We start from the raw sequence: 57,671 nt of genomic DNA on the forward strand, positions 1-57,671 counted from the left end.
CGGCGGACTCGGGATGCTGGCCGTTCTGCTGAACGCGGTCTATCCGCTGGAGCTCTGGGGCTTCCTGTTCATCGGGGTGATGGCTACTGTGACCTCGGATACATGGGCGACAGAGATCGGCACGCTGGCCCGGAAGCCTCCCCGGTCGGTGCTGACCGGGAAAGTGCTCCAGGCAGGCACCTCCGGCGGCGTATCCCTGCCCGGGACGCTGGCTGCTGCGGCGGGAGGAGCGCTCATCGGCGCGGCCTCCTGGCTGCTGCGGGCGGCCTCCGGCATGACGCCGCATGCCTTCTGGCTGCTGGTGCTGGCCGGACTACTGGGCGGGCTTGCGGGAGCTTTTGCCGACTCGGTTCTGGGTGCTACCGTGCAACGGATGAACCGCTGCACGGTCTGCGGCCGCGAGGTCGAGGCCTCCAAGCACTGCGGGAAGCCTACGGTATACGCCAGGGGCTGGCGCTGGATGGACAATGATACTGTAAATGCTGTAAGTTCTATAATAGGCGGTGCTGTAGCGCTGCTGGTCAGTTATATCAGTTACATAGGATAAGGACGGACCTGAGGATTAAGCCGGCCGTTGCGTTATCCGGTAACATACAGGATTCTATGGGTTGGGAGGTGAACCGTTGAGCAGTGCATCCGTAGACAAACATGCAGCTATTCTGGATGCCGCTTATGAGCTTTTCGGTTCAGGCGGCTTTTATGAGACCAAGATGTCGGAAGTGGCCGAACGTGCAGGCATTGCCAAGGGTACGGTCTATTTATATTTTAAAAGCAAAGAGGAGCTCTTCATGGCGGTTACCCGCCGCGATTGTGAAGGCTTCCTTGAGCAGCTTGAGGGTAAGCTGAGGACCTGCTCCGCAATGACAGACAAGCTCTCCGTGATTGCAGAGCATCATCTGTTCTATTACTATGAGCGCAAGCAGCATACGAAGCTGTTCTTCCGTGCGCCTAACAATAACCCTGAGCTGGTGGCGTATATGGCACAGTTCATGGAAGCCTATATGCAGGCTGTGGTGAAGGTGCTGCTGGAAGGCGGGGCTACCGAGCCGGAGCTGATGGCACAGTCGTACATCGGGATTCTGGACCGTCTGAAGATGGATATCCTGTTCGACCCTGAGTTTGCCGAGGCGGATGCCGATAAGAGGGCGAAGTTTGCGGCCAGGCTCTTTATCAATGGGGCACTAGGCAGCCTGGATTCGGCGCTGGGCGACTTCCCTGCTGAAGCTGAATCTTAAGAGAGTACAGCTAAGTTCCGGTTTCAAAATATAAGGCAAGCGAGGACAACTGATGAATATTATGACGGTGGAACACCTCTCCAAGAGCTACGGGGAGAAAAACTTGTTCCGTGATGCCTCCTTTGGCATGGACGACAGGGATAAGATAGGCGTAATTGGCGTCAACGGCACGGGAAAATCAACCTTTCTGAAGATTATCGCCGGGCTCGATACAGCAGATGAAGGGCAGATTAGCATCGGCAATGATGTGCGGGTGCAGTTTCTGGCCCAGAATCCGCCTTATGAGCCTGGAAATACGGTCCTGCAGCAGGTATTTGCCGGAGAGGACCCGGAGCTTGCGACGATGCGGGAATACATGGAGGTGATGTCTCTTCTGGAGCAGAATCCGGGAGACTCAGGGCTGGAGAGCAGGCTTGTCCGGATTGGTCAGGCCATCGACGCCGCCGGCACCTGGCAGCTGGAGAGTGAGGCCAAGACGGTTCTCACGAAGCTGGGGATTACCCGGTTCGATGCCCGGATGGAGAGCCTGTCGGGCGGACAGCGCAAGCGCGTAGCGCTGGCGGCGGCACTGATTACACCGTCGGAGCTGTTGATTCTGGATGAGCCTACCAACCATATTGATACGGATTCCGTAGCCTGGCTGGAGCAGTATCTGCAGAAGCGGCGCGGGGCGCTACTGATGGTAACGCATGACCGTTATTTCCTGGAACGGGTAGCCAGTGTAATGCTTGAGCTGGACGGCGGGAATCTGTACCGGTATGAAGCGAACTATTCGCGGTTCCTGGAGCTGAAGGCAGACCGTGAAGAACGGGAGGCTTCGGCCGAGCAGAAGCGCAAGAATCTGCTGCGCACCGAGCTGGCTTGGATTCGCCGCGGGGCTAAGGCCCGCTCCACGAAGCAGAAGGCGCGGATCGACCGCTTCGAGAAGCTCAAGGATAGCACGGGAGGCGCATCGGCGTCATCTATGGATATCTCTGTAGCCTCCACCAGACTGGGCCGCAAAATCATTGAGATTCAGGATCTCACCAAATCGCTGGATGGCCGGACCTTAATCAAGGATCTGAATTATATTGCTGTGCCGCAGGACCGCGTGGGGATTGTCGGCAAGAACGGCAGCGGCAAGTCCACGCTGCTTAACCTGATTGCCGGTAAGCTTACCCCGGACAGCGGTGAGGTGCAGCTCGGAACAACCGTGAAGCTGGGCTATTTCACCCAGGAGCATCAGGACATGGATCTCAGCCTGCGGGCGATCGAGTATGTGAAGGAAGAAGCCGAGATCATCAAGACCGCAGACGGCAGTGTCATCACCGCCGGGCAAATGCTGGAGCGCTTCCTGTTCCCGCCCGCGATGCAGTGGACGCCAATCTCCAAGCTGTCCGGCGGCGAGAAAAGACGTCTCTACCTGCTGCGCGTCCTCATGGGAGCCCCGAACGTGCTGCTGCTCGATGAGCCGACGAATGATCTGGACATCGGTACACTCGCTGTGCTGGAGGATTACCTCGATGAATTCCCCGGCGTAGTCTTCACCGTATCGCATGACCGCTACTTCCTGGACCGTACCGTGGATAAGCTGATTGCCTTCGAGGATGGGGGCATCCGCCTGCATGTCGGCGACTATAGCGAATATGAAGAGTGGCTGGCGAAGAACGTCCCATCCGGCAGCGAGAACGCCGGCAAGGCAGACGGCGGCTCCGGCCGCAGTGCCAGCGGGGCTGGTGCCGCTGCTGAGCAGGGCGGGAATGCTCAGGCCGGGTCAGCGCCGCGCGAGAAGCTGAAATTCACCTTCAAGGAGCAGCGCGAGTATGAGGGGATCGACGAGGCCATTGAACAGGCAGAACAGCATCTGACAGACATCTCGGCCCAGATGGAAGCGGCCTTCGCCGACTCCGGCAGGCTGCAGGAGCTGGTGGAGAAGCAGCGGCAGGCCGAGGCAGAGCTGGAGCGTCTGATGGAACGCTGGACGTATCTGAATGAATTGGCGGAGAAGATCGCGGGTAAATAACACCGCGGTGCAGAAGGAGGGGACAGTGGCTGTGACTCATACGATAGAAGCTGCTGTGCAGCTCCGGTCCTCTGGCCGGGCAGAAGAAGCAAGGACCATGCTGCTAGAGCTACTGTCAGCAGACGGGAGCAATGCCGAGCTGCATTATCAGCTGGCATGGACGCATGATGTGCTGGGCTTGGAGCGTGAGGCGGTGTCCTATTACGAGCAGAGTCTTGCCCTGGGGCTTCCAGATGCGGAGCAGAAGGCAGGCGCGATGCTGGGCCTGGGCAGTACCTACCGGACGCTCGGGCAGTATGCGGAGTCCCGTGTGGTGCTGGAGCAGGGAGCGCTTGAATTCCCGCAGCGTGCGGAATTTAAGGCTTTTCTGGCCATGACGCTGCATAATCTCGGTGCTCACACCGAGGCCATGGAACTGCTGCTTACCTTGCTTGCGGATACATCCGCCGATCCTGGTATCCGGGATTACCGTAAGGCCATTAAGTACTATGCGGACAAGCTGGAGCAGGTATGGCCTTAACCGGGGGATGCAACATCTCACGCGTGAACACAGCCCTAATCCTCAAAGTCAGAGGGTATGCGGAAATCCTGCCCAAAATGCAACATCTCTCTCGTTATCTCAGCTCTAATCCGCAAATGTTGCCCAAAATGCAGGATTATTCCTCACCGGAGCCGGTGGGCAGGGGAATTGTTGCAATTTGTGCAGGAATCCCTGCAAATATTCAATTATGGGCGGGCCAGGTTGCAATAGTTGCAACATTTCGGCCGTGTAAAGTAATATTTGTCTAATTACTATATCACCAAGGTTAACTAAAAAGGCAGCACCAGCTATTGAAATGAGCTGGTGCTGCCTTTTGTACTTGTTTACTAATATCCAGGTCGTGTTGCTATAGAAAGTGACCCGCCGTGGCGAGCAGCCCGATCAGTTCGCCCCAACATAAGCCGCCAGCAGCTTAGCCGTATTAAGCACAGCCTGTTTGTGGGTACGCTCCATGGAGTGCGAGGCGTGTACGCCCGGTCCGATCAGTGCGGCCCGGATGTTATTTCCGCCGCGCAGTGCAGCAGAGGCGTCGGAGCCGTATTGCGGATAGATATCCACCGCGAATGGAATAGCCAGACCGTTCGCCAGCTCGATCATTCGGCTGGTCATGGCATAGTCATACGGGCCGGAGGAGTCCTTGGCACAGATGGAGACATCCGTCTCTTTGCAGCTGAGGTCATCGCCCATCGCGCCCATGTCCACAGCGATCATCTCATTGATCTCCCCTGGAATCCAGGCAGCGCCGTGACCTACCTCTTCATAGTTGGAGATGAGCAGGGACAGGTTATGCAGCGGCTTCCAGCCTTCGCGCCGGATGCTCTCCAGCAGCCCGAATAAGGCGGCTACACTGGCTTTGTCGTCCAGATGGCGGGATTTGATATATCCGCTGGGGGTAAGCACCGCCCTTGCATCGAACGAAATGAAGTCACCTACCGAAATCCCCAGCTTCAGCACATCATCCTTGGTGGAGACCAGCTCATCAATCCGGATTTCCATGTTCTCTTCCGCGCGCTTGAAATCACGGGCATCGGCATACACATGCACAGAAGGATGACTGGTCAGGATCGTACCGGTATAAGTTAAGCCGCTGCGGGTATGGATGATGCAATATTCATTCTCAATGCTGTTCATGCTGAATCCGCCTACAGAGGTTAAACGGAGGGTACCGTTAGACTTAATAGAGCGGACCATGGCACCGAGCGTATCCACATGGGCGCTGATGCCGATCGTGCGCGAAGGATCAAGTCCGGGTACGGTGAGCATCGCGCCGCCTTTTTCATTCCAGGTGAGCGGAATATTGAGCGCCGCCGCTTCTTCAGCCACGAGTGCCATCACCTGGGCGGTGAAGCCGCTGGGGCTTGGGGTGTCGAGCAGTTTTTTGAGCAGATTCAGAATATATTCTTCATTGGGCTGGATGGTAAGCAAGGATAGTTCCTCCTATTCGTCTATGGGTTACAGCCGGGATGATCCTTCTGGCGTAAAGGGGTCACTCTCAGCAGGGATAGGTTCCATGTTGATACTATTAGCGTCACGCAGCTTGGCAAGCTCGGCATTCAGGCTCTTAATCTGCTTCTGCAGCTTATACTGGCGGAAAATTCCGTACGAACCGACCACAACACCGCCGATCAGCGCACAGCCAAGAATAACGAGGATAAGCGGAATGCTGACAAAGTCAAACCCGAAATTAACGGGCACCGTATCCACATTCATTACTGCGAAAACTGCAGTCAGCAGAGCGAAAAATAAACCTAATATAAGTGACCATTGAAATTTCATATAGCTTCCTCCTCAGGATGATCTGACAATACAAATCCCCTGCCATCAAAGGGCAAGGGATTACTGTAATACTAAGCCTTCTGTCTTACTTGGTCAACTGCTCCATCTGTTCGATCACGCTCTCGAATACGCTCATGGCTTCGCGGATCGGTTCAGGAGACGACATATCAACCCCGGCTTTGCTCAGGATGTTAATGGAATAATCGCTGCCGCCGCTCTTCAGGAAGCCGAGGTAACGGTCAACCGCCGGTTTGCCTTCCTCCAGAATCTGTTTGGCGAAGCTCGTCGCCGCCGAGAAGCCGGTAGCATATTTATAGACGTAGAAGCTGTTATAGAAATGCGGAATCCGTGCCCATTCCATCTCAATATCCTGATCAATCACCATATCCTTGCCGTAATACTTGACATTCAGGTCATAGTAGATAGCCGAGAGATCCTGCGGTGTGAGCGACTCGCCTTCTTCAGCACGCTGGTGAATGATTTTTTCGAATTCAGCGAACATCGTCTGCCGGAATACCGTCGTGCGGAACTGGTCGGCATAATAGGTGAGCAGGTACATTTTTTCCTTCGGATCTGTGGATTTGTTCAGCAGGTAATCCATCAGCAGCGCCTCATTGGTAGTAGAAGCAACCTCCGCCAGGAAAATAGTGTACTGCGCGTCCCGGTATTTCAGCGCTGTGTCCGAATAGTAGGAGTGCAGGGCGTGACCCATCTCATGTGCCAGTGTGAACATGCTGTTCAGATTGTCATTATGGTTCAGCAGCACAAAAGGATGGGTGCCGTAAGCTCCCCAGCTGTATGCGCCGGAGCGTTTGTTCTCGTTCTCGTAGACATCGATCCAGCCTTTGTCATAGCCTTCCTGCAGAACACTCAGGTAGTCCTCGCCAAGCGGCTTCAGGCCTTCCTTGGTAATCTTCTTGGCCTCGTCAAACGTAATATCCAGCTTATATTCGTCCACCAGCGGAGCGAACAAGTCATACATATGTAGCTCATCTACCCCAAGCAGCTTTTGGCGCAGCTTCATATAACGGTGCATCAGCGGCAGACTCTCGTGAATCGTATCGATCAGATTCGTGTAGACTTCCTTCGGAATATTGTCGCCGTACAAGGACATTTCCAGTACGGAAGGATATTTGCGCACACGGGAGTAGAAGACATTCTTATTCACATTCGCGCTCAGCGTGGCAGCAATCGTGTTCTTTTGCTTGCCGTAAGTTTCATAGACCGCTTTGAAGGCGTTCTTGCGTACCTCACGGTCCGGGCTTTCGAGGAATTGAATATAGCTTCCGTGGGTCAGCTCAACTTCCTTGCCTTCTTCGTTCTTAATCTTAGGGAACTTCAGATCCGCATTATTCAGCATGCTGAATACAGTTTGCGGGGCCTGGGCGATCGTGCTGACCTGAGCCAGCAGCGCTTCTTCCGCCTTGGACAGGACATGGGCCTTCTCACGCTTCATTTCAGTCAAGGTGAAGGTGTAGTCGGAGAGCGAAGGGTCAGCGATGAACTGGTCCAGTGTCGCGTCAGGCAGGGCCAGAATCTCAGGTGTGACAAAAGAAAGAGCTTCACCCGCTTCAACGCCAAGCTTCTTGGCCTTGGAGGAGAGAGCCTGGTACTTCGGAGCCGCTGTATCCTCGTCCTGGCGCATATGCGCATAGACATAGAGGCGTTCAGTCAGCAGGGACAGCTTATCGTCCAGCTCGAAGCACTTCTTCAGGGCATCCGGAGAATCCAGCTTCCCCTGGAAGGAGGCAGCGCTTGTAATCAGCGCCTTCACTTCCTTATATTCGGCATCCCATTGCTCCTCTGAAGCAAACATATCTTCAAGCTTCCAGCGGTTCTCGGCGGGCACTTCACTTCTCTTAGGTAATTGTTCCATAGAAATCCTCCTCGGTAGATGGGATGCGGCTGGGCTGCTCTCCGCCTGCGGGAGCGCTGAGGACAGATTTCCCTGCAGCAGGCTGAGCGCAAGCAGGAGCGGGAGTGATTTGGCGGTAACGGACATGACGGCAGCCTCCTGATTCTCAAAGTCTGCTTAGTATGCCCTGCCAATTCATGTTTATTAAATCTTGCTTACAGATGAAGTTATGTGAGCAGGCTATAAATAATGAAGACAAAAGCCAGCGCAATCATAATGACTGCGGTCAATGCCATCCCGCGCTTCAAGCGCGGGGGCATTTTGTCCTTGCTCATAATCAGTACGGCACCCAGGCACAGGACGACAATGACATAAATGACAAGACTCTCATTATCCATGCCGGACTATACCTGTTTGAAGGCTGCGATGATATTCTTGTACTCTTCTTCATTATCCTTGTAGGATTCTTTATTGAAGCGGTTGTTCACCCACTGCATCATAGCCGGACGGCTCATGAAGGTATGCGTTTCTTCTCCCCATTGGTCGGAGATTTCACGAAGGATAATATAACGTCCCTGAACCTCCACCGTCATCATGTTCCACTTGTCTGTTTTGTATATTTCATGTTTTTTGATCATTATCATTACCACCCTGGCGATTTTTGGCTTTTGGGTCAATGATAACGCACCGGAGAAGGGAAAAGCAAATTAAATCATGAAATCAGGGAAAAGATGGATTGCTTTACAAGTATAGAAAGAGTATAATGTAAGCATACGCCATATATGGCGGTATTTTTAGGAGGTTGTTCATTTGAAAGGTACAGTAAAATGGTTTAACGCAGAAAAAGGTTATGGTTTCCTTCAAGTTGAAGGCGGCGAAGATGTATTCGTTCACTTCTCAGCGATTCAAGGCGACGGATTCAAGACTTTGGACGAAGGCCAAGCGGTAGAATTCGATGTTACTGACGGTAACCGTGGTCCACAGGCAGCGAACGTAGTTAAATTATAAAATACGGCCAAGGCAGAGCTTCTGTCAGCCGCAATATATATATTTGATCTAGCACGCACTGGCATAAGTAGCATCAGGCAGCTTGAGCAGCACAGTTCCTTCGGGGGCTGTGTTTTTTTATTGGTTAGGAAATTATGATTTACGTCCGATGTGGATAAGTTACGCATCAAGTTAATAGGAATGACTTCGCTGATTTCAGCGAACAGCAGGATATGGTCGAAAAACCGACCATATTCGGTGCGGAAGAGGCGAGTGGGCGGGATATGGTCGGAAAACCGACCACAATGGGGATGCCGGAGCATTTTGTTATGCTGCGGCGTGCCTGGTGGTGCTATATCCTTCCCCGCCCATAATCAGTCAGAGCGGGGTCTTGTTCCTTAGCGGGCGGTCCGTGCCGCCCCCGAGGTCCATCAGATGCTTGGACAGGAAGCCGATGAAGGCCAGAACCGAGAAGCCGGTAGCAACCAGATAGAATACAATCCGGCCGGCATCCTGGTAGATCAGTCCGCCGAAGGTGCCGCTGAGCAGACCTGCGCCGCTGGACCATACGACGGTGAAGAGTGCCATTCCGGTTGCCCGCAGGTGATCAGGGATGATCCGTGTGATGTAGCGGACCGCAGTTACATAATAAATGCCGAACGAAATGCTATGCATGGCCTGAATGGCAACCACGGTACCCGGCTCCCGGGCCAGCGACATGAACAGAAAGCGCAGCGTGAACATCAGGCTGGCAAAAGCAAGCAGCGGCAGCTCCTTGAACTTGTCGCCATATCTGCTGAGCAGGAAGAAGATGGGGATCTCACTGAGCGCTGAAGCCAGCAGCGCCCAGCCGACAACTTCATCTCCTGCATTCATGCCCTTGAGGCTGATCGTCAGGAAGGCCTCGTTCATCCGGTAGCCGATGGCGAGCAGGAATACAGAACCGAAGAACCACAGCACTTCCTTTTGCAGGAGAATCTCGCGGAGTCCGGCGCCCTTCAGCGTTCTGTCCGTAGACTCCTTGTCTACAGAGAGCGGAGCCGCCTCGGTTCGCTTCACATCCTTCAGCCCAATCGTAATCAGCAGCGCGGTTACGACAATCACAATACAAATCGCTACGCTGTACTGAGGTCCCAGCGTTCTGAGTACATAGCCGATTGTAAGGGCGAAGAAGGAGTATCCGAGCGAGCCGAATACACGGATGGCAATGAAATTCCGCCCGTGACGCTGGGCAATTTTAATTGCCATCGTATCTGCCAGTGGAAAGACAGGGTAATAGAAGAAATAGAAAAAGGATAAAATAAGCATGACACTCGAGAAATCGGTGGCTCTGGCCAGAATAATGGCGGTGATCAGCTGACCTCCAAGCAGGAGAGCCATAATCTTACGGACGGTACCCAGCCGGTCGCTCATCATACTCCAGAACAGATTAGAGAGAATCGAGATCAACGGGCCTACCGAGTAGAGCAGACCCATTTGCGGACTGCTGAAGCCTAAGTGGGCATAAAATAACGGGAAATAAGAAACAACCAGCACACTGGTGCCGTACAGCGTAAACATAAAGGATCGCAGCCAGTTTTGATCACTGTATTGGCCGCCGCTCCGCCTCGCATTCATGATTGTGCACTCCTTCGGGATATAGAAAAGTATAGTATAGCATAAAGCGGAGAGGCCGGGGGATTCGTATAATATCGATTTTCTGAATCTTTCAAGAGTTTGCGAAAGTGATTTTGTTGTTTGTACAAATCCGCTCTGCATATTATAATAATCATGATTTGGATAAGGAGACAACAATGTGGAGGCACTGTCATTGAATGAATTTGAGCAAGGCCGTAACCGTAGTCCGCGCGGTCCTATTGGACTCATGAAGAGGGTCTATAAGTACGTGCTGCCGGAAGTGCGATCATGTCTCGATTCCTGGCGCAAGGATGCAGAAGGAATTCCCGATCCCGAGCTCCGTAAGCAAGCGCTTGCCAGCATTGAAACGAAGCAGTTTCATTGCGAAGGCGGCGGAATCTATGCCGCCGGCAATTTGTCGATGAGACATATACTGATTCCGCTAATTGTTGCTTATCAGACGATCAGTGATTATTTGGACAACCTGTGTGACCGCAGTACTTCGCTTGATCCGGCCGATTTCCGGTTGCTGCATAAGTCCATGCTGGATGCTGTTACCCCCGGCGCGGAGCCTGTGAACTATTACGCGCTGCGCACGGAACAGAATGACGGCGGATACCTGCACAGACTGGTCCGCAAATGCCAGGAGATGACCTCCCGGCTACCCGGCTACGGTGCTGCTGCTGAAGAGGTCTATAATCTGGCTGTATTGTACACTGATCTTCAGGTCTATAAGCACATTCACCCGGAGCTTAGAGAAGCTGCCCTCAAGGAATGGTGGGAGAAGGAGGGGGAACGCGCGCCTCATCTCCAGTGGAATGAATTTGCTGCCGCAACCGGTTCAACCCTGGGCGTATTCATGCTTTTTCTGGCGTCCTGTGATCCTAAGCTAAGCACAGTGGCATCATCATCCATTCGTGCTGCTTATTTTCCGCATGTGTGCGGTCTGCATATCATGCTGGATTATCTGATTGACCAGGATGAAGACCGGGCCGGCGGTGATCTCAATTTCTGCAATTATTATGAGAATACGGATATGATGCTGAACCGGATCGCTTCCATTGTGGAGTGGGCCCGTAAGGATGTCCGGAGTCTTCCTGAGAACTCCATGCACCGTATGATCATCGAAGGACTGCTGGCCCTGTATTTATCCGATCCCAAGGTTAGTGAGCAACGCGAGGTCCGCTCGGTATCCCGGAGGCTGATGAAGAATAGTCCGCTGACCAGACTCTTCTTCTTCGTCAACAGCCGCTGGATACGCAAACACATGTATTAGATGCTGCCGGATCTTCTCCGGGTAAGGGGAGAAACTGGCACAAATTTAAGGAGGAACTAACAGAATGTCAAACGTAAAAAAAATCGCAGTATTAACCAGTGGAGGAGACTCCCAGGGGATGAACGCCGCAGTGCGTGCGGTTGTCCGCAGCGCGATCTACTTCGGAATTGAAGTATTCGGCATTCAGCGCGGGTATCAGGGCCTGCTGAACCGCGACATTTTCCCGATGGATCTGCGCAGTGTCGGAGATATCATCCAGCGCGGAGGTACGGTTCTGCAGTCTGCACGCTGTCTGGAGTTCATGAAGCCGGAAGGCCAGCAGAAAGGTGCTGACATTCTGAATGAGCTCGGCATCGACGGTCTGGTTGTTATCGGCGGAGACGGCTCTTACCATGGCGCCAACAAGCTCAGCAAGCTTGGAATCAAGACGATGGCTCTGCCGGGTACCATTGATAATGATATATCGTTCACAGACTACACTATCGGATTCGATACTGCCGTTGGCGTGGTAGTGGATGCGATCAATAAATTGCGCGACACCATGTCATCCCATGAGCGTTCCTCCATCGTAGAGGTTATGGGGCGTCACTGCGGAGATATCGCTCTGCATGCAGGCCTTGCTTCCGGGGCGGAGACGATTCTGGTGCCGGAAATGCCTTATGACCTGAATGAGGTAGCTGACCGGATGAAGGATAATTTCGCACGCGGCAAACGTCACAGTATCGTCATTGTAGCTGAAGGCGTCGGCAAGGGTGAGGATGTTGCTCAGGCACTCAAAGACCGCCATGCTTCCCTGGATGCCCGTGTTACGGTACTGGGACACATTCAGCGCGGAGGTACTCCAACACCAGGAGACCGTAACCTCGCCAGCCGTCTGGCTGATTTCGCGGTCCGTAAGCTGATCGAAGGCGAATCGGACAAGGCATGCGGAATTATTAAAGGGGAATTGACCCTGACCGATATCGATAAGGTAGTGAATACGAAGAAGGATTTCAATATTGAGCTGTATGAGCTGGCTTCCCGTTTGTCCCAGTAAGAGCAGCAGAATTTATAGGATCTTCAAATTTCACCGGAGCAGCAAGCCTTCCATCACCGGAAGGGGCTGCTCTTTTTTGACTTGACAGTATACCCCCACCCGTATATATTAATACCCATAGGGGTATACAATTAGGAGGGAATAAGCATGAGTAGAACTATAGTCATTATCGGCGGTGTTGCCGGAGGGGCATCCGCTGCGGCACGCCTAAGAAGACTGAACGAAGAAGACAACATTATCATGATTGAGCGGGGAGAGCATGTTTCTTTTGCCAATTGCGGGCTGCCTTATTATATTGGGGAGAGTATTGATTCCCGGGACAAGCTGTTTCTGCAAACACCGGCTGGAATTAGGGCACGCTTCAATATTGATGTGAGAATCTTTACCGAGGCGACAGAGATTGACCGTGAACATAAGCAGGTACACTGCCGCAATGTTACAACAGGCGAGAGACTGCAGATTCCATATGATATCTTAGTACTCTCACCGGGAGCGAAGCCGATAGTTCCTCCGATTCCGGGTATTTCAGAGGCTGAGAACCTGTTTACCTTAAGGAACATTCCTGATACAGATCGTATCAAGGCCTATGTGGACAGCCGTCACCCCCGGCATGCCACTGTAATTGGTGCAGGTTTTATTGGTCTTGAGATGGCGGAGAACCTGCGGGAGCGGGGGCTTGATGTCACTGTGATTGACCGGGGGCAGCAGATTCTGAACCCGCTTGATCTCGAGATGGTTCGTCCGCTGGAAGAGCATATGCGTTTGCACGGGGTGGAACTGCGGATGAATGAGGGTGTAGAGGCTATTGAACAGCAAGGCAGCCTGCTCCGTCTCTCCTCCGGCGGGGAGCTTAGAACAGATATGGTTATCTTGGCGATTGGGGTCAGTCCTGAGAATGACCTGGCACGGAGCTGCGGGCTGGAGCTGGGCATCCGGGGATCGGTTAAGGTCAATGCCTCGCTACAGACCAGTGATCCGGCCATCTATGCCGTAGGGGATGTCATTGAAGTGAAGGACCGCGTTCAAGGGTTCGATACCATGGTCTCCCTGGCCTGGGGAGCGAACCGGCAGGGGCGTCTGGCCGCCGATCATATCAACGGCCGGGAAGCCTCTTACACTGGGGCATTAGGTACTGCGATTATCAAAATTTTCGATATGACTGCTGCGCTGACCGGGAACAACGAGAAGACGCTGAAGTCGCTTGGGGTACCTTATGAAGCTGTGCATATCCATCCGAATTCTCATGCCGGTTACTACCCCGGTGCTGCACCAATAGCGCTTAAGCTGCTGTTCAACCCGCAGACAGGAGAGATTTATGGAGCACAAGCGGCCGGAAGTGCCGGAGTGGACAAAAGAATAGATGTCATTGCCACCGCGATCCGCAGCAGGCTTAAGGCAGATGAGCTGGCCGATCTGGAGCTGGCGTATGCGCCGCCGTATTCCTCGGCCAAAGATCCGGTCAATATGGCGGGCTATGTTGCCTCCAATCTGATGGAGGGACTCGTCCGTAATCTGCAATGGCATGAAGTGGACGAATTCACACGTAGTGGCGGCCTCATCATTGATGTCAGAGACGAAGCAGAGCGTTTAGCCGGGTTCATTCCGGGTTCCATCAACATTCCGCTGGCTGGGCTGAGAGACCGGCTCACAGAGATTCCTGGAGAGCGGGAGATCGCCGTGTCCTGCCAGGTAGGGCTGCGCGGCTACATTGCTGCCCGCATGTTAATCCAATACGGATATGCAGTACGAAATGTTGACGGAGGGTACAAAACATACGCAGCGATGGCAAGGGGGGATAACACTGATGATTCCGGCAAAAGAGAGACGCCGGCTTTAAAAGTGAATGCCCCGTCTCCCGCCAGTATAGTCCATAGCCACGAACAGCTCAGCCCTAAGCCGCAGCTCCTGCTGGATGCTTGCGGATTACAGTGCCCCGGCCCTATACTCAAAGTATATGAGACTATAAGCTTAATGGAGGAAGGCCAGCGGGTTGAGATCACTGCAACGGATTTCGGTTTTGCCGCTGATATCAGGCAGTGGTGCAGCAAGACAGGGAACACACTGGAAGCTGTGGATGTATCCGGGGGCAAGGTTCAGGCGCTGGTACGGAAGGGAGTAGACCCGGCAGACAGAACCGTAGTTCCGGCGGAACAGTCAGCGGTCTCTGAAGGTACAACGATGATTGTTTTCAGCGGTGATCTGGATAAAACTATCGCTTCCTTCATTATTGCAACAGGCGCCGCAGCAATGGGCAAGCAGGTAACCATGTTCTTTACCTTCTGGGGGCTTAATGTTCTGCGCCGGGGGCAGTCTCCGCAGGTGAAGAAGAATGCTCTAGACCGGATGTTTGGCATGATGATGCCGAAGGGAACGCGGAAGCTTCCCTTATCCCGCATGAACATGGGCGGGCTTGGGTCGAAGCTGATCCGCTATACTATGGGCCGCAAGAATGTGGAATCCCTGGAGAATCTGATGCAAGGCGCACTGAATGCCGGGGTTAAGCTGATGGCCTGCACGATGAGCATGGACATCATGGGCATCAAGCAGGAGGAATTAATTGAAGGTGTAGACTTCGGCGGTGTTGCCAGCTATCTTGGAGCTGCCGAGGATTCCGGCGTGAACTTATTCATCTAGAGGGGGCCAAGGGACAGTGGAGTATGATAAAGCTATTAGCAACCGGTTGAAGCGTATCGAAGGTCAGGTGAGGGGAGTACTCGGGATGCTGGAGGAAGGCAAAGATTGCCGCGAGATTGTGACTCAGCTGACAGCGATCCGAACAGCCGTAGACCGCTCTATTGGTGCAGTGATCGGAGACAATCTGGAGCACTGTATTCAGGAAGAGCTTGCGAAGGGGAACTCCCCTGATCAAGTGATTAAGGAAGCAGTAGATTTGCTTGTAAAGAGCCGTTAATGAAGAACAGCCACAGACGAAGGGTGAAATCTCCCGGATGTCTGTGGCTGTTTTTGTTATAAGACAAGAACTTTTTTGTGGAGCTCCGTGCTATTTCATGCCTTCTCCGGGGCGAATCTGCGCTGCACCCTGACGAGCCGGCCCAGGAGCAGAATTGCGCCGATTCCAAGGCCGGTAATGAGTCCGATCCAGTAGCCGTAAGCCCCAAGCTCAGTATAAGTGGCGAGCAGGTAGCCGACGGGCAGGCCGATCACCCAATAGGCTATGAAGCAGATGACGAACGCAGGATTAACATCCTTATATCCCCGCAGCACACCTTGAGTCGGGGTTGCGATGGCATCGGAGATCTGGAAGAAGATCGCGTAGATCAGGAAATGCTGGATCAGCGAGATCACTTCTTGGTCATCCGAATACAGTCCGGCGACATGATTCCCGGCGAAGAGCAGCACCAGCGCTGTGAGCAGGGAGAGGACAGCCGCCGTACCAATGCCCATAATGCCATACTGGCGCGCATCCCTCAGCCGGCCGGAGCCGCTCTCGAAGCCGACGAGAATCGTCAGACTCATGCAGATGCTCAGCGGAATCATATAAAGGGTGGAAGCGAAGTTAATGGCGGCCTGATGGGCAGCGATTGTAATGGTATCGAAGCGGCTCATCAGCAGGGTTACAGCCGAGAACACCGCCGTCTCGAAAAAGATCGAAAAGCCGATAGGCACACCAATCTTCAGCAGCTCCTTGAGACTTACCAGGGACACCGCGTGAAATTTACGGAAAATCTGCAGATTGCGGAAAGGCTCAGCCCGGTAGACGAAGATTAGGGCAATCAGAAAAATGACCCAATACGTGATCGCAGAGGCTACGCCTGCGCCTACTCCGCCAAGGCGGGGGAAGCCGAAGTTACCGAAGATCAGCAGATAGTTAAGCCCCACATTGACCGGCAGGGCAATCAGGGTGATGAACATGGAGACACGGGTCTGACCCAGGGCATCAATACAGCTGCGGACAACGGTATAGCCGAACAGCGGGATAATGCCGAAGGAAATAGCACCGAGGAAGCGGAAGGCAATATCTCGTACCGCAGGCTCTAGATTCATGAAATTCAGGATCGGTGTGAGAGCGAGGCTGCCAAGAATCAGCACGAGCACGGATACGATCAGGGAGAGCCAAATGCCCTGCATCACCTGGTTAGCCACATCCTTACCCCGCTTGCTGCCGAGGAGATGAGACACAATGGGTGTAATCCCCATAAGAATACCGCTAAGGCCTGTCTGGATCGGAATCCACAGGCTTGTGCCGATGGCTACGCCGGCCAGATCATTCGTGCCGAATTTGCCGGACATATTGGTGTCGAAGAAGGTAATGGCCGACAATGCAATCTGAGTAATCAGAATCGGAAGCAATATATGCAGGAATTGCCCGGCCTTTTGTTTAATGGAAGTTGTCTGTTTCATAATGATCAATGCCCCGTTATCTTTATTTTGAATACTTATTTTCCCAGTGTAAATATTCCCAGTAAAAAGCCCGGCAGCTGCCGGGCTCTGGATATCATGCGGCTATGGATACGTCCGGATAATTGCAGAAAGCTTATTGGTCATACTTCACATCGGCGGTGTAGCGGTTGTTGGCATTCCATAGCAGGAATTCGTCAATATTCTGATCCTTCAAGGCACGGATCTGATCTTCGACCTGCTTCTTGCCGTATTTGACATAATGCCCGCTGCCCAGCCAGCTGGCGGTGAAATCCTGAATCCATGGGCGGATGACCGGCTTGTAGCTGCCTAGCGGATTGAGCTTCTTGTGTGTATCGACCATTGAGCCCTTAATGGTAGCATAAGGGTCTTTGTCCGGGTCCTTCACATCGAACCAGCCGGTGGAGTAATGGCTCGGATAGACCATCGGGCTGATAACATCGACATTCTTGGAGATCTTCACGAAGTCCTGTCCGATGCCTTCTGCGGCAGGTACCGAGGCGGCATATCCGAAGATATCTACAGAGATCCGAACTCCCAGCGGAGCGAGCTCAGCTTTGGCATACTTGACAAAGTCGGCGATGATTTCCACGCGCGGTCTGTCACTCTTCGTGTATTTCAGAGTGTCCGCACGCTTCTCGAAGCCTTCAGGGAAGCGTACATAGTCAAACTGGATTTCCTTGAACCCGAGCTTAACGGCCTCCTTGGCAATATCTACGTTATACTTCCACACAGTTTCATTATAAGGATTGACGAAGCTGTCTCCGCCTTTGTTGGCCCAGACAGAGCCGTCTTTGTTCACGAAGGATAATTCCTTGTTCTTTTTGGCGAGCACAGAATCCTTGAATACTACGATACGCGCAATCGGGTAGACATCATGCTCCTTCAGGCGGGTCATCAGCTTGTTGATATCACCTATGAACGGTTGTGGATGTCCCATTTGCTGAAGTTCAGCATTGTCCGTTTTGTAGGTGATGTATCCGGCATCATCTTTAATATCGATAACCATGGAGTTGAGCTCAGTCTTGTCCAGCAGGGCAAGCAGGGTCTCCATCCGTGCACCCCCGGCACTGTAGGCAGTCACGTATATCCCTTTAACCTTGGGAGCATCCGGCTGCGGATCGGCAAGAAGTGCTGTCTCCGGCGATGCGCTTGGTGAAGGTGCAGGAGAGGCAGTGCCGCCTCCGTTCGGTGATGCTGCTGCGTCCGGATTGGTGGTGTGTTCTGCGACGATGGGGGGATTCATGGCGCTCTGCAGGGCTGCTGCCACATCGGCTTCATGTCCTTGATTCGGAACACCTACGCCTCCCAGGGCCATCATCAGTAAAGCCCAGGTGATATTCATTTCTTATTCGCTCCCTTTATGTACATTCCTTATAAAGTATAAGGTAACGGATGCACCCAAAAAGAACAGACTTGTAACAATACCCGTAATTTTTTGAGGTCATATTTCCGCTCTTGTTGTTTATAAACGGGATGTACAGATTTTGAACCGCTGATTATAAAAGTAAATGCCGCCCCGGACTGGCACGAAGGCCAATGACCAGGGCGGCAACTATTACAACTTGCTCTTTAGGGCAGCTTGCTTAATGAAGATACGCAGAATTCTGATGCTCGCAAATGCTGTAATGGATGATATCCATGGCATCTGCCGGTTCCAGAATACTCAGACCGTCACGCAGTACGATTACAGAATTGAGTTCGTCCTGCTTCAGGAACGGTATCATATCCGGATACCACCTCATGACGATTGCTGACAGTTTTACCGTTTCCATTTCCACAAAAATCACCCTTTCCTTTTTCGAATCGAACTGAATCAGAATTCAGGGTCCACCCGGAAAAACGAAGTGCCTGGAAAAAAGAGGGTAAATCACAATCTTCATGAAATTGTTAAGGTCCTGCGTAGCTATAATATAACATAATTTGAACGGATAAGCATTTTCTTATGAATTACCGTTTGCGGAAAGAGCCCATCACACCGACAGTCTCAACGATATTTACAAAAGCCTGCGGGTCGCTTGTTTTAATAATACGTTTCAGTTCTGCAAGCTCATACCGTGTGGTCACTGTCATTAGCATGTCCCGTTCTACATGAGAATAAGCACCTTCTGTCTTAAATTTTGTAACGCCGCGCTGAAGGCCCAGCAATTGCTGCAGCAGCTCGTCAGTCCGGTTGGTGATAATGTACACGGTAACTTTGATGTGGCTGATATGAATCAGGTCGACCACCTTGCCGGTGACGTAAATGGAGACCATCGAAGCCAGCGCCAGATTCCAGTTGTCGTCAAAATAAGCCGCAGCAAGAATGACGAGACCATTGAGACCGACCAGCACACTGCCTACCGGGAAATCCCGGTACCGTGTTATAATGGAGCCCAGAATATCGAAGCCGCCTGAGGAGCCTCCTACACGGAAGGAGATGCCCGCACCGGCACCCACAAGCACCCCGCCGAAAACAGAGGCAAGCAGCATATCCGAGGATACTTGAAAGACCGGTACCACCGTCATCAGCCAGGTGGTAGCACCTACAGAGACCATGCTGAGAATAATAAACCGGCGGCCCAGCTGGAACCATCCTGTAGCAAGCAGCGGGATATTGAAGAGTAAATAGAGTAAGCTGATGTTAAAAGGAGTGAAATAACCGGCCAGCATGGCGAGGCCGGATACGCCTCCGCTGAGCAGTCTGTGGGGGATCAGGAACAGATTAAAGCCGCTTGCGATCATCGCTGAACCGAAGAGGACGGCAAGAAAGCTCCCGAATAATCTTAGTTTAACCAAGCAAATTCACCTCTGAGTGTAGTGTGAGTGTCATGTAAGTAATGAAAGTAAGGAATACACTGGTATTCCTGATTGGGTTTGTGATATAATGTATAGGATATTCTTGAGTAGGACGTTACAATGGTATTTTTGCATTGCTTAGAATGCGAAGCTACAATTGTCAGGTGTATGTAGTGGCCTGATCATAGGACAGTTGTTTGTCCCAATACGCGCTAAACCATGCAGAAAATCCGGCATGATTGGACAGCCTATAAATGTGTTTACCGCTACTTAAGAATACAGACAAGCATGTGGAATGTCCACTGTATAGAAGGAGCATGAATAATTTGAAAACATTCGCAGAATTCGGCTTGGAGCCAAAAGTACTTCAAGCAATCACAGAGCTAGGATTTGAGGAAGCAACACCAATCCAGGAGCAGGCTATCCCGCTTGCTATGGCCGGATCGGATCTTATCGGACAGGCACAGACGGGTACAGGTAAGACCGCAGCCTTCGGGATTCCCCTCATCTCCAAGATCGCAAGAGAAGAAGAGAAGATTCTGGCACTGGTAATGACGCCAACACGTGAGCTGGCCATCCAGGTCGCTGAAGAAATCGGTAAGTTGACCCGCTTCAAAGGACTTCGTTCACTGGCTATCTACGGCGGGCAGGATATCGGCCGCCAGATCCGCGGACTGAAGAGAAAACCACAGATTATTATTGGTACACCAGGACGCCTCCTGGACCATATCAACCGCAAGACCATCCGCCTGGATGATGTTCAGACGATCGTACTGGATGAAGCCGATGAAATGCTAGATATGGGCTTCATGGAGGATATCCAGACCATCCTCAAGCTCGTTCCTGAAGAACGTCAGACCATGCTCTTCTCGGCTACTATGCCTCCTAACATTCAACGCCTTGCCCAGCAGTTCTTGAAGAACCCGCAGCATGTATCCGTAATTCCTAAACAGATTAGCGCACCGCTTATCGACCAGGCTTATGTTGAAGTGCCTGAACGCCAGAAATTCGAAGCGCTTAGCCGCTTGATTGACATGGAATCGCCAGATCTGGCAATTGTATTCGGCCGCACGAAGCGCCGGGTAGACGAGCTTGCAGAAGGCTTGCAGAAGCGCGGATATTCCGCTGACGGCCTGCATGGCGACTTGTCGCAGAACCAGCGGGATGCTGTAATGCGCAAATTCCGCGACGGCAGCATTGATGTACTGGTTGCTACAGACGTAGCTGCACGCGGCCTGGACGTATCCGGCGTAACGCATGTAATCAACTTCGACCTTCCGCAGGACCCGGAGAGCTATGTACACCGTATCGGCCGTACAGGCCGCGCCGGCAAAGAAGGAACAGCCTGGTCCTTCGTAACTCCGCGCGAAATGGATCACCTGCACCTGATCGAACGCGTGACCCGTCACCGCATTACCCGCAAACCGCTTCCTACGATGGCCGAGGCTATTGAAGGCAAACAACGCATTACAGCAGAACGTCTGCTTGCAATGGTTGAGGTTGGCGAACTGAACGAATACAAAGGCATTGCCATTCAATTGCTGGAGCAATATGATTCTGTACAGTTGCTGTCCGCAGCTATGAAGCTTCTTACCGGCGATAACAAGGATGCGCAAATTGAGTTGACTCCTGAAGATCCGATCCGTGCCAAGCGCCGCGGCGGCAAGAACGACATCCGCAGCGGGCGTAAGCCTAACGGCGGCTATGGCGGCAACCGTTCCGGTTCCGGTTCTAGCTCTGGTGGCGGCTATCGCGGCAACCGAGACAATGCAAGCGGCGGCGGCTATCGCGGAAATCGTGACAATGCCAGCAGCGGCGGAAGCACCCGTGGCGGCTACAGCAGCGGCTATGGCGGCAACAGCGGAAGCGGCAGCAGCTACGGCGGCGGCTACAAAGGCAACCGTGATGGAGCGAGCCGTAACACAGACGGAAGACCTTCCTCGCGTCCGAGCAGCACAAGCACCCGCCCGGCCAAGCAGGATTTTGACGCTTAAGCTATAACAGAACACCTTGAAGAAGACGAGCAACCGTTACCGGTTCCCGTCTTCTTTTTTTTGCTGTGGATTCACTTAGATGAAGGTACGGCTGATGATGACCAGCAGGATGAAGAGCACGAGAATTGTTCCGGTGGAAGTCCAGGGATTGCAGCAGCCAGGTGCGGACATGAGGTCAACCTCCTTTGAGCATGGGGGATTTGTTGTGGTTACAATGTAATATATGGACGTATTGCGGAGCTTGCTTAGACACTTACCTAGAACTTGTAAACTTGGGCGCTGGAAAAGTCCTGTACAAACAGGTATAGTTAAGATACGCAGTATGCACAAGATAGACAGGAGGAAGGGAATTGGAGTTTAAAGGAGCAATGGGCGGTATATACCGCATCACGGAATGGATCTCACGCATCGCCTTCAGCAATATTTTATGGGCATTGTGTTCGATACCGTTTCTGTTCGCAGGAATTATGAAGATCCTCATGCTGGGTTCAGGAGCAGGCGGACCGAATGAGCAGATTATGCTGAACTGGGTACTTGGTGTATTCGCGCCATTCACTGTATTTCCGGCTACGTCGGCGTTATTTACAGTGGTGCGCAAATGGGTAATGGGCAATACCGATGTAAGTACATTCCGCACTTTTTTTCAGGGATACAAAGAGAATTATCTGAAAAGCATGCTGGGAGGGCTTATCTACACCCTGCTGTTTGTCGTGATGTACGTTGATGTGACCGTATACATGACGCAAATGCCGAATTTCAAGATTGTCGGTATCTTGATGCTGGTGCTGATGATTATTTTGTTCGTATCGATGTTTAACTTCTTCTCCATCGTGGTTCACTACCAGATGACGTTCAAGGAAGTGGTAACCAATTCGATTCTGCTCACGATCGCCCGGCCGATCCGTGTGTTCTCGACGTTGATTGGTTCAGGCGTTCTTCTTTATATAGGTCTGCGGTATCCGGTGCTCTATGTGCTGTGTATTCCTACGCTGATTGCTATGCTCGCCTTCTTTAATTTCTTCGCTACATACAATAAGCTGCAACTACAAGTGGAGAAGAAGAAGCTGGCTGAAGAACAGGCTGCGCTGGAAGCAGCTGAGAATGAAGGTCTGCCGGCCGATGATGATGACGATGATGACGAAGACGAGGATGAAGACGACAGAGATAAGGACACCGGTAAGGATTTTAAGCGGACTTAACATTTCCGTGATCATCCGGGCAGTAATGTCAACGGAAAATGATCCCGGCGTTAAATAAAGCGCATACAGGTTTACTTTTTCGTCAAAACGCACTATAATGTTTATAAATCCTGCGATGTACGTTATGGTTGCTCGTTGTTTTGAACCAATGATAATGTCTTGGGAGATCTACATGAAGCGCGGCTGAACAGCCCTGTCTATATGACCTGGGGAATTCAAAAACGACTTCTGCGGTCACCCACCTGCTCTAGCAGGTTCAGAAGACACTGCAGCCGGACGGCATAGGCGGGTTTTCTAATGGAATTGACAAGGCATCCTGTTACCTGCTCACTAGCGGGTAGAGGGTGCCTTTTTCAAGGTTAAAGTGAGCAATGCCCTTTTGTTCCGCGGACAAGAGTGTTACACTTAGGGTAGTGAACTTGGGATTTGAAGAGGGGGAAGAATTTTGTCGTTGAAAAGAACCTTGGTCGGTTTATTTCGCAGTCATGACGGAACAAGCGACCGTGCCAAAGATCCGGCATTGAAAACGCGTTATTACAATCTTTCAAGAGACAAGGCGTGGGATGAAGTATCCGCAACGCTGAAGAAAATTCCTGGTTATAAGGTCTTGCATGAAGTGCAGTCTGTAGGGGAGATTACCCTGGAGAAAAGAACGGCGTTAGGCCGCTCGCTGGATATTACCGTATCTGTGTTAAGCACCACGCCCGTACGCTGTGCCGTAGATATATATTCAGCATCCAGAGGGTCGCTTGGCGATCTGGGTGCCAATTACCGTGTCATTCAGCGTTTGTACCAGTCTCTGGATAAGAAGCTGGGCAAATATAAGGTGGATTAAGGACAGCATTCGGGCATGTATTGCCGGGATTGTATGCGGTTTCCGGGAGTGGGACAGTCTGTTCCGGGCACGGCTATTCCTTATTGATCATCATACGCAAAAAGCGGAGAAGGATGACCTTCTGCCGCTTTTTTTCAAAAATGTACATTTATAGTCTTGGATGCTGTATAACATATCAGTGCTGTCCGTTTAAGCCTAGAGCAGAGCTTTAACTGCGGAAATCGCCGCTTCGTAGTCCGGGTGCTCAGCCATTTCACCGAGATACTCGACATAAGCCAAAGTGTCGTTCTTGTCTACAACGAAGATGGAGCGCATGTCGAGGCGGAATTCTTTGATCAGGACGCCATAGGCTTGTCCGAAGGAAGTCTCTTTGTGGTCGGACAGGGTGATTACACTGTCGATGCCTGCGGCGCCGCACCAGCGGGCCTGGGCGAAAGGAAGATCTGTGCTGATGGTGAGAATGACTACATCATCGCCAAGACCGGCAGCCTCACTGTTGAAGCGGCGGGTCTGCGCATCGCACACACCGGTATCCAGGGAAGGTACAACGCTGATCAGCTTGATTTTTCCAGCGTATTCTGTAAGTGTAACATCTTCCAGGAGATTCTTGCTTACCGTGAATTGCGGCGCGGAATCTCCGGCTTTCAGCTGCGGGCCTACCAGAGTAATGGGGTTGCCCTTAAAAGTGGCTACGCCTGTTCTTTCTTGCGTCATGTCCTTGTTTCCTCCTTGAATTGCATTATTGGCATGTACCTGCCAGAATAAATTATAATCTTTTTAGAAGCTGGATGTCGAGCTGGACAACATACATAAAAGGATGGATGTTATGATTTTTATAAGGTATGAGAAGTGGAGAAGCTATCTCCGGTATTATCCTGTAACCTGTGCGCTGATTCTGGCCAATGTGGTTATGTTCATCGTGCTGTCCCTGAATGGCGGCTCCACCAACCTGTATACACTTGTGGAGTACGGGGCTACGGTCAATGTGGGTGCGGAAACGGATGAGTTGTGGCGCTGCGTGACGGCGATGTTCCTTCACAACGGCTTCGCTCATTTGTTCTTCAACACCTTCTCGCTGCTTGTGTTCGCCCCGCCGCTGGAGCGGTTGATGGGCTGGTGGCGTTATGCACTGCTGTATCTGGGCGGCGGCTTCATTGCTAATCTGCTGTGGGTTCTTATAAGCAGCCGAGGGAATGTGGAGATTGGAATTGTCTCTGTAGGGGCCTCGGGGGCGATCTACGCCGTCTATGGCGCATTCCTCTATATTGCGGTGTTCCAAAGGGCAATGATGGATGAGGGCTCGCGCAAGACGCTTTACGGACTTCTGGTGATGGGGATTATCGTATCCTTTGCCGCTCAAAATATCAACTATATAGCTCATATCGGCGGCCTGATCGCCGGATTCTTCATCTATGGGCTAATCATCCGTGTATTCAAACGAAAACGTCGATAAGGAAGGGTGTAATCGTGGAGCTTAGACAGCTGCAGTATTTTCTGAAGGTTGCCCAGAAGGAACATGTCACCAGAGCGGCGGAGGAGCTGCATGTCGCACAATCTGCGGTAAGCCGCCAGATTCATCAGCTGGAGCAGGAGCTGGGAGTGGATCTGTTCATGCAGAAGGGGAGGAATCTGCAGCTTACGCCTGTCGGGCAGCTCTTTTGCAAAAGAGTGGAGTCGGTCCTGAATGAACTCGACCGGTCGGTGGCGGAGGTGCATGAATTCCTTGACCCGGAGCGCGGCGAGATCCGCATCGGCTTCCCGCATAGCCTCGGGACCCATCTGATTCCTTCCATTGTGGCGGAGTTCCGCAGCCATTATCCCCATGTGAAATTCCGCTTCAAGCAGGGAGCCTATCCATCCTTAATCAAGGATGTTATCTCTGGAGAGGTGGATCTGGCATTCATCTCGCCGTTCCCGGAGAATGTAGGGCATGTGGCCGGAGATATCGTAATGACCGAGGAGCTGTTCGCCATTCTGCCGCAGAATCATCCGCTTGCAAGCAGGGAAGTGATCCGGCTGGAACAGCTGCGGGACGAGAAGTTCGTATTGTTCAGCCAAGGCTACTCGTTGCGGCCGATTGTGTGGCAGGCCTGCCTTGCGGCAGGGTTCAAGCCGCAGATTGCTTTTGAAGGCGGGGAGACCGATACAATCCGCGGTCTGGTAGCCGCCGGGATGGGGGTAAGCTTGCTGCCGGAGATGGCGCTCTACCAGACCAACCCGATGCAGCCTGCACAGGTCCGGGTGGTGGAGCCTACGATTACCAGAACCGTCGGGCTGATTCACCGGGCAGAAGGCAAGCTGCCGCTGGTCGCCCAGTCCTTCCGTAACTTTCTGCTTACCTATTTCAAAGACAGGCACACAGACAATACCCCGGTCGGCTCATAGCCTACCGGGGTATTGTCTGTGTAGTAATATAGATCTTAATCGCGGTTACCGAGGAACATCAGGATCAGGCGGATCAGCTCGATCAGAGATACCAGCGCTGCTGCCACATAGGTGAGCGCTGCGGCATTCAGGACCTTGGCTACGCCGCGCTCTTCATCATTACGGATGAAGCCCTGCTGTACCATAATCCGGCGCGCGCGGCTGCTGGCGTTAAATTCAACGGGCAGCGTGACGAGCTGGAAGGCTACTGCGGCAGAGAAGAAGATAATGCCGAGCCCGATAAGGTTGAACGAGCTGAAGATGAAGCCTGCAAGCAGCATGAAGGGAGCGACCCCGGAGGCGAAGTTCACGACCGGGAACATCCGGTGGCGCAGCGCCAGCATCGGATAATGCTCCTTGTGCTGAATCGCATGGCCGATCTCGTGACAAGCGACGGAGACCGCTGCGATGGAGCTTTCATAATATACAGGCTCCGACAGCCGTACAACGCGGTTAATCGGGTCGTAGTGGTCTGTAAGGGTTCCCTGAACCGGTTCAATGGGAACATCGTAGAGTCCGTTGGCATCCAGCATACGCCGGGCAGCTTCATAACCCGTTAAGCCATTCATGTTCGGCACCTTGGCCCATTTCTTGAAATTGCCCTTGACCCTGAACTGGGCCCATACAGAAAAGATAAAAGCGACAGCTAACAACAGATACATTAGTGGCATCATATGTGCTCATTCCTCCATTATAAATTACAAGCTGTTACATTGGCGGCCCTTGCGTCAGCAGAAGCCGGATCGCTTCCATACAGGCGACGCCCTGAGGAATCAGTGCTGCCAGTGCCCGGTTGGCCTGGCCAGGCTTCAAACCGCTTATCACGGGCTCCAGGGCCTTCACTTCCCGTTCTAGCTGCTGCATCTGAAGCTCAAGCTGGACCAGCTTGCCGGAGACCTCAGCCTCAGGTGTGGCTGCATTCCACTTGCCCATCAGGGATTTGATTTCTTCCAATGTATATTTCTCTTGCTTAAGCTGATTAATACGTTGAAGAACGACTAAGGTTTCATGACTGTAGAGCCGGTAATTCTTCATGCTCCTGGATTCCGGTGTAATCAGTCCAAGCTTCGTATAATAATCAATGGTACGTTCACTGATGCCGGCAGCCTTGGCCAGCTCTCCGATCCGGTAAAGGGTCATATCTCCAAGTTATCTCACCTCGCTATTTCCTGCGTAAAATAATCATATCAAATTGGAAACCGTACAGTCAAACGTGACGCTTACTTTAAAGTATATGCTGACTTTTCATAAAGATGCTGGGGAGGCAATCGAAGCGAGAATATTCCTTAGAGGAGAAGAATCCATGTAAAACATGACATGTCGTGTCATATACTTAAGCGCCCAGCTCAGCTGGTAATCATCAGGATCGCGGTGAGCGGGTGATACGGTATGGTGTGATCAAGGGATAATAAAAGGCATGTTTACTAATAGACATTAATAAAAATACAGTATGAAACTTAGGAAAAAGCTCTGTTGACTGTATGCGTTTGCATGATTGGTACGTAAGGAAGCGTGCTAATTGTGCCGGGTTACCGGTAATCGTGCTCGGGAATAGTCCTTAAGTGAAGAAAAGCGCAGCTTCCAAAATTAAATTAAAGCATTCAAAAAAATAGTCTTGTCAATTTACCTGACTTCTGATTATAATGACATTAAGAGTTTCACGCTTTGTTAGAAAATATAACATTGGGGAGTGGGGTACACTATGAAAAAAAAGATGTTGATGATGTTCCTGGGTATGATTACACTAATGATCTATCCGGTCAGCGCCTTCGCGGCTGAGGGTCCGGCAGCACCGGATCTGCAGATTGGACTCGACACTGCATTTACGTTCCTGGCATTTATCCTTGTATTCTTCATGCAATCAGGATTCGCATTACTTGAGGCGGGTTCGGTCCGGATGAAGAATGCCGGCCACGTGGCCGGTAAGACGGTACTGACACTGGCGATTGCCAGCTTGTGCTTCTGGGCACTGGGCTTTGGCCTTGGCTTCGGTAACGGCAACAGCTTCTTCGGAACTACAGGCTTCTTCTACGGTGGAGATTCCACAGCCTCCGCATTTGAATCCCTGGCCTTTTCCGATGTTACACTAAATACGAAATTCCTGTTCCAAATGGCATTTGCGGCAGTCTCCCTGGCGATTGTATCCGGCGGTATGGCTGAACGTGCTAAGCTTAGCGTATATATTATCTTCGGAATTCTCTTCTCGGTTGTGATTTATCCGGTTGTAGCTCACTGGGTATGGGGCGGCGGCTGGCTGGCAGAGCTGAGCATGCAGGATTATGCAGGCTCTACAGTAGTCCATCTTACAGGTGCAACAGCGGCTGTAGTGGCGACCATTCTCCTCAAGCCCCGTCTTGGCAAATTCAACAAAGAAGGCAAGCCGGTTATTATTCCGGGTCATAACCAGGTCTTCACTGTACTTGGTGTTATCATTCTCTGGTTCGGCTGGTTCGGCTTCAACCCCGGCAGCGCGTTGTCCCCTATGGGCGGATTCTTCGGACACGTAGCGCTGACTACGAACATTGCAGCGGCAGCAGGCGGTCTGGCAGCACTGGCAGCTTCCTGGCTGTACTTCGGCAAATCCGATATTCCGGCCATGCTTAACGGCGTACTGGCAGCTCTGGTTGCCATCACCGGTGCCTGTGCCTTTGTAGAGCCTTGGGCAGCCATCATTATCGGTCTCATTGCCGGTGCCTTTACTTTCATGACCTCGCAGTGGCTGGAACGTGCAGGATTGGATGATCCGATCTATGCTTTCTCTGTACATGGTATCGCCGGTATGTGGGGGGCGTTGTCTACAGGCCTCTTCGCAGCACCTGATCTGATTGAACAAGGCGCACTTGTAGGTAAAGCAGGTCTGTTCTACGGCGGCGGCTTCCATCAGCTCGGCGTGCAGGCACTGGGTGTAGTCGGAACCTTCGTGTTCGTAGCTGTGATGTCCTTCGTCATCCTGTATGTAATGAAGATGGTTATGGGTATCCGTGTAACGGAAGAAGAAGAATTGATGGGTCTGGATATCAGTGAGCATGGTACGTACGGTTATCCTGAGCAAATGAAGCTGATTAGTGAATCAGAATCCAAAACCCTCAAACACTAATATTTATACTCAGGCAGGGAGGCGGACCGAGTGGCTTCGATGGAGGCAGCAGATTGGAACGAAGAAGAAAGTTACTTGTCCATCGTAACAGCCGGTTCGCCGGAGGAGCTTAAGGCGAGGCGTACCGCTTGTCAACAAGTGCTGCTGGAGCAGCTGGGCGTGATTCCCGTTCAGGTATGGATGCACCGGGTCAATGCGATGCATGACCAGCTTGCCGGGACGGCGGTACGCATATGTGAGGCGCAGATGAAGGAGGCGGGCTACGGCCTGCCTCCCTGCGCCTATTCCTTTATTGTATTCGGCAGTGCGGGCCGGCAGGAGGCTACGCTGTGGAGCGATCAGGATAACGGCTTAATTGTAGAGGAAGCGCTGGAGGGTGAGCGGAAAAGGTATTTCGAAGCTTTTGGCAGCATGCTGTCGGATGTGCTTGAGGCGATTGGCTATGAGAAATGCGAGGGCAGGGTCATGTGCTCTGAGCCGCTCTGGCGGAAGTCACTGGCAGACTGGAAGCGCCAGCTGTCTGACTGGATGGAGCAGCTCGAATGGGAGCCTGTCCGGTACCTGATTATAGCTTCGGATATGCGCCATGTAGCGGGAAGTGAGGCACTGTCTGCGCAGTGGCGGGAAGCCTTGCATGCCGGATTCACAGATAACAGCAAATTGACGATGGCGGTACTGCGCAATACGGTGCGCCATAAAGCAACGCTGAATCTGCTGGGGCAGGTGCTCACGGAGCGGTTCGGTGATAATGCTGGCGGCTTCGATGTCAAATATGGTCTCTACATTCCGCTTGTCAATATTGTCAGGCATTTGTCGCTGCTGCACGGAATCGAAGCATCTTCGACACTGAAGCGGCTTGATGAGCTGGCTAAGCTGGAGCAGTATCAGCATCTGGAAGAGATCAGGCGCGCTTGTCTGACGGCGCTCAGGATGCGGGTGAACACGCCGTTTACAGTGACGGACGGCCTGCTCGTGAGCAGCGATTATTATGCCGAGAATGATCTGAAGAATAAGCAGCTCCGGGCGGAGCTGCGGGAAAGCCTGCTGCTGATCAGACGCCTGCATAAGGCGCTGCAGCGGCAGCTCCGGTCAGCGGAAAGGAGACAGCTATGAAGGAGCCGAGCAAGGGCGGAGGATTCTGGAATAATCTGCGGCAAGGCGGAATGCCCTCCGCCATCGCTTCCATGAGAGGCGGAGAATCGGCGCAGCAGACAGCCCAGCAAATGGCCTTTATCCGTTCTCTGATGCGTGAGAAACGGCGTCCCGAGGTGCTGCATACTCCGCTGTCTGAACTGGAGACGGTGATATTCGATCTGGAGACTACGGGCTTCTCCCACCAGGGCGGGGATGAGATTATGTCCATCGGGGCGATCCGGGTGGTCGGGGAAGAGATCAAGGCAGAGGAATGCTTCTATACACTGGTGAACTGCGGGGCAACGATTCCGGACAATATTACGAGACTGACCGGAATCTCAGCAGAGATGACCTCCTCTGCTCCGCCGCTGATGGACGGCTTGCATAACTTCATGTCCTTCGTCGGGCAGCGGGTACTGGTGGCGCACGGAAGTGCCCATGATAAGGCGTTCCTGAATGCCGCCCTATGGAAGACCTCCAAGGTCCAGTTAACCCACCGGGTGCTGGATACGATGATGCTGGCCCGCTGGCTGGAGCCGCACCGCAGCAATTATACGCTGGATGAGCTGCTGGCGATTCATGAGATTCCCATCGAGGGCCGCCATCATGCGCTGGAGGATGCCAAGATGACGGCGAAGCTGTGGGTAGCTTACATCCGCCAGATCTTACAAAAGAATCAGGTAGATACGTTAGGCGACTTATACGCCTATCTAAGCAGGACATGAGAGTTATTGGTAAGACTGGCCGGATTGCAGTGCAAAGCGGGGACTGATTAAGGTATATCTGGAAGGCGGCGGGTCAGGCGCTACGTTGCGTATCGGCCTTAGGCCAATACACATGCCACCCGCTGCGGCAGCGCCAGCAGCTGTTCGCAGGTCTCCTGCGGCAGCCGGGCAGCAGAAGCTTCCCCAGCCTCTGCTGTACGGAAGAGTCCGGTCTGAACAGCCGGGGGCTTCCCTGGCCGCTGTCAGCTTTACCCCTCTCTCTTCATGGGATTTCGTCTTTGACGGAATCCTCTTTTTTTATGATAACGTTTGAAACTGGAGCAAGTGGGGGTACAATAGAGAAAAATCCTCCATGTAAAGGATCTGAACTCTATGAAAGCAGTCCATAAACGGAATGTAACGATTCTGGCCTTGATTGTTTTTCTGGCCGTTCTTGCCATAGAACATAAATTGAAATCGGAGCCTAAGGCGGTTGCGGTCCTGCAGCGGACGGCGGAACCGGAGATTGGTGCATCTGCCGGACTCAAAGCGCCTCCTTTTACAGTGCAGGAAGGGGATAAGCAATATGGCGTCGATGGGGCAAGGGAGAAGCCGGTGATTCTTAACTTCTGGGCCTCCTGGTGCGATCCTTGCCGGCAGGAGGCTCCTGAACTGAATAAGCTGGCTATGAAATACAGCAAGGTGCTGGATGTATACGGCATTAACGTAACTAGCCAGGATTACAAGCCTAATGCGGAACGCTTCGTCAAGAAGTATATGCTGACCTTTCCGGTAATGTATGATCTAAAGGGCCAGATCTTCGACAAGTATAACGGGGCGGTGTTCCCGACCAATGTATTGATTGATAAGAACGGGGTCATCAGCGAGATTATTCTGGGGGTCCTGAGCGCAGAGGAACTGGAGAAAAAGATTATTGCGCTGACTGGCTCTTAGCACCGGCGATCAGCCGCATAGTGAAAAGCCCTCCTGCGCGGAGAAAGTTCCGCAGAGGAGGGCTTTTTGGAGTGCATAGAGCGAAGCCAAGGAGGTCAGTGATTCACCAGACCTCTCGGTTCATTGCTGGTCTGGATGCCCTGCTCCAGTGAGATCTGTCCCAGAAGGGCATATCGCATGGAATCGACCAGAGCCTCCCAGCTCGCTTCGATCACGTTGCTGGATACGCCTACTGTGCTCCAGGTGTCGCTATAATCCTTGGATTCAATCAGCACACGTACCTTCGCGGCAGTCTGATCCTGTTCATCCAGCACACGGACCTTATAGTCGGAGAGGTGCATATCTTTAAGCTGAGGGAAGTAGGTCTGCAGCGCCTTACGCAGCGCATTATCCAGCGCGTTGACCGGTCCGTTGCCTTCGGCGGCTGTGTACAGGCTCTCGCCGCCGACCTTCAGCTTGACGAAGGCCTCGGAGACGACAGGGCGGCCGGCGGTCTTCTCAACCAGCATCTTGAACGACTCGAAGGTGAACAGCTCATTCATCTCGCCGGTCGCTTCCCGGAGCAGCAATTCAAGCGAAGCATCTGCGCCTTCGAACTGATACCCCTGGTGTTCAAGATTCTTGATCTTGTCAATCACCTTGCGTGCCTGCTCGCTGCTTGGATCAAGGCTGAGTCCCATCTCCTGCGCCTTGGACAGCACATTGCTCTGTCCGGCAAGCTCAGAGACCAGAACACGCTGCTTATTGCCGACCAGCTCAGGGACGATATGCTCGTACGTGCGTGAATCGCGCAAAATGGCAGATACGTGGATGCCGCCCTTGTGGGCGAATGCGGCTGTGCCGACATAAGGCTGATTCACCGGCATATTCACATTGGCAACCTCGCTGATGAACCGGGCCGTATTGGTTAACTGCGGCAGGGAATCGCCAGGGATGCAGTGATAGCCCATCTTAAGCTGAAGTGTGGGAATGATGGAACACAGATTGGCATTGCCGCAGCGCTCGCCATAGCCGTTAATAGTCCCCTGAACCTGCCGGGCACCGGCACCGATTGCGCTCAGGGTGTTGGCAACCGCAAGCTCACAATCGTTGTGTGTATGAATACCGAGCGATGCTTCCGGGAGCAGCACGCCGATGCTTGTCACAATATCATGAATCTCCTGCGGCAGGGTGCCGCCGTTCGTATCGCACATCACCAGCCAGTCTGCTCCGGCCTCGCGGGCACGGGTGAGAACAGCAGCGGCGTATTCAGGGTTGTTCTTGAAGCCGTCGAAGAAATGCTCTGCATCGAAGATGACCTCAAGCCCCTTGCGCTTCAAATAAGAGATGGAGTCGAAGATCATGGCCAGATTCTCTTCCAGGGTGGTCTGCAGGGCAGTATGAACATGGAAATCCCACGATTTTCCTACCAGGGTAGCCGCCGGAACGCCTGCGGTAATCATCCGCTGCAGTCCCTCGTCCTGCTCGGTTACAGTGTTTTTGCGCCGGGTGCTGCCGAACGCGGTAATCTTGGCATTCAGATGAAGCTCCTGGACTCTTTTGAAAAATTCGATGTCCTTGTTGTTGCTTCCCGGATTGCCGCCTTCGATATAATGGACACCCAGATCGTCGAGTTTCCTGGCAATCTTCAGCTTGTCATCCGCCGACAGACTGATCCCCTCGCCTTGTGTTCCGTCGCGCAGGGTAGTATCGAAGATGGAGATAGACTTAGACATGAGTGTCCTCCTAAAAGTGTTATTAGCCTTCGCATAGGAAATTAATTTTTATATTATAGCATTTTTACGCGGGAAAGTAACAAAGAACTTTTCACCGCGCTGTCACAAGCGGCTCTCTTGGCAAGTTGACCTCCCGCCGGGGTAGAGGTATGCTGACAATAACAATGGAACCCCGAAAGATAAGAAGGTGGATGCCATGCAGAGTGTGGATCAATATTATCCGGCAAGCGGCAGGGTTATTCTACATGTGGACATGAATGCCTTCTACTGCTCTGTGCATGAGGCGGAAGATCCGGAGCAATATAAAGGCAAGGCGACAGCGGTGGCGGGCAGCGTGGAGGCTAGAAGGGGAATTATCGTCACCTGCTCCTACGCCGCGCGCAGGCTGGGCATCTCCACGGGAATGCAGGTGCAGAAGGCGCTGCGGATTTGTCCGTCTTTAATGCTTATTAATCCGGATTTTCATCTATACCGCAAGTACTCCAATGCATTCATGCAGATTGCCTACAGCTATACTCCGCTGCTCGAAGCCGTCTCTATAGACGAATGCTATCTCGATATCACCGGCTCCCGCCAATTCGGAACGCCGCCGGAGATTGCCGAGGCGCTGCAGCGGCGGATTATGGAGGAGCTGGGTCTGCCTTGCTCCATCGGGATTGCCCCCAACAAGCTGCTGGCGAAGATTGCTTCTGATCTGAAGAAGCCCAGCGGCATCTCCGTGCTGCGGCTGCGCGATGTACCGTCCGTGCTGTGGGACAAGCCGTGCAATGAGATGTTCGGCATTGGCGGCAAGACGGCCGAGAAGCTGCGCAAGCTGGGCATCTACAGCATCGGACAGCTGGCAGCCGCGGACGAGGCGATGCTGGTCGGCCATTTCGGTGTCATGGGCGCCTGGCTGAAGCGGGCGGGGAACGGGATTGATCACGGAATCGTCAATCCTGAGCGGGAGCAGAGCAAGTCCATCGGCCATACAACCACGCTGCCGCATGATGTGGTAGGGCTGGCTGAGGCGCGCCCGATTCTGCTGAACCTGAGCGATCAGGTTGCGCGGAGGCTGAGGAAGCAGGGGCTGGTTGCAGCGGGGGTACAGCTGACGATCCGCACGCCGGATATGAAGACGATCACCCGCTCCCGCCAGCTTGAGGCTCCCACCGAGAGCGCCGAGGACATTTATAAGGTAGCATGCGACCAGTTCGCGCGCCACTGGAAGGGCGACAAGCCGGTGCGGCTGCTGGGGGTAACGCTCCAAGGGCTGATGCCCAAAGAGGAGTCGGCTATTCAGCTGGACCTGTTCGACTACGAGCGGCAGCCGAAGAAGGAGTCGCTTAATAAGGCGATGGACATGCTGCGTAACAAGTTCGGCGAGAATGCGGTGCTGACCGCAGGGATGCTGAGCGACAGCCACTCGGCGCGGCTGCGTAACCATAAGGAGCGGGGCACCTCGCTGCAGAAGGACAATCTGGGCGGCGCAGACAAGGAGATAGAGTGAATTAAGGCCCGGGATCAGCTGCTTGGAGCATCCCTGAGAATGAGGCAATAATGTCAACACATTGAAAATTCATTGAAATTGTATCCTATTTATATTAATATGAGAAAAATAACAGGCTGCGACTGCAGGCTGTATAGTTAAGCGGGAGGCAGAGAAAAAAATGGCTAAGTACACTTGGGTCGAGAAGGACACATGCATCGCTTGTGGTGCTTGTGGCGCGACGGCCCCTGATATTTTTGATTATGATGACGAAGGTTTGGCAGAAGTGATCTATGAGAACGACGGCAACCACGGTAATGTTGTGATTCCGGACGACTTGTTCGATGACCTGCAGGATTCAGCTGACGGATGCCCTACAGATTCCATTAAGATTGCAGATGCACCTTTCAACAAAGAGGGCTAAGCTTCTGCCGTCTCCATAAAAGACATCTCAGGACCGCGATAAATGCGGCTTGAGGTGTCTTTTTTTGCATTCCCTGCCGATATACAATAGAAGGTACATACGAATACATAACCATACCACCAATAGTGGAGGCCAACATGAAGAATGCTCAGCATCTAAAAGCCTATGTACAGATGCATCCGGATAATAAGATGGCATGGTACTTGCTTGGTAAGGAATACTATAAGAACGGGCAGTATGGAAAAGCGAATTACTGCTATAATCAGGCCGGGGAAGTGTATGAGGCATTTGAACGCAGCAAGGTGCCCGCGGAAATGCTGCAGCAGTACGAGGAAGGGCTGCTGGAATCGGCCCGGGAACGGCAGACCGCGAGGCTCAGGAAGCGCCGGGTGCTGCTGGCTCTAATGCTGCTGCTGCTCATGCTTATTCCGGCTGCCGTCGCACCGGGGATTCTGCCGGACAGTAAGGGTGCAGCTGCCCCGGTCGAAGCGGTCTCAGCCGTGCTGCCGGAGACAGCCGCAGAGACGCAGGGAAGTCCGCAAGAACCGGCAAGTCTGGATTTCACGGCGGTAGCGGCGGATGCTGCTGCGGGGGGCGGGGGCCTGGCAGCCATCCTGAAGTCGGCGAAGACGCCTTCCGCCACCGCACTGCTCGGTATGAAGCGCTCGGGCAAATGGCTGCTGTGGAAGAAAGGGCTGCCGCTGGAGGCTACTCTTGCCAAGAGCGGAGAAGGGCGTATAGTCTATCAGTCCTATAATCCGGCAGCGTGCGCATGCCAGCCGCCGGATTCGGCGGAGCTTAAGCAGCAGGGGCTGGGCTGGCAGAAGCAGCAGGAGGAGCTGGCTGTGCTCTGGAGTGCGCTGCGTGCGTACAAGAGCAGCAAGGGAGCATATCCCGAAGCGGTGCAGGAATTAGTGAAGCCGTTCCCGGCGAACGTGCTGGGCGGCATCACCCCGCTGATGAAGGAAGCCTTCGCACCTCTGCGCAGAGCCGCACGGGGAGAGGCGCCGCTGTTCTCAGCATCACCGCAGCCGTCCGGCGGACAAGATGCAGGTATTCCGGGGCAAGAGCAGACGGGCGGCGGAGGTCCGGCGGAGGGGCCGGGGGAGAAGCTTTTTTTCAAAGAACCGCTTGCTATTATTGTAGATAAGCAAAACCACCGTCTGGCGGTCACCAGCGGCAATGTGATTTTACGGAATTATGCCGTAGGACTCGGCGGAGATAAGACCCCTGAAGGGGAGTTCTTCATTAAGGATAAGGTCGTGAACCCGAACGGGCGCGATAACGGGGAGTTCGGCAGCCGCGGTATGCAGCTCTCGGACAGTAATTATGCGATTCACGGGACGAATGAGCCGGATAGCATCGGCAAGGATGAGTCGCTGGGGTGTATCCGGATGAGCCGGAAGGATGTGGAGGAACTGTTCGCCATGGTGCCGATGGGCACGAAGGTTCAAATCAGTCAAGGGGTTTTGCCTGAGGAGCTTGTCGTACCGGAGGAACGTTTCCCTTCGGATTCGCCCCGTAATCAGACCAACCCCCATAAAGTGTACCATTGGCTGAACTAATTCCCGACAAAGACAAATAAAACGGCGATAAGCGCAATCAGCAGTACCAGGCTGGCGCTGATCCACAGAATGGCTTTGCGGTTGACTTCTTCTTTTTTTTGCTGGAGTGTGGGAGGTTTGCGTTTCGTTGACATTTGGTCACCCTTCTTTCTCTCTTATTCTGTGATAACCCTTACATGTGAGGATTGGCGGTGGTGCATGGAACTTGTACCCGCTCCTCTATTCTAGTCTGGATGAAAAGACAAGTCTAGCTGCAATCTCTTACGGTAGGGACTGGCTGGCCGAAGTCTTGGTCTATACAGAGGAATACCGGCTGGAGTATCATAAGGAAGGTTTTATGCTGGAGCGTGAAGAACACAAAAGCAGGAGTGATGCTGCCATGGCAAGCAGGTCCAAAAGCAAAATTCCGGTACTGCTCTACCGCTACACAGGTCCGCCGAGGAATATAGGGTTCACCTTTTCCCGGTATGATTTGAACATGGACGCGGGCGGGAATGCACCGGGAGAGATGCTGTTTATTTATGAAGGCGATTTCGAATATCTTAAGCCTGCGGTCAGCAGGGTCTTCCCTCTATCCGATCCGTTCACCGGGGAAGAGATGACATCGCTGGACCCGTGCTGGGAGAACCCGATTCCGAAGAGCCAGTGGGAGTCTATCTTGACTGAACTGGAGCAGCAGCCGGTTACAGACGCTGAACTGCAGGATTTCCTGAACCAGTTCATAAGCTGGGCAAGGAATCACCTGCGGACTGCGGACGGGATTGAAATTACGGGGAATCTGTGAGGATTGGCAGCGGCGTTAAGGAAGTACGGCAGGGCGGAGACAATCGCTGCGGCAAAAAACTTTTCTTTTCCCCCGGAAACGGATAAAATTAAGAAGAAACCTATAGATACGGGAGTCGTTATGTCAATTGTGGTTCCCTTAAAGGAGCGAGAACGGTGCTGTATCGACATTTTGGTAAACCAATTTTCTTTAAAATGGACCCGGAGACGGCACATCATCTCGTCATCGGCGGACTGAATAAAGCAGATCTGGTTCCCGGCGGGAGCGCGGCTATGCGCCTCATGTACGGGGTTCCTGAGACAGCTGACCTTGCGGTGGATCTGTTCGGGGTACATTTCCCGACCCCAGTGGGCTTAGCGGCAGGACTGGATAAGAATGCAGAAGCGGTAGGAGGGTTCTCTTCGATCGGCTTCGGATTTATGGAGGTAGGCACGGTAACTCCGGTAGGCCAGCCCGGCAATGACAGTCCCCGGCTGTTCCGGCTGCTGCCCGACAAGGCGCTCATTAACCGGATGGGCTTCAATAATGAAGGCGCGGAGGCCATGGCTGAACGCCTCAAGAAGCTGAAGAAGCGCAGAATTCCGGTGGCGGTCAATATCGGACGCAACAAGGCCACCCCGAATGAATTGGCACATGAGGATTACCGCAAGTGTATCCGTACGCTGTATCCGTACGGTGATTTTTTTGTGGTCAATATCAGCTCGCCGAATACCCCTGATCTCCGGAGTCTTCAGCATGGCAGCGAGCTCTCGAACCTGCTTAGCGAGGTTAAGGAAGAGATGGAGCTGCAGCGGGCGAAGACGGGCACCGCGAAGGGGCTGCTGGTCAAGATTGCTCCCGATGTCAGTGACGCTGAGCTGGAATATATGGTACATACCATCACGGAAGCCGGAATGGACGGTATCATTGCCACCAATACGACCCTCTCCCGTGAAGGGCTGCAGAGCGACAAAGCCGGTGAGACGGGCGGGCTGAGCGGCCAGCCGCTGCGCGAACGTTCTACAGAGATTATCCGCAGAATCTATAGCCAGACGGGCGGCAAGCTGCCGATTATCGGGTCGGGAGGGATTTTTACAGCCCAGGATGCTTACGATAAGATACGGGCAGGCGCCAGTCTGGTCGAAATTTATACAGCACTCATCTATGAAGGGCCGGAGGTTAACCGCAGAGTGCATGCCGGACTACGGCAGCTGCTGCGGCGGGACGGCTTCGAGAGGCTCCTTGATGCGGTAGGCGCTGATCATCACTGAAGGATGAATGGACAGGAGGACAAGGCGATGGACGTCAGGGACTGGGGAACTTTTCTGCTTCCTTATGAACAAACGGTGGAGGAATTGAAGGTTAAATTCAAGACGATGCGCTCTGAACTCAAGAAAAGGGAAGAATATACGCCGATTGAATTCGTTACCGGCCGTGTGAAGCGGCTGTCTAGCATACTTGAGAAGGCCAAACGGTTAAATGTAAAAATGGAGGATCTGGAAACGGGCATCGAGGATATCGCCGGCATTCGCATTATGTGCCAGTTCGTCGAGGATATCCGCAGAGTGGCGGAATACATCCGTGCCCGCAAGGATCTTGAAGTGTTATATGAGAAGGACTACATTACCAACTATAAGGAAAGCGGCTACCGCAGCTTCCATATGATCATCCGGTATCCGGTACAGACTGCGCTGGGTCAAAAGATTGTACTGGCTGAAATCCAAATCCGTACACTGGCGATGAACTTCTGGGCAACCATTGAGCATTCGCTGAATTATAAATACCGGGAGAGCCTGCCCGATGAAATGCGGGTGCGCCTGAAGACGGCAGCAGAAGCGGCTTCCATTCTGGACAGCGAGATGTCGAGTATCCGGGAAGAGATTCTGGAGGCCCAGAAGACCTTCGAGGAGAACTCGAACATGACGACCCAACTGCTGAAGGCTATTCATCAGCTGTATTTCTATCATCTTGTGAATGAAGCGATTGAGAGCCAGGAACGGTTCAATGCGATCTGGCAGGCTCAGGATATGGATGCGATGAAGGAACTGCTGGACCATGTGCGCGAGCTGCTCTCGAATGCCAAGAAGGGCAGCGAGCCGGATGGCTTATGAGCCGTTGTATCTGGCCTACCTCATCTACTTCAACCGGGACAGGGATTATTTCGAATGTCATGAGGTGCTTGAGGAATTATGGCTGGAAAAGCAGCGTGATCCGTTATACAAAGCTCTGCTGCAGGTGGCAGTCGGGCTGTACCATTTCCGTAATGCCAATGTGCGCGGCGGCTTGATTCTGCTAAAGCAGTCTCATGAAGTACTGGGCAGATATCCGGCGGTGACGCTTGGTATTGATCTGGAGAAGCTGGTCCGGGAAGCGGGAGCGTATGTTGCCCGTCTGGAAGCTTACGAAGATCAGCCCTTTGATTATTATGATCTCACCATCCGCATCGTAGACCCCGTGCTGAAGGAAGAGGTCAGGCTGGCGGCAGAGTCCATTCAGCCTGTGGTGCCCCAGCGGCGCGGGCCGCAGCAGCCGGACAGACCGAGGAACAGGCCGGATGGCGCTTGACCATAGTAAGGCTACAACAGGAGCACCCGCAGGGGTGTTCCTGATTATTTGAGCGGGAGGAAGGCATCATGACAGCACAACTGCCCGGAGCTTTCGCGCGGCGTATGAAAGAGCTGCTGGGACCGGAATATGAGCAATTTACAGATACCTATCAGCAGTCACCTTACGGGGGAATCCGTGTCAATACACTGAAAATAACGGTGGACGGGCTGCGGGGGCGTTCCCCCTTCACCCTGGAGCCGATTCCCTGGTGCCCTTCGGGCTTCTATACCGGAGAGGGAGCCAGACCCGGCAAACATCCCTATTATCATGCCGGGCTGTACTATATTCAGGAGCCGAGTGCCATGGCCCCGGTTGAACTGCTGGACGTTCAGCCGGGGGACCGTGTGCTCGATCTGTGTGCAGCCCCGGGCGGTAAATCTACCCAGATTGCCGCCAAGCTGCAAGGCGAAGGCCTGCTGGTCTCGAATGACCTGCATCCTGAACGGACGAAGGCACTCGCCAAGAATCTGGAGCTGTACGGGGTACGGAACGGCATTGTCCTGAATGAGCGCCCGGAGCGGATTGCGGCGGCCTTCCCCCGCTTCTTCGACCGGATTCTGATTGACGCGCCGTGTTCGGGTGAAGGTATGTTCCGCAAGGACGAGGATATGGTTAGACAGTGGGAGCCGGGGACCCCGGACAAATATGCGGAGATGCAGCGGGAGATTCTGCAGGCCGCAGCTTCAGCGCTGAAGCCAGGCGGTACTATGGTGTACTCCACCTGCACGTTCGCTCTGGAGGAGAACGAGGAGATGATTGCCGGATTCCTGTCCGGGCATCCGCAGTTCTCGCTGGTTCCCGTAGGCGGAACCGGCCCGTTCGCTGCCGGACTCGGCTCATTGCCGGGTGCGGCGCGGCTGTGGCCGCATAAGGTTAAGGGGGAAGGACATTTCATGGCAGTACTGCGCCATGACGGAAGTGGCGGACCTGCGAGAGAGGCATTTGAGGCCGGGGCAGCAGAGAATGGAGCTACGCTGACAGACACTTTAGAGAATGTACAAGCACGAAATGATAAGAGAGAGAGAAGTCTGTCTGCCGCGCCCCGGAGCAAGGCTGCGAAAACAGACTTTCACAGTAAGGCAGTTCCCGGCAGGGCAGATCACGGCCGGGGCGGCAAGGGAGGACGCGGATCTGGACACGGCTCCGGCTCTGGTAGAGCCGGAACGGGTCCAGGTCCGCAGTCACAGCGAACTGGCGGTGAAGCGCTAGCGTTCGCGGTCTATGCGGACTTTATTCAAGAGCTGCTGGGGACACAGCCGCCCGGACATGCCATATGGTTCGGCGATCATCTATATATCTCCCCGTTGCCGCGTGAAGCGCTGGACGGTCTGAAGACGGTTCGGCCGGGCTGGTATGTGGGGCAGATCAAGAGCGGCAGATTTGTTCCCGGTCATCCGCTCGCTACAGCACTGCGTCCTGAGGAATGCAGCCGCTCGGTATCGCTATCCAGCGCCAGCGGGGAAGCGGTGTCCTACCTGAAGGGGGAGACCCTGTCGATACCCGCAGAGCGCCTGTCCGTTAAGGAAGGACATGCTTACAAAGGCTATACCCTCGTCTGCATCGATGGCTTCAGCGCAGGCTGGGGCAAATGGCAGGACGGGCTGCTGAAGAACGAATATCCCGCAGGCTGGAGGTGGACTTAGAGTATGGCTACAGGAGGAAATGCAAATAAGAAGCAACGGATTGACAAGGTGCTGTCCCACATGGGGATCGGCTCGCGCAGCGATATCCGCAAGCAGGCCAAGCAGGGCCTGATCACAGTAAATGGAGCTGTCGTCAAAGACAGCGGGTTCCATGTAGACCCGCAGCAGGACCGCATAGAGGTTGGCGGGGAGCCGGTCCTCTACCGGGAATTCATCTATCTGATGATGAATAAACCCCCGGGCGTGTTATCCGCCACCGAGGATAAACGGGACCGCACTGTTCTGGACCTGCTGAAGCAGGAGCATGCGCTGTTCGAGCCTTTCCCAGTCGGGCGGCTGGATAAGGATACCGTGGGTCTGCTGCTGCTTACCAATGACGGCAAGCTGGCACATGAGCTGCTGTCCCCGCGCAAGCATGTCCCCAAGACCTACGAGGCCACCGTCGAGGGCGAGGTCGATGCGGCGGATGTGGCTGCTTTTGCCGAGGGTGTTACGCTTGAGGATGGTTATGTGACCCTGCCCGCGCAGCTTAGCATTCTGAGCAGAGAACGGGGCAGCCGCGTGCTGTCGTATATCTCACTCACCATTACGGAAGGCAAATTCCATCAGGTGAAGCGGATGTTCGTAGCTGTCGGGAAGAAGGTAGTGTTCCTGAAACGGGTGTCGATGGGCGAATTGAAGCTCGACGAGACGCTGCCCGAGGGAGCCTGCCGGGAGCTCACGGCCCGTGAGCTGGAGCTGCTGAAGCGTTAGATGATACACCTCTGACAGCCTGATAGCCTAACTGCCTGACTGCCGGTAACGGACTCAACTGCGCTTATTCCGGCAAAAAGGCTGATTTTAACCTGTTAACGGACTCCATAGCCTTTATTGGCGGGCATTTGGCGTAATTTCAACCACTGGTGAGGAGATAAGTTCACTCGGGTCCGTTAGACGCTTAAAATAACCTTTTGTGCCGAATTAGCGTCTTTGGAGTCCGTTAAACGGAAGCTTAGTTAGGTACGCCGGGAGCAGCTTGATCTCAATGAGCTGCCAATGAATGGTGAAGCAGGCAAATGCCTGGCGGTATACTATACAGAGATAGGATGATGGGGTATGAAATACAAACTGATTGCACTGGATGTAGACGGAACACTGCTGAATGATGATCATCAGCTCAGCGTAGAGAACAAAGCGGCGGTTGCTGAGGTCACGCGTCAGGGCGGGCAGATTGTACTCTGCACAGGGCGCAGTCCGCAGAATTCGATTCCTTTTATGGAGGAGATGGGCTTGTCGGGATATGTGCTGGGCCATAACGGAGCGGCTACGGTGAGTGTCAAGGACCGTAAGGTACTGCACCAGTACGGGCTGGACGCCAGAGGGCTGGACCCGTATATCGCCTATTGCCGTGAGCGTGATATCCATTTTGATGTGAATACGGCATTTGAGATGTATGTGGATAATGTGGAGAACCTGACGAAGGAAGCCCACTTTATGTATGAGCATTTCCGGATTATGCCTGCATCCCTTCCAGCCTGGGAGGAGTTCCGCGAACCGATTGTGAAATTCACTGTGTTCACACAGTCCGATATTCTGGATGAAGCGCAGCGGGAGTGGGCTACTTGGGGAGAGCAATACAATATTCTGCGCAGCGGAGAGTTCTTCGTTGATCTCATGCACCCGGAATCCTCCAAAGGCAATGCCCTGAAGCATCTGGCAGCCGAGCTTGGCATTCCGCAAGAGCAGGTGCTGTCGATCGGCAACTATTATAATGATATCTCTATGCTGACGTATGCCGGTCTGGGCGTGGCGATGGATAACTCTCCGGTAGAGGTCAAAGCAGCCGCAGATGTGATCACCGGCACCAATAATGACAACGGTGTGCGCGATGCGCTGGTGAAATATTGTTTGTCTTCCTGATGGCTTGTACACTCAGCATATCTAATTTCTTGCTAAGTAGCGAGCGACCAAAAATGCAAAAGGGCGATCCTCCAATAACGGAGAATCGCCCTTTTTTTGCCGCTTTAAGCTTTTAAGAAGCTACTCTACTTCAAGTCCGACAATGATAATTGAATTTCGCTTAAGCTTCTGAGGTCGTTCTCATCGGTCTGATTTGCACGTTGAAGAAGTCCCTGAAGAATTAATTCTTGAGATTCATGGTCTTTGATAATTAGTTCTTGCTCTGTATTCTTAGTATCGTATCGTTGGAAGGCATCAATAATGGTTTCGCTTCTATCCAGTTGGTCATTAATATCCTGTATTGATTTTTCTTTAGGGGTCAGCTCCTCATTCGTAGGACGGATAGATTCAGTGACTGGAAATTTTGTTGCATAATAGAATACTTGATCCTCAGAAGCCTTTAAACTCGTGACCACAGATGGGGCGATATTCAGTTTACTTGCTTGTTGGTCTATTTCATCTCTTGGTATTTCTATGATCCCACATTCAGCTTTTTCTTCGGGAGTCATCATTCCTGGGTTCCAGTCTTTGTCTTGTATCGCAGCAGACTTAGCTAAACTATTACTACTTCTTGCTGTGCCAGCAGTCAGGTTATAATAACGTTTCCCCGCGGATAACACCTCGTATCCAGTGCCTAATAGCATATATTCAGCAGAAAGTTGCGAGGTTGTATTTGCAGGGACATCAGCACTAAACCAAAAAAATTGGCCAGTATCAGCAATGTCGGTTGACCAGTTCCACTGACGAGTTAATGCTGAAGCACTAGTTGTATTACTGTCAGAAACATTGCGCAATGAAGCAATGAGACTACCAGTGTTATAAAGAAAACCGCTCATGGGAGTAAGGAGGAATGTAGAAAAATTTAATACTGCATAGGCTGCATTATAGTATCCGGGTAGGTTAGATCCTGAAGATTCGGGAGCAGAACCGATAAATGCTGGGTCTGTATATGAATTAAGTGCCATATTACTTGGGTTTTGAGTGTTTTTTATCTCCATTCTTGCTATTTGGATCCTATTATTTATAGGTATGGGAGGGCTTGTGGTCGCTCTGCTAGCCCCTGTGCCCGCGAATCTGAAATCGAAATGCCATCTATTAATTGTACCAAGCCATGTTGCCCCCATGAATCCAATTGACGAAGAAGCAGCAATTTTGTTAGCTCCAGTAGTGTAAGGCCAATTAATTGAATTACTAGCGTCTACATGACTTACGGGCGTATCATATGCGTAAGCCATTCCTGTGGGTACTAGAGTTAGAGATAAAATGAGTGCTATACGAATAGATTTGAGTGCTGACTTTCTGAATTTAATCATAATCTAACATCTCTCCTCATTAATCCTTGCTCTCAGCTTTCACAGAGATTGGGATTTTAATTGAATTGACGCCTATCGACCTTACGCCGCCTTTGGTATCGGAGCCAACGGAAACCATAATGTTGAAATTTTCCGAAGGTAAAATTGTTTTGCTATCGGATACTAGATCGATAATTATCATTCCACTTCCACCGCCTGCAGGGTTTTGTAGATTTGTTACACCGACTTCAACCTTATTTCTCCACTCCTTACCTAGGTTCATATCAGTTTCGGAAGCAAATGGCTGTAGTAATGTTTTTTGATTCTCAGGGAAATTGCTTAGAATGTTGGCGATATACCATTTCTTCGGAATGTAGATAGTCATTCCGCCGAAATCTTTAGGATCAATTTCAAACGAAGCAACAATTCGTATGCGCTTGGCCATTGCTTTTTCGCCCCACACAAAAATCGATCCTACTGCTGATGTGTTTTGTTGTGCAGTTTTGGATCTGATACTAAATTGCTTAGTTACCACAACACCATCATTTACAACGGTATAGTCGGAGAGTTTCTCTTGAGTAAGGAAATGTTGCACTATTATGATAATCATGACAACTACAACCGCAGAGCACACAATCATAATCTTGTTTTTAGACGATTTCAGAGTAATCCCTCCGATACTTCTAATATAAATAATCACCTCCATTATAACAGGTATGGTCTAAGTGAATATTCCATATTTTAGCATTGATTGAATTTTACGAATATAGGTATTTAATACCAATAATTGTCGAATTTACAAGAATGAAGAGGTATGAATTAGAGAATAGTGGGAACAAAGCGGAGCTATATGGCGAAAACATAAAGCATAATTCGGTGCCATGAGGCTTTAAGGTTCTATTAAAAACGGCTTTATAATATGTATCACACGCGATCAGGAGAATTGAAAAAGCAGCCTGCCCCCTTAAAGGGGGCGGGCTGCTTGAGGTCCGTGTGCTGTGCTGCTTATAGCGGAATTAGACGAACAACGAACGGGAAATGATTACGAGCAATATGAAGAGTACCAAGATCGCACCGGTCGAAGTGAAGCCTACACCTGCACCCATGTCTGATTCCTCCCTTGATTCATGTCTGTTCCCACTTGCCGCCTTAAGTCCGGCGGACCTCCATGGGATAATGACATCATATGCTTATGAACGATTCGTGAACTAGTCAGCAGCCTAAACTTCGTCAATATGGGCTGCCCTGATCCGCAGACCCTTGGGCAAATGATTCTTGAGCTGGCCGGAGCTGGCTTTGCCCCAGCCTACAGGCAAGCCGTCTACGGTTACCAGCGTCCAGCCATGCAGGCTTGGCGGAACCGGCAGACTCTCGCCGCGCAGCCAGGCCTGGATCTCCGTGCCGTCCGCAGGCATATCATAGCTGCGCGCCGCCTGATCCGGCCGGAGTGTCATGGCCAGGGCGTGCGCGGGCTCGATCCGGTTTTTCTTAAGATGGGCAATATGCATTCCGGCACGTGGCACCTTGAGCCCGTCCAGTATCCCGGTGTGCAGCCGCCCATTGAATGCCTCAGGCAGCAGATACAGGGATTCGCCGAAGAGAAGCGGGACGCCGTGTCCAGCGAATCCGGGCAGCTCTGCCGCCGCCCAGCTCATGAACTGTTGATAGGCCTCCCTAAGCGTAGCACTTGTCTTCGGACCGTCACTGCCGCTGCCGCGTTCACCGCGCTTGCCCCGGCTCTTGCGCGGAGCGGAATCCGCCGGGTCTGCTGAAGCCGCCTTGTGCAGCAGGGCCACGAAATGCCCTTCGCCCCGCTCCAGATGCGGCCACAGCCGCTTTGTAACGATCAGCTCCATATCGGGATAGGTCTGCACGAAGCGCTCCATCGTCTCCTCATTCTCCTGGCGGTTGAAGGTACAGGTCGAATAGACCATATGGCCGCCGGGCTTCAGCATCAGATACGCATCCTGCAGAATATCCCACTGTCTGGCTACACAGATCTCCACATGCTTCGGGGACCATTCGTCTATCGCTGCGGGGTCTTTGCGGAACATTCCTTCACCGGAGCAAGGCGCGTCCAGCATAATGCGGTCGAACACCTCAGGGAATCTTTTGGAGAGATCACCAGGAGCTGCGGAAGTAACCAGTGTGTTGCTTATGCCGAGCCGCTCGACGTTTTCGGCCAGGATTTTGGCCCGCTCCGGGTGAATTTCATTGGAGATGAGCAGCCCTTCCCCTTGCATCAGTGCGGCGATATGGGTGGTTTTGCCGCCGGGAGCAGCCGCGAGGTCGAGAACGATCTCTCCGGGAAGCGGCTTCAGCAGCTCGGCTGCGGACATTGCGGAGGGCTCCTGAATATAATATAGTCCGGCGGTATGATACGGATGTCTCCCCGGGCGAGCGGGGTCTTCGTAATAGAAGCCTGACGGACACCATGTTACCTGTGACAGACCGAATTGTGAGATTGCCTGCTCCGCTGCGGTGCGGCCGGAAGGTACACTGCTTTTTAAAGTATTGAACCGCAGACCCTGGGTCCGCGCAGCAAGATAGCTCTTCAGAAAAGCGTCCGCCGAATCCCCCAGCATCTCTCTAATATTGGCGGTGTAAGCGGCAGGCAGTCGTTCTTCATTCATAAATCAATCTCCTCTAGTCCAAGTTCAAGATAAGTAAAGCTGTCATCTTAGTTGCTGTTTCGGGTGGATACCGATAAAATTAGGTATGGAACCTTAGCGTACCTATACCTGTAGCTGTACCCGTTTTTATTATTGTACATATACACAACTATATCATAATTGCCGGCCTTCACCGTAAATAGGGCAATTGTAAAGGGAGATGTACCTATATGAACTTGCTGCAAGCGCTATTCTTCCCGCCGGAGCAGCCCGGTGGTGTATCTTCTATGATTCCTTATCTCCAGGAACGCTTCCGGTCCAGCCGCTGGGAGATGGATTTGTTCTGGCTGCCTAAGCGCATCCGGGGCAAGGGGCGCGAAGACATCGTCTTCGAGACCTTCGACTGGACCGTGTATGGCGAAAGTCCGGTTGTGCAAAAATACATTCAGACTTACCGGGATTACATTTGGTGGACTAAGCTGCGTATGAGCAAAAATTATGACCTGATCCATGCCCATCACCCGATTGCCGGGCTGGCGATGAAGAGAATTTATCCTGACGTTCCCTTGATTCAGACGCTGCACTCCAGCTATGAGCGTGAATTAATCCTGAATGGGGTGATCCGGGAGGGGGGGCTTGAGCATCAGTTCCTGGTCGCGATTTACCGGGAGCTGGAGCATGTGAGTGACCGGCTGATGACGGTTTCGCGTGCTTTTGCCGATTATGTGACTCCTTATATTGACCAGCCGGACAGCATTGGAGTCATTCCTAACGGATTCGATGAGAAGAGATTCAAGCCTGTCCCGCATGAGAATGACATTCCGCAGCTGGTCACAGTTACCCGTCTCGTACCGGCCAAAGGCATAGATATTCTGTTCAAGGCTTGTGCCGAGCTGAAGAAGCGGGGACATGAATATGTGCTGCATATTATCGGGGACGGACCGAGCCGGGCGGAGCTGGAGCAGCTTGCGCAGGCGCTGGGCATCTATAATGAGACTATTTTTTACGGCTATACGCTGCATCCTGAGGAATTCATGCCGTTCTTCGATATCTTCGTATTGCCTTCGCGGGCGGAGGCGTTCGGTTCGGTATTTGCCGAGGCTGCGCTGAGCTGTCTGGCGCTGGTCGGGACGAATGTGGGCGGTATTCCCGAGCAGATTGAGGACGGGGTGAACGGGCTGCTGGTGAATCCGGATGATGAGCTGGGACTGGCAGATGCCCTGGAAAAAGTGATCACGGACCCCGGCTACCGATATGAGCTGTCGCGTTCGGCTTGGGATAAAGCAAAGAGCCTCTACTCCCTGACCCGTGTAGCCAATGAGCTGAAGAAAACCTATCTGCAGTTCCAGCCGGGAATGAAGGGGTGAGACTATGATTCCTTTTCGCTTCCTGCATGCGGCGGATCTGCATCTGGACAGCCGGTTCGCCGGTCTGTCTCATCTCCCCCAGGATATCCGCTCCTATCTCCGGGAGTCTACCTTCGCCGCCCTCGGGCGGCTTGTTGGCGTAGCCACCCTGCAAAAGGTGGATTTCGTGGTCATTAGCGGCGATGTCTACGATGTCGCGGATGCTTCACTTCAGGGGCAGCTCCGGTTCCGGGAGGCCCTGGAGGAACTTGGACGCCACGGGATTCAGGTATTCCTGATCCACGGTAACCATGATCCGCTGGACGGCCCGCGCCTTAGTTCGGCACCGCCTGCCCATGTTACGGTATTCGGCGGGAGTGAGCCCGAGCGCGTGACTGCCCGCCGCAGGGAAGACGGACGGGAGGTAGCTGTGGTTAGCGGCATCTCCTACCCGACCTCCAAAGTGACAGAGAATACAGCTCTGCGCTTCAGCCGCCAGCCGGGCAGCAGCCTGTTCCACATCGCCCTGCTGCATGGCAATGTGGACGGGGATCTCCAGCATGAGACGTACTCCCCGTGCACCCGGAAGGATCTGATCGGCAGGGGCTATGACTATTGGGCGCTCGGGCATATTCATAAGCGGAGTATTCTGCATGAGCATCCGCCTATCGTCTATCCGGGCAATATTCAAGGAAGAAGCATTAAGGAGACCGGGCCCAAGGGCTGCTATACGGTTGATGTCAGTGCAGAGGGGGGAGTCCGGCTGGATTTCCATGAACTGGACAGTGTGCGCTGGCAGGTCCGCGAGCTCTCTATAGATGGGCTCACTGACGAGGCCGAGTGGACCCTCGCTGTAGAGAATGCAGTGGAGGATATCCGCAGCGAGACCCCGCAGATGATGTCTGTGGTCAGGTTCCGCCTGACCGGACGGGGCGATATACATAAGGTGCTGGCTGAGAAGGGGGCGGCCGATGATCTGCTCACCGAGCTGCAGCGGCGGGAAACGGTGCGCGCGGTGCGCAAGGAATATGCGGGCTTGGTCTGGACGGAAGGCTTCTCCATCGAAACGGGACTTGCGGTTGACCGTGAGCACTTGCTTCTGGAGGACAGCTTCCTGGGTGAAATGCTGCGGCTTGCCGGGCGCAGTAGCGGGAATGCCGCAGAATTGGACGAGCTGGTCGCTACTGCGCTGAGACCGATGATGGAGAATCAGGAGCTGCGCAGGCTGCTATTATCCGTAGGAGCCGAAGAGAAGCAGGAATGGCTGAGAGGTGCAGCAGAGCTGGGAATCACATTGCTGAGCGGACTGGAAGAGTCCGGCGGGACGCCGCAGAATGCTGCGGAAGAAGGCAAGGCGTATTCTGCTGGGGATGCAGGAGATGGCGACGGACAGCAAGGCCGGGAGGTAGAGGAATGAAGATCGATTCATTGCGGATAGACGGCTACGGAAGGCTGGCTCAGCGGGAGATCGGACTGAATGAAGGGGTCACGGTTCTGTTCGGACGCAACGAGGCGGGTAAAAGCACGACCCTGCAGTTCATCCGTGCTATGCTGTACGGCATCCCCGGCCGGGGGAAACCGGCTGAACGGTACGAGCCGCTGCAAGGGGGAACGCACGGTGGGGTGCTCGAAGCAAGGGATGAGTCCGGCGCATTATGGACTATCCGCCGGTATGCATCCGGCGGCGCGGAGCCGGGCAGAGCAGAGAAGCTGCATATTGCACTCAGACATCCGGATGGCCGTACGGAGGAGCTGAATCAGGCGGAGCTGGAGCGGCGTCTGCTTGGCGGCATCTCCCGGAGTATGTTCCGCCAGCTGTTCGCTGTCTCGCTTGACGAGCTGCAGGAGCTGGGTGCCTTGCAGTCCGGGGAAATGAGCAGCTACCTGTTCCATGCCGGGATGGGCGGCGGCGGAGAGATTATGCGGGCAGAGAAGCGTCTGGTTCAGGAGGCCGAGAAGCTCTACAAGCCGCGCGGCAAGGTCCAGGAGGCCGCCAGGATTCTGCAGTCTATCGGGAAGCTGGAGCAGGAGGTAGCGGAGAGCCGCTCTTATCTGCCGAGATATAACGGGAATACTCTGGCTCTGGAAGCTGCGGAGCAGCAGCTGGAGCAGATGAAGCTGGACCGCGAGCTCGCTGGAGCAAGACTGATGAAGCTGCGCAAGGCGCAGGACATCCGGGAGCTGTGGCTGAAATGGAGCGAAGGCCGGCTGGAGCTGGAGGAGCTTCCCGTGATCGCGTCGTTCCCGGATAACGGGGCGGAGCGCTGGAGGTCGCTTACAGCCGATCTGCGCAGCTTGCAGGGCGCCGCGTTCCGGCTGGAGCGGCTGACGGCGGAGCTTACCGCAGAGCTTGAGGCGAATCCTCCTGATCCTCTGCTTGCGGAGCAGGGGCCTGAGCTCGAAGCGCTGGACCGCAGCCGCAGCAGCTATGAGGACAAGCGGGCAGAGCAGCAGCGGATTGCCGCGGAGCTGACGGCTCTGCGGGAGCAGCTGGAACGCCTGCTGCGCAGTATCGGTGCAGGCTGGGATTCGGCAGCGCTCGCGGACTTCACCCCGTCCGCGGCGGACCGGGAGGCCGCGCGGCGTTATGCCGCCTCCTTTGCCGGGTATGACCGGCAAATGGAGACCCGGGGCGCGGAGCTGCTGAGCCTCCGCGCCCGCAAGGCCGCCGCCGCTGCTGCGCTGCAGGCGGCCGAGCGCTTGCTGGCGCAGGAGCACGCCAGCGGCGCAGCGGACTTCGCGGGCCTGGCTGCGCGCAGCCCGCGTGAACTGGTGCAGCTCTGGGACGAGCTGCAGCAGGCCGCCGAGCGCTGGCGCGAAGCGCAGCTCGGCCCGGAAGGCGGCGCGTCAGCCCCGCGCCGCAGTGACGCCGCCGGGGGCAGCCGCCCCGGCGCGAACGGGCGCCGGGCGGCACGCTACCGGCGCTTCCTGCAGGCGGGCGCAGCGCTTACGCTGCTGCTGCCGCCTGCGCTGTGGCTGACCGGCGCACCGCCGGTCAGCGTATGGTCCGCGCTCGGCCTGCTGGCCGCAGCGGACCTGTGGCTCTGGGCCGCCCTGCGCGCAGCGGGGGCGGCGGTTGCCCCGCCGGAGCCGGGCGGCGGGGAGGCGGGCAAGGCCGCAGCGGAGATGCTGCGGCTGCGCGGACTGCTGCTCTCCGGCGCGGAGCGGGAGAGCGGCAAGGCGTCCAGCCCTGACGCAGGCGGGCTGGAGGCCGGGATGCGCGAGCTGCGCCGGCTGATGGAGGCCTGGGGCACCTGGCGCCAGCGCGTAGACCGGCAGGCGGCTGAGGCCGAGGCCTGCCGGACGGAGCTTGAGCGGCTAAGCGGACAGGAACAGGTGCTGACAGGCGAACTGGAGGAAGCGGAGGCCCGCTTCACAGAGCTGGCGGCGCGCTATGAAGAATGGCTGCGTCAGCGGAGACTCCCCGAAGGGCTGTCCCCGGACGGCCTGCCGGATATTTTCGCCCTGGCAGAGCAGGGCCATGAGCTGCTGCGCCAGGAGGCCAAATGGTCTGCGCGGCTAAGCGGACTGGCGGCGGAATGTGCACTCTATGAACAGGAAGGGATGAAGCTGCTTGCAGCTGCGGAGACCGGACGGGTAAACTCCATTTCCTTTGTAGCTGAGCAGCAATCGATACCGGCTGTTCCGCTTACTGATCAGCACCGGCTACCCGCCACCGAGCCTACTGAGCAGCAATCACTACCCGCTACTCCGCTTACTGATCAGCACCGGCTACCCGCCACCGAGCCCACTGATCAGCACCGGCTACCCGCCACCAATCCTACCGCCCAGCATCCACCCGCAACTCCAGCTGCTCCCCGCCACCCCACACCAGCCGCCCTATTAACCTGGCTGGAGCTGCGGAAGCGGGAGTGGGATCAGCTGAAGGCTGAGCTGCTGCGCAGAGAGAGTGTGGAGGCGCGGCTGGCTGAAGTCCGGGAGGAGCTGGCAGCGAATCACAGGGAGCAGGCGGAATTGAACCTGCGCTGCTCGAAGCTGCTGGAGGAAGGCGGTGCTGAGGATGGCGAGCAGTTCCTGCGCCGTTCCTCTGCGTGGCTGAGGAGGATAGAGGTTACGCGGTCCGTGCGTCAAGCGGAGCTGGCGATGTTCAGCGGATGGGATGACGAAGGCCGGGCAGAGCTCTTGAGTCTGCTGGAGCATCTGGACGCCGGGCGGCTTGCGCAGGAGCGTCAGGCCGCGGAAGAAGCGGCGGCCGAGCTTGAAGAGGAACGCAGCGCACTGCTTGAGCAGCGCGGCAAGCTGCTGCAGGAACGGGAAGCATTGACGAAGCGCGGCAAGGAAGATACTGCGCTCCAGCAACTGGAGGAACAGCGGGCGGCACTGCGTAATCTGGCCGGGCAATATGCGGTAACCGCTCTGGCGGCCGAGCTGATGGGCCGGACACGCCGGATCTATGAGCAGGAGAAGCAGCCTCAGGTGCTGCAGCTGGCCTCCGTGTATTTCTCGAAGCTCACGCACGGGGAATACCGCCGGATTGTGATGACGCTGGGGCATAAGGAGCTGAAGGCTGAGCATAAGGATGCCGGACTGCTGGACAGCGGGCTGCTCAGCCGGGGAACCGCGGAGCAGCTGTATCTGGCGATCCGGCTGGCACTGGCAGAAACGATGAGCAGCAAGGTGAATCTGCCGCTGTTCTTCGATGATCTGTTCGTTAACTTCGATGAATACCGGCTTCATGCGGCTCTGGCTCTGCTTGGCGAGCTGTCTTCTTCCCGGCAGATCGTCATGATGACCTGCCACCGTCATGTCGCCGAAGCTGTGGCGGGCAGCATTCCTGCCGCAGCAGTTATTTCCGTGTAGTGCGGATCGCAGGCTTGATGCTGACAATCGTAATCCCCTGCTTCTTGCCGCCCGCTCCTCCTGCGGGCGGCTTGCCCTGCCCTGGCGGCGGGGACATGGGGGAGCGCACCAGCATGACCACCCATATCAGACACAGCGCGCCGAAGATCGGGTAGAAGATGCCCAGCAGCGAGCTGAAGCCGAATTGGCTGAACACATAGCAGATCAGCATCAGCAGCGGGGCGACAAGCGCGGGGGCGACCGGGAGCCGCTGCTGGAGCTGTACGCTTACCCCGTAGATACCGGCGACGAAGGTGCTGAAGATTTCCATGAAGATCAGCAGCAAGAACACCATCTGCACCACCGGACCCAGCCGGATGGCGATGCTTCCCATCGGAATCTCGAACTGCAGGATGCCCGGCATCTGCGAGCTCATGGCAAAATGGGCCGCCAGCAGCATGAACCCGATGCCCGCTCCGCCCAGAATCCCGCCGCGCACCAGCGCACGTTCGTCATCCGTATGACGGGCCAGCGGAACCAGCACCGCCTGGGCCATGCCAAGGTTGAACGAGGTATAGAGCAGCGGAGATATCCATGCGTTGATACTGCTGTAATCGGTGGGCAGGAAGAGGAAGCGTTCGGCTCCCGCAACGCCCAGCGTATTACAGACAAGGATCAGCGACAAAGTAAGCATCAGGGGCACCACCAGGCTGTTGATCTGCAGAATGCCGGAAATACCGCGCTTCAGCAGCAAGTAAGATCCGAGGATCGTCAGAAGCAGCCCCGCCTGATAGGGAAGGCCGAGATGCTCCTTGAAGATCGCCCCGGCGCCTGCCAGCATGATGCTGTTCACCCCGATCAGAATAATCATGGTAAACAGGCTAATGATGGTCCCGGCCTTGGCTCCGAACAGGTGGCGGTTGAAATCCTCATACGAGTCCGCAGAGATTTTCCGGGCGATGATCATCATTTTGGTGCCTAGCCAGATAAAGAGAGCGGCAGAGAATAGAATCGTCAGCAGCGCCCAGTGGCCGTATCTGGTGAAAAAACGGAGGATTTCCTGGCCGGTAGCGAATCCGGCGCCGACAATGGTGCCGATATAAGTGAAAGCGATCTGTAATGTGCGGATATGTGACTTCATGCTTAGCCTCCTTATGAATGCTGCGAAGTTTACAATTGCGGGGCCTGCAAGGATATAGCCTTGTGTAGTCCGCATAGTACAGGTTATGATGAGGAACAGAGGGACATGACTTCCGTCTGGACGAACAGGTGCGATTTCGGTGGAACGTCTATTAAGGGTAATGGAGGTTTACAATGATGGAATTATTGAAACAGCGGATATTGGAGGAAGGGATTGTCGTCTCGGATCAGGTACTGAAGCTGGACGGACTGCTCAACCACCAGGTTGATCCGATGCTGACGATGGAAATGGGACGGGAATTTGCCCGCAGATTTGCTGAGGCTGGAGTTACTCGCGTAGTGACTGTGGAATCCTCGGGGATTGCCGTGGCATTTGCCACCGCTTATGAGATGAAGGTGCCGCTGGTGTTTGCCCGGCGCAAAAAAACGCTGCTGGCTGATCCCGACGCTCTGTGTGAACGGGTTCCATCTTTTACCAAAGGGATTGTTACGGACATTATGCTGTCCCGCCAGTTCATCTCGGAGGATGACAAAATCCTCTTCATCGATGATATTATCGCCAATGGCGACGCGGCGCGCGGCCTGATTAAGATTATCCAGCGTTCAGGTGCCGAGCTGGTGGGCCTTGGCGTAGTGGTCGAAAAAAGCTTCCAGGCCGGTGCCCGCACGATCCGGGAACAGGGAATCCGTCTGGAGTCTCTTGTTGATATCACCTCTCTTAATGACGGGACGATTGTTTTTGGATAAGGCTGAAGTGACAATAACAGGAACACAGCCTATTTTTGAAACATCTGCTTTTCACCCTATAAGTTTTCCTTTATAATAAAAATTAGACATGAGAGAGGAGGCGTCACAATGGGGAATGAACCGGTGACAGAGCAATTTTTTATTGATAAACTAACCGAGGCTAAGGATCACTTCGAACGTGCGCTGGATTGCAAACACACGGAGTTCGACGATTTGTATCCCTATATGATCGAACATCCTCAGTTTTTCTGGTACAAACGTTATGTTGCTTGGTCAGAGCTTTTGACAATCACAAGTTTGTGTGAAGAGCTGTCGTATAGCTGGAGACAGACATTCACAGAGCATCAGGTCGAATATCTGGAACAACGTGTGATGTCCGCTAAAGTTCTTGACTTCTGGTTTGAGAAGAATGAAGCGCTGATATAGGAACTTCATAAGACATACAGATTGCTTTTGAAAGATAACTAGACCCGGATGATTCTCATTTGGGTCTTTTTCATGACCGGATTCAGGGTTAAATTGGACAAGCTAAGCACAGAGAGGGGAGTAAGAATACTATGATAAGTGATGAACAACTGGATGCCTACCGGATTTCCGGTGAGCGGATAAGAGTAGTACGCGACGGGCTGGCGAGCAATGATATCCGGGGAATCGTGCTGGCCTGGGACGAAACCCAGGTGATGATCCGGCGTCCGAACAAGCATGTGGTGAAGCTGGACCGGAGATACCTGTATCAGCCGGTGAGCGAGCCGAGACCGGAAGCCTATACCCCGGAATGAGCGGAGAATGGAGGTCAAGATGAGTCATCATCATAAAATAGCGATAGTCACCGGAGGTGCAGGCGGAATCGGACGCTGCATCACCGAGGAATTACTGAAGGCCGGAGCAGTGGTTGCCTGCATCGATACGGATCTTGCTGCCGGACGCTGGCTGGAGGCCAAGTATGGAAGAGAGCGTCTGTTCTTTTATCAGGGAGACATTGCGGAACAGCCGGTGCTGGATGAGTTCATCTCACAGGTAATCAGCCGCTACGGACAGGTGGATTACCTGATTAACAATGCCTGTATCAGCCGTAAAGGGCTGCAATCAGAATGCAGCTATGAGGATTTCGAGTATGTGCAGCGGATCGGAGTGAAGGCGCCTTATTACCTGACGCTGCGGCTTAAGCCGCATTTTGCCCAAGGAGCCTCTATTGTGAATATCTCCTCCAGCCGGGAGCGGATGTCACAGCCGGATACCGAGAGCTATACTGCAGCCAAAGGTGGGATCGGCGCATTGACCCACGCCCTTAGTGTAAGTCTTAGCGGTAAAGTGCGGGTTAATGCAATCAGCCCGGGTTGGATTGATACCACCGCTTATCACGGTACAGAGGAATCGGCAGAGCCGGTTCATACAGAGCCGGATCGGCTGCAGCATCCTGCGGGAAGGGTTGGAACTCCCGCGGATATCGCAGGCATGGTGCTGTTCTTGTGTAGTGAGGCTGCGGGATTCATAACGGGCGAGAATATTACAATCGATGGCGGGATGGGCAAGCAGATGATCTACCATGGAGACGAAGGCTGGACCTATCAGCCTGGAGGACAACGATGAAGCTGCCTATAATTAAAAATGCCGGGGAACTGGCCGCGCTGGTGCGGGAGATCGGTTACCTGCCCATGTTCCGCTGCGAGATCGCAGGCTTTTCTCTGGAGGAATGCACTCCTGCGGGCTACTGGTTCGTGAAGGGTGTAGAAGGGCCGTGGGAGTGGCGCGAGGAGATTGCGGCCGGGGGCGAGATCGCTTATGCG

Annotated in this window: 57 protein-coding genes and 1 other RNA gene (2 of these 58 only partly in view); 37 read left to right on the top strand and 21 right to left on the bottom strand. The window is 53.7% G+C overall.

Features of this window, described 5'->3' with window-relative positions:
* The 4 genes from NST26_RS10800 to NST26_RS10815 form a co-directional block, all read left to right on the top strand.
* Positions 1–547, top strand: partial view of a DUF92 domain-containing protein gene (locus NST26_RS10800; protein WP_340958093.1) — the 3' portion only. Its footprint begins 266 nt before the window's first position; 547 of the gene's 813 nt are visible here — the last part of the coding sequence; its start codon lies beyond the left edge, outside the window; it ends in the stop codon at positions 545–547.
* 76 nt (positions 548–623) lie between these two features.
* Entirely contained in the window at positions 624–1,235 is a 612-nt protein-coding gene (locus NST26_RS10805; protein ID WP_339255346.1) for a TetR/AcrR family transcriptional regulator, read from the top strand.
* A gap of 52 nt (positions 1,236–1,287) precedes the next feature.
* A complete protein-coding gene (locus tag NST26_RS10810; protein WP_340954192.1) occupies positions 1,288–3,237 on the top strand; it encodes an ABC-F family ATP-binding cassette domain-containing protein in 1,950 nt (649 codons plus the stop codon).
* A gap of 31 nt (positions 3,238–3,268) precedes the next feature.
* Positions 3,269–3,757: a tetratricopeptide repeat protein gene (locus NST26_RS10815; protein ID WP_340954190.1), complete on the top strand. Its 489-nt coding sequence runs from the start codon at positions 3,269–3,271 to the stop codon at positions 3,755–3,757.
* A 402-nt stretch (positions 3,758–4,159) separates the two neighbouring features.
* On the opposite strand, the gene NST26_RS10820 is transcribed toward NST26_RS10815, so the two are convergent.
* The 5 genes from NST26_RS10820 to NST26_RS10840 all read right to left on the bottom strand — a co-directional run bounded on the left by NST26_RS10820 (position 4,160) and on the right by NST26_RS10840 (position 8,047).
* Positions 4,160–5,203, bottom strand: a complete 1,044-nt coding sequence (locus NST26_RS10820; protein ID WP_036725236.1) for a M42 family metallopeptidase — start codon at positions 5,201–5,203, stop codon at positions 4,160–4,162.
* Positions 5,204–5,230: 27 nt separating this feature from the next.
* Positions 5,231–5,554, bottom strand: coding sequence for a LapA family protein (locus NST26_RS10825; RefSeq protein ID WP_036725233.1), 324 nt, complete (start codon positions 5,552–5,554; stop codon positions 5,231–5,233).
* A gap of 85 nt (positions 5,555–5,639) precedes the next feature.
* Entirely contained in the window at positions 5,640–7,430 is a 1,791-nt protein-coding gene (gene pepF, locus NST26_RS10830; RefSeq protein ID WP_036725485.1) for an oligoendopeptidase F, read from the bottom strand.
* 206 nt (positions 7,431–7,636) lie between these two features.
* Positions 7,637–7,807, bottom strand: a complete 171-nt coding sequence (locus NST26_RS10835; protein WP_209874284.1) for a hypothetical protein — start codon at positions 7,805–7,807, stop codon at positions 7,637–7,639.
* 6 nt (positions 7,808–7,813) lie between these two features.
* Positions 7,814–8,047 (bottom strand): hypothetical protein, encoded by a 234-nt coding sequence (locus NST26_RS10840; protein WP_036702226.1) that lies wholly within the window; start codon positions 8,045–8,047, stop codon positions 7,814–7,816.
* Between the two features lie 172 nt (positions 8,048–8,219).
* Between NST26_RS10840 and NST26_RS10845 the strand changes: the two genes are divergently transcribed.
* On the top strand, positions 8,220–8,417 hold the full coding sequence (locus NST26_RS10845; RefSeq protein WP_036725228.1) for a cold shock domain-containing protein: 198 nt from the start codon (positions 8,220–8,222) through the stop codon (positions 8,415–8,417).
* Between the two features lie 357 nt (positions 8,418–8,774).
* Here the strand turns inward: NST26_RS10845 and NST26_RS10850 are convergent, their stop codons facing one another.
* Positions 8,775–10,013 (bottom strand): MFS transporter, encoded by a 1,239-nt coding sequence (locus tag NST26_RS10850; RefSeq protein WP_340954183.1) that lies wholly within the window; start codon positions 10,011–10,013, stop codon positions 8,775–8,777.
* A gap of 193 nt (positions 10,014–10,206) precedes the next feature.
* On the opposite strand from NST26_RS10850, the gene NST26_RS10855 reads away from it, so the two are divergent.
* The 4 genes from NST26_RS10855 (at position 10,207) to NST26_RS10870 (ending at position 15,236) form a co-directional block, all read left to right on the top strand.
* Complete coding sequence (locus tag NST26_RS10855) at positions 10,207–11,289, top strand: tetraprenyl-beta-curcumene synthase family protein (protein WP_036725225.1); 1,083 nt, start codon at positions 10,207–10,209, stop codon at positions 11,287–11,289.
* A 64-nt stretch (positions 11,290–11,353) separates the two neighbouring features.
* The gene (gene pfkA / locus NST26_RS10860) at positions 11,354–12,325 is read left to right on the top strand and encodes a 6-phosphofructokinase (protein WP_036725223.1); all 972 of its coding nucleotides are present in this window, start codon (positions 11,354–11,356) and stop codon (positions 12,323–12,325) included.
* Between the two features lie 147 nt (positions 12,326–12,472).
* Complete coding sequence (locus NST26_RS10865) at positions 12,473–14,959, top strand: CoA-disulfide reductase (RefSeq protein ID WP_340954179.1); 2,487 nt, start codon at positions 12,473–12,475, stop codon at positions 14,957–14,959.
* A 16-nt stretch (positions 14,960–14,975) separates the two neighbouring features.
* Positions 14,976–15,236 carry a metal-sensitive transcriptional regulator gene (locus tag NST26_RS10870; protein WP_036725219.1) on the top strand — a complete coding sequence of 87 codons (261 nt, stop codon included), beginning with the start codon at positions 14,976–14,978 and terminating at the stop codon, positions 15,234–15,236.
* Between the two features lie 95 nt (positions 15,237–15,331).
* Here NST26_RS10870 and NST26_RS10875 read toward each other — a convergent pair whose 3' ends face one another.
* From NST26_RS10875 to NST26_RS10890, 4 genes are all read right to left on the bottom strand, one after another.
* Positions 15,332–16,687, bottom strand: coding sequence for an MATE family efflux transporter (locus tag NST26_RS10875; protein WP_340954176.1), 1,356 nt, complete (start codon positions 16,685–16,687; stop codon positions 15,332–15,334).
* Positions 16,688–16,820: 133 nt separating this feature from the next.
* A complete protein-coding gene (locus tag NST26_RS10880; protein ID WP_339255364.1) occupies positions 16,821–18,050 on the bottom strand; it encodes a putative glycoside hydrolase in 1,230 nt (409 codons plus the stop codon).
* A 241-nt stretch (positions 18,051–18,291) separates the two neighbouring features.
* Positions 18,292–18,480 (bottom strand): hypothetical protein, encoded by a 189-nt coding sequence (locus NST26_RS10885; RefSeq protein ID WP_171718441.1) that lies wholly within the window; start codon positions 18,478–18,480, stop codon positions 18,292–18,294.
* Between the two features lie 175 nt (positions 18,481–18,655).
* Positions 18,656–19,483, bottom strand: a complete 828-nt coding sequence (locus NST26_RS10890; protein WP_036725214.1) for a YitT family protein — start codon at positions 19,481–19,483, stop codon at positions 18,656–18,658.
* A gap of 326 nt (positions 19,484–19,809) precedes the next feature.
* Here NST26_RS10890 and NST26_RS10895 point away from each other — a divergent pair, with 326 nt between their 5' ends.
* Positions 19,810–21,477 (top strand): DEAD/DEAH box helicase, encoded by a 1,668-nt coding sequence (locus NST26_RS10895; RefSeq protein ID WP_036725212.1) that lies wholly within the window; start codon positions 19,810–19,812, stop codon positions 21,475–21,477.
* A 75-nt stretch (positions 21,478–21,552) separates the two neighbouring features.
* Here NST26_RS10895 and NST26_RS10900 read toward each other — a convergent pair whose 3' ends face one another.
* Positions 21,553–21,648, bottom strand: coding sequence for a hypothetical protein (locus NST26_RS10900; RefSeq protein ID WP_036702210.1), 96 nt, complete (start codon positions 21,646–21,648; stop codon positions 21,553–21,555).
* Between the two features lie 179 nt (positions 21,649–21,827).
* Between NST26_RS10900 and NST26_RS10905 the strand changes: the two genes are divergently transcribed.
* The 3 genes from NST26_RS10905 (at position 21,828) to NST26_RS10915 (ending at position 23,511) form a co-directional block, all read left to right on the top strand.
* Positions 21,828–22,676: a YesL family protein gene (locus NST26_RS10905; protein ID WP_339255366.1), complete on the top strand. Its 849-nt coding sequence runs from the start codon at positions 21,828–21,830 to the stop codon at positions 22,674–22,676.
* A gap of 104 nt (positions 22,677–22,780) precedes the next feature.
* A non-coding RNA gene (gene ssrS, locus NST26_RS10910) (6S RNA) lies at positions 22,781–22,972 on the top strand.
* 149 nt (positions 22,973–23,121) lie between these two features.
* A complete protein-coding gene (locus tag NST26_RS10915) occupies positions 23,122–23,511 on the top strand; it encodes a DUF1499 domain-containing protein (RefSeq protein ID WP_036725209.1) in 390 nt (129 codons plus the stop codon).
* Between the two features lie 195 nt (positions 23,512–23,706).
* Here the strand turns inward: NST26_RS10915 and tpx are convergent, their stop codons facing one another.
* Entirely contained in the window at positions 23,707–24,225 is a 519-nt protein-coding gene (tpx, locus tag NST26_RS10920) for a thiol peroxidase (protein WP_076078429.1), read from the bottom strand.
* Positions 24,226–24,337: 112 nt separating this feature from the next.
* Between tpx and NST26_RS10925 the strand changes: the two genes are divergently transcribed.
* Positions 24,338–24,964, top strand: coding sequence for a rhomboid family intramembrane serine protease (locus NST26_RS10925; RefSeq protein ID WP_340954173.1), 627 nt, complete (start codon positions 24,338–24,340; stop codon positions 24,962–24,964).
* A gap of 14 nt (positions 24,965–24,978) precedes the next feature.
* The gene (locus NST26_RS10930) at positions 24,979–25,896 is read left to right on the top strand and encodes a LysR family transcriptional regulator (protein ID WP_209874261.1); all 918 of its coding nucleotides are present in this window, start codon (positions 24,979–24,981) and stop codon (positions 25,894–25,896) included.
* Between the two features lie 35 nt (positions 25,897–25,931).
* On the opposite strand, the gene NST26_RS10935 is transcribed toward NST26_RS10930, so the two are convergent.
* Both NST26_RS10935 and NST26_RS10940 read right to left on the bottom strand, forming a co-directional pair.
* Entirely contained in the window at positions 25,932–26,609 is a 678-nt protein-coding gene (locus NST26_RS10935) for a zinc metallopeptidase (protein ID WP_425355115.1), read from the bottom strand.
* Positions 26,610–26,643: 34 nt separating this feature from the next.
* On the bottom strand, positions 26,644–27,075 hold the full coding sequence (locus NST26_RS10940) for a MerR family transcriptional regulator (protein WP_036725200.1): 432 nt from the start codon (positions 27,073–27,075) through the stop codon (positions 26,644–26,646).
* Positions 27,076–27,637: 562 nt separating this feature from the next.
* On the opposite strand from NST26_RS10940, the gene NST26_RS10945 reads away from it, so the two are divergent.
* The 4 genes from NST26_RS10945 (at position 27,638) to NST26_RS10960 (ending at position 31,824) form a co-directional block, all read left to right on the top strand.
* The gene (locus NST26_RS10945) at positions 27,638–29,032 is read left to right on the top strand and encodes an ammonium transporter (protein ID WP_036725199.1); all 1,395 of its coding nucleotides are present in this window, start codon (positions 27,638–27,640) and stop codon (positions 29,030–29,032) included.
* Between the two features lie 39 nt (positions 29,033–29,071).
* Positions 29,072–30,145 carry a DUF294 nucleotidyltransferase-like domain-containing protein gene (locus NST26_RS10950; protein ID WP_245368266.1) on the top strand — a complete coding sequence of 358 codons (1,074 nt, stop codon included), beginning with the start codon at positions 29,072–29,074 and terminating at the stop codon, positions 30,143–30,145.
* On the top strand, positions 30,142–30,891 hold the full coding sequence (locus tag NST26_RS10955; RefSeq protein ID WP_209874255.1) for an exonuclease domain-containing protein: 750 nt from the start codon (positions 30,142–30,144) through the stop codon (positions 30,889–30,891). Before NST26_RS10950 ends, NST26_RS10955 begins: the two co-directional genes overlap by 4 nt.
* A gap of 372 nt (positions 30,892–31,263) precedes the next feature.
* Entirely contained in the window at positions 31,264–31,824 is a 561-nt protein-coding gene (locus NST26_RS10960; protein ID WP_340954169.1) for a TlpA family protein disulfide reductase, read from the top strand.
* A 95-nt stretch (positions 31,825–31,919) separates the two neighbouring features.
* Here the strand turns inward: NST26_RS10960 and cimA are convergent, their stop codons facing one another.
* A complete protein-coding gene (gene cimA, locus NST26_RS10965; RefSeq protein ID WP_340954166.1) occupies positions 31,920–33,539 on the bottom strand; it encodes a citramalate synthase in 1,620 nt (539 codons plus the stop codon).
* A 196-nt stretch (positions 33,540–33,735) separates the two neighbouring features.
* On the opposite strand from cimA, the gene NST26_RS10970 reads away from it, so the two are divergent.
* From NST26_RS10970 to NST26_RS10980, 3 genes are all read left to right on the top strand, one after another.
* On the top strand, positions 33,736–35,028 hold the full coding sequence (locus tag NST26_RS10970) for a DNA polymerase IV (RefSeq protein WP_340954164.1): 1,293 nt from the start codon (positions 33,736–33,738) through the stop codon (positions 35,026–35,028).
* 160 nt (positions 35,029–35,188) lie between these two features.
* Positions 35,189–35,431: a ferredoxin gene (locus tag NST26_RS10975; RefSeq protein ID WP_036702186.1), complete on the top strand. Its 243-nt coding sequence runs from the start codon at positions 35,189–35,191 to the stop codon at positions 35,429–35,431.
* Between the two features lie 137 nt (positions 35,432–35,568).
* Complete coding sequence (locus NST26_RS10980; protein WP_340954161.1) at positions 35,569–36,996, top strand: L,D-transpeptidase family protein; 1,428 nt, start codon at positions 35,569–35,571, stop codon at positions 36,994–36,996.
* On the opposite strand, the gene NST26_RS10985 is transcribed toward NST26_RS10980, so the two are convergent.
* On the bottom strand, positions 36,993–37,130 hold the full coding sequence (locus tag NST26_RS10985; RefSeq protein ID WP_200869536.1) for a hypothetical protein: 138 nt from the start codon (positions 37,128–37,130) through the stop codon (positions 36,993–36,995). The genes NST26_RS10980 and NST26_RS10985 overlap by 4 nt on opposite strands.
* Before the next feature lie 155 nt (positions 37,131–37,285).
* Here NST26_RS10985 and NST26_RS10990 point away from each other — a divergent pair, with 155 nt between their 5' ends.
* The 7 genes from NST26_RS10990 to NST26_RS11020 all read left to right on the top strand — a co-directional run bounded on the left by NST26_RS10990 (position 37,286) and on the right by NST26_RS11020 (position 43,908).
* Positions 37,286–37,780, top strand: coding sequence for a hypothetical protein (locus tag NST26_RS10990; protein WP_340954159.1), 495 nt, complete (start codon positions 37,286–37,288; stop codon positions 37,778–37,780).
* A 155-nt stretch (positions 37,781–37,935) separates the two neighbouring features.
* Positions 37,936–39,030, top strand: a complete 1,095-nt coding sequence (locus NST26_RS10995) for a quinone-dependent dihydroorotate dehydrogenase (protein ID WP_340954157.1) — start codon at positions 37,936–37,938, stop codon at positions 39,028–39,030.
* Positions 39,031–39,057: 27 nt separating this feature from the next.
* Positions 39,058–39,870 carry a GTP pyrophosphokinase gene (locus NST26_RS11000; protein ID WP_036725183.1) on the top strand — a complete coding sequence of 271 codons (813 nt, stop codon included), beginning with the start codon at positions 39,058–39,060 and terminating at the stop codon, positions 39,868–39,870.
* Positions 39,860–40,324 (top strand): DUF309 domain-containing protein, encoded by a 465-nt coding sequence (locus NST26_RS11005; RefSeq protein ID WP_076078448.1) that lies wholly within the window; start codon positions 39,860–39,862, stop codon positions 40,322–40,324. The genes NST26_RS11000 and NST26_RS11005 overlap by 11 nt, the downstream gene beginning before the upstream one ends.
* A gap of 68 nt (positions 40,325–40,392) precedes the next feature.
* Positions 40,393–42,009: an RsmB/NOP family class I SAM-dependent RNA methyltransferase gene (locus tag NST26_RS11010; RefSeq protein WP_340954154.1), complete on the top strand. Its 1,617-nt coding sequence runs from the start codon at positions 40,393–40,395 to the stop codon at positions 42,007–42,009.
* A gap of 3 nt (positions 42,010–42,012) precedes the next feature.
* The gene (locus NST26_RS11015) at positions 42,013–42,762 is read left to right on the top strand and encodes a pseudouridine synthase (RefSeq protein ID WP_340954152.1); all 750 of its coding nucleotides are present in this window, start codon (positions 42,013–42,015) and stop codon (positions 42,760–42,762) included.
* Positions 42,763–43,104: 342 nt separating this feature from the next.
* Positions 43,105–43,908 (top strand): Cof-type HAD-IIB family hydrolase, encoded by an 804-nt coding sequence (locus tag NST26_RS11020; RefSeq protein WP_340954149.1) that lies wholly within the window; start codon positions 43,105–43,107, stop codon positions 43,906–43,908.
* A 125-nt stretch (positions 43,909–44,033) separates the two neighbouring features.
* Here the strand turns inward: NST26_RS11020 and NST26_RS11025 are convergent, their stop codons facing one another.
* From NST26_RS11025 to NST26_RS11040, 4 genes are all read right to left on the bottom strand, one after another.
* Positions 44,034–45,260, bottom strand: a complete 1,227-nt coding sequence (locus NST26_RS11025) for a hypothetical protein (RefSeq protein ID WP_340954146.1) — start codon at positions 45,258–45,260, stop codon at positions 44,034–44,036.
* Between the two features lie 19 nt (positions 45,261–45,279).
* Entirely contained in the window at positions 45,280–45,849 is a 570-nt protein-coding gene (locus NST26_RS11030) for a hypothetical protein (RefSeq protein WP_340954143.1), read from the bottom strand.
* Between the two features lie 406 nt (positions 45,850–46,255).
* A complete protein-coding gene (locus NST26_RS11035; protein ID WP_143803672.1) occupies positions 46,256–46,345 on the bottom strand; it encodes a sporulation protein YjcZ in 90 nt (29 codons plus the stop codon).
* Positions 46,346–46,459: 114 nt separating this feature from the next.
* Positions 46,460–47,872, bottom strand: coding sequence for an RsmB/NOP family class I SAM-dependent RNA methyltransferase (locus NST26_RS11040; protein ID WP_340954140.1), 1,413 nt, complete (start codon positions 47,870–47,872; stop codon positions 46,460–46,462).
* Between the two features lie 209 nt (positions 47,873–48,081).
* Here NST26_RS11040 and NST26_RS11045 point away from each other — a divergent pair, with 209 nt between their 5' ends.
* The 3 genes from NST26_RS11045 to NST26_RS11055 are packed head-to-tail and all read left to right on the top strand — an operon-like array spanning position 48,082 to position 54,018.
* Positions 48,082–49,218, top strand: coding sequence for a glycosyltransferase family 4 protein (locus NST26_RS11045; protein WP_209877961.1), 1,137 nt, complete (start codon positions 48,082–48,084; stop codon positions 49,216–49,218).
* Between the two features lie 4 nt (positions 49,219–49,222).
* Positions 49,223–50,614: a metallophosphoesterase family protein gene (locus NST26_RS11050; RefSeq protein ID WP_340954136.1), complete on the top strand. Its 1,392-nt coding sequence runs from the start codon at positions 49,223–49,225 to the stop codon at positions 50,612–50,614.
* Positions 50,611–54,018 (top strand): AAA family ATPase, encoded by a 3,408-nt coding sequence (locus tag NST26_RS11055; RefSeq protein WP_340954133.1) that lies wholly within the window; start codon positions 50,611–50,613, stop codon positions 54,016–54,018. The genes NST26_RS11050 and NST26_RS11055 overlap by 4 nt, the downstream gene beginning before the upstream one ends.
* On the opposite strand, the gene NST26_RS11060 is transcribed toward NST26_RS11055, so the two are convergent.
* Positions 54,005–55,138, bottom strand: a complete 1,134-nt coding sequence (locus NST26_RS11060; protein ID WP_340979133.1) for a YkvI family membrane protein — start codon at positions 55,136–55,138, stop codon at positions 54,005–54,007. The two genes, NST26_RS11055 and NST26_RS11060, sit on opposite strands and share 14 nt — an antisense overlap.
* A gap of 176 nt (positions 55,139–55,314) precedes the next feature.
* Here NST26_RS11060 and NST26_RS11065 point away from each other — a divergent pair, with 176 nt between their 5' ends.
* The 5 genes from NST26_RS11065 to NST26_RS11085 all read left to right on the top strand — a co-directional run.
* Entirely contained in the window at positions 55,315–55,884 is a 570-nt protein-coding gene (locus NST26_RS11065; RefSeq protein ID WP_209877970.1) for a xanthine phosphoribosyltransferase, read from the top strand.
* A 108-nt stretch (positions 55,885–55,992) separates the two neighbouring features.
* The gene (locus NST26_RS11070) at positions 55,993–56,310 is read left to right on the top strand and encodes a hypothetical protein (protein WP_036725087.1); all 318 of its coding nucleotides are present in this window, start codon (positions 55,993–55,995) and stop codon (positions 56,308–56,310) included.
* A 131-nt stretch (positions 56,311–56,441) separates the two neighbouring features.
* A complete protein-coding gene (locus NST26_RS11075; protein WP_036725081.1) occupies positions 56,442–56,663 on the top strand; it encodes a hypothetical protein in 222 nt (73 codons plus the stop codon).
* Between the two features lie 19 nt (positions 56,664–56,682).
* Positions 56,683–57,474, top strand: coding sequence for an SDR family oxidoreductase (locus NST26_RS11080; RefSeq protein WP_340979134.1), 792 nt, complete (start codon positions 56,683–56,685; stop codon positions 57,472–57,474).
* Positions 57,471–57,671, top strand: the 5' portion of a protein-coding gene (locus NST26_RS11085) for an AlkZ-related protein (RefSeq protein ID WP_340954127.1). The gene runs 477 nt beyond the window's last position; 201 of the gene's 678 nt are visible here — the first part of the coding sequence; its start codon is at positions 57,471–57,473; its stop codon lies beyond the right edge, outside the window. The genes NST26_RS11080 and NST26_RS11085 overlap by 4 nt, the downstream gene beginning before the upstream one ends.

The sequence above is a fragment of the Paenibacillus sp. FSL R7-0128 genome (assembly GCF_038002245.1).
GTDB classification, from domain to species: domain Bacteria; phylum Bacillota; class Bacilli; order Paenibacillales; family Paenibacillaceae; genus Paenibacillus_AQ; species Paenibacillus_AQ silagei.

Excerpts from the sequence above, each read along its gene's own strand:
- NST26_RS10950 (WP_245368266.1), top strand. The coding sequence starts at position 29,072 with ATGGAGGCAGCAGATTGGAACGAAGAAGAAAGTTACTTGTCCATCGTA.
- NST26_RS10880 (WP_339255364.1), bottom strand. The coding sequence starts at position 18,050 with ATGAATATCACCTGGGCTTTACTGATGATGGCCCTGGGAGGCGTAGGT.
- NST26_RS11025 (WP_340954146.1), bottom strand. The coding sequence starts at position 45,260 with ATGATTAAATTCAGAAAGTCAGCACTCAAATCTATTCGTATAGCACTC.
- NST26_RS10875 (WP_340954176.1), bottom strand. The coding sequence starts at position 16,687 with ATGAAACAGACAACTTCCATTAAACAAAAGGCCGGGCAATTCCTGCAT.
- NST26_RS11080 (WP_340979134.1), top strand. The coding sequence starts at position 56,683 with ATGAGTCATCATCATAAAATAGCGATAGTCACCGGAGGTGCAGGCGGA.
- NST26_RS10945 (WP_036725199.1), top strand. The coding sequence starts at position 27,638 with ATGAAAAAAAAGATGTTGATGATGTTCCTGGGTATGATTACACTAATG.
- NST26_RS10940 (WP_036725200.1), bottom strand. The coding sequence starts at position 27,075 with ATGACCCTTTACCGGATCGGAGAGCTGGCCAAGGCTGCCGGCATCAGT.
- NST26_RS11065 (WP_209877970.1), top strand. The coding sequence starts at position 55,315 with ATGGAATTATTGAAACAGCGGATATTGGAGGAAGGGATTGTCGTCTCG.
- NST26_RS10885 (WP_171718441.1), bottom strand. The coding sequence starts at position 18,480 with ATGGAAACGGTAAAACTGTCAGCAATCGTCATGAGGTGGTATCCGGAT.
- NST26_RS11050 (WP_340954136.1), top strand. The coding sequence starts at position 49,223 with ATGATTCCTTTTCGCTTCCTGCATGCGGCGGATCTGCATCTGGACAGC.
- NST26_RS10835 (WP_209874284.1), bottom strand. The coding sequence starts at position 7,807 with ATGGATAATGAGAGTCTTGTCATTTATGTCATTGTCGTCCTGTGCCTG.
- NST26_RS11070 (WP_036725087.1), top strand. The coding sequence starts at position 55,993 with ATGGGGAATGAACCGGTGACAGAGCAATTTTTTATTGATAAACTAACC.
- NST26_RS11010 (WP_340954154.1), top strand. The coding sequence starts at position 40,393 with ATGACAGCACAACTGCCCGGAGCTTTCGCGCGGCGTATGAAAGAGCTG.
- NST26_RS11015 (WP_340954152.1), top strand. The coding sequence starts at position 42,013 with ATGGCTACAGGAGGAAATGCAAATAAGAAGCAACGGATTGACAAGGTG.
- NST26_RS11040 (WP_340954140.1), bottom strand. The coding sequence starts at position 47,872 with ATGAATGAAGAACGACTGCCTGCCGCTTACACCGCCAATATTAGAGAG.
- NST26_RS10840 (WP_036702226.1), bottom strand. The coding sequence starts at position 8,047 with ATGATCAAAAAACATGAAATATACAAAACAGACAAGTGGAACATGATG.
- NST26_RS10980 (WP_340954161.1), top strand. The coding sequence starts at position 35,569 with ATGAAGAATGCTCAGCATCTAAAAGCCTATGTACAGATGCATCCGGAT.
- NST26_RS11035 (WP_143803672.1), bottom strand. The coding sequence starts at position 46,345 with ATGGGTGCAGGTGTAGGCTTCACTTCGACCGGTGCGATCTTGGTACTC.
- NST26_RS10825 (WP_036725233.1), bottom strand. The coding sequence starts at position 5,554 with ATGAAATTTCAATGGTCACTTATATTAGGTTTATTTTTCGCTCTGCTG.
- tpx (WP_076078429.1), bottom strand. The coding sequence starts at position 24,225 with ATGACGCAAGAAAGAACAGGCGTAGCCACTTTTAAGGGCAACCCCATT.
- NST26_RS11030 (WP_340954143.1), bottom strand. The coding sequence starts at position 45,849 with ATGATTATCATAATAGTGCAACATTTCCTTACTCAAGAGAAACTCTCC.
- NST26_RS10935 (WP_425355115.1), bottom strand. The coding sequence starts at position 26,609 with ATGATGCCACTAATGTATCTGTTGTTAGCTGTCGCTTTTATCTTTTCT.
- NST26_RS10955 (WP_209874255.1), top strand. The coding sequence starts at position 30,142 with ATGAAGGAGCCGAGCAAGGGCGGAGGATTCTGGAATAATCTGCGGCAA.
- NST26_RS10970 (WP_340954164.1), top strand. The coding sequence starts at position 33,736 with ATGCAGAGTGTGGATCAATATTATCCGGCAAGCGGCAGGGTTATTCTA.
- NST26_RS10985 (WP_200869536.1), bottom strand. The coding sequence starts at position 37,130 with ATGTCAACGAAACGCAAACCTCCCACACTCCAGCAAAAAAAAGAAGAA.
- cimA (WP_340954166.1), bottom strand. The coding sequence starts at position 33,539 with ATGTCTAAGTCTATCTCCATCTTCGATACTACCCTGCGCGACGGAACA.
- NST26_RS10975 (WP_036702186.1), top strand. The coding sequence starts at position 35,189 with ATGGCTAAGTACACTTGGGTCGAGAAGGACACATGCATCGCTTGTGGT.
- NST26_RS11060 (WP_340979133.1), bottom strand. The coding sequence starts at position 55,138 with ATGAAGTCACATATCCGCACATTACAGATCGCTTTCACTTATATCGGC.
- NST26_RS10900 (WP_036702210.1), bottom strand. The coding sequence starts at position 21,648 with ATGTCCGCACCTGGCTGCTGCAATCCCTGGACTTCCACCGGAACAATT.
- pepF (WP_036725485.1), bottom strand. The coding sequence starts at position 7,430 with ATGGAACAATTACCTAAGAGAAGTGAAGTGCCCGCCGAGAACCGCTGG.
- NST26_RS11045 (WP_209877961.1), top strand. The coding sequence starts at position 48,082 with ATGAACTTGCTGCAAGCGCTATTCTTCCCGCCGGAGCAGCCCGGTGGT.
- NST26_RS11075 (WP_036725081.1), top strand. The coding sequence starts at position 56,442 with ATGATAAGTGATGAACAACTGGATGCCTACCGGATTTCCGGTGAGCGG.
- NST26_RS10865 (WP_340954179.1), top strand. The coding sequence starts at position 12,473 with ATGAGTAGAACTATAGTCATTATCGGCGGTGTTGCCGGAGGGGCATCC.
- NST26_RS11000 (WP_036725183.1), top strand. The coding sequence starts at position 39,058 with ATGGACGTCAGGGACTGGGGAACTTTTCTGCTTCCTTATGAACAAACG.
- NST26_RS10960 (WP_340954169.1), top strand. The coding sequence starts at position 31,264 with ATGAAAGCAGTCCATAAACGGAATGTAACGATTCTGGCCTTGATTGTT.
- NST26_RS11055 (WP_340954133.1), top strand. The coding sequence starts at position 50,611 with ATGAAGATCGATTCATTGCGGATAGACGGCTACGGAAGGCTGGCTCAG.
- pfkA (WP_036725223.1), top strand. The coding sequence starts at position 11,354 with ATGTCAAACGTAAAAAAAATCGCAGTATTAACCAGTGGAGGAGACTCC.
- NST26_RS11005 (WP_076078448.1), top strand. The coding sequence starts at position 39,860 with ATGGCTTATGAGCCGTTGTATCTGGCCTACCTCATCTACTTCAACCGG.
- NST26_RS10925 (WP_340954173.1), top strand. The coding sequence starts at position 24,338 with ATGATTTTTATAAGGTATGAGAAGTGGAGAAGCTATCTCCGGTATTAT.
- NST26_RS11020 (WP_340954149.1), top strand. The coding sequence starts at position 43,105 with ATGAAATACAAACTGATTGCACTGGATGTAGACGGAACACTGCTGAAT.
- NST26_RS10810 (WP_340954192.1), top strand. The coding sequence starts at position 1,288 with ATGAATATTATGACGGTGGAACACCTCTCCAAGAGCTACGGGGAGAAA.
- NST26_RS10850 (WP_340954183.1), bottom strand. The coding sequence starts at position 10,013 with ATGAATGCGAGGCGGAGCGGCGGCCAATACAGTGATCAAAACTGGCTG.